We start from the raw sequence: 54,593 nt of genomic DNA, 5'->3' as shown, positions 1-54,593 counted from the left end.
AAAGAAAGCATATTTATCATACAGAAATGTAAGAGAAAATTCCACACTTAATGAAGTGGATTATTCTGTAAACCTTAATTCCACTTTTTCTCATCATTGTGGAATTAACTTTTTCACTTCACGAATAGCAATTTAATTCCTATAAAAAAATTGTAGAATTACTATTTTCCAAAAAAAATGGTATAATTAAAGTAATTTATACAAGCCAGGATGGGGTCTCCATAATTTTGAATGTGAGGCGATAGTATGGAGCATAAAATAAATCAATTCTTAGTTGATTCTACATTGATTTTTGAATCTTTATCGAGTAATAGTGATGACTATATCTATATTTGGGACTATCAGAATGGAAATTACATCACATCCGATAATTTAGCACAAGACTTTACGATAGCTTCGCAAGGAGCTAATTTTGTTAATGTTTGGCAAGCGTTTGTGCATGAACAAGATTTAAAACGTATTAGGAAATCTATCCAATTGGCAGTGGAACAACATAAGAAAAAAATTGTTCTTGAGTATCAAGTAACCAATGCAAAAGGTGAAAACTTATGGTTGAGTGATAAAGCTACCATTCGTTACAATGATACTACGGGAATACCCGATATTATCATCGGAGTTATGCATAATCTTCTGTATGATGGAACGGTAGATTTTATTACTGGATTGTTAATGCATGCAAAATGTAAAGAGATCTTCGATGTGTTAAAAAGAAATCGTTTAGTTAAAGATGTTTGTGCAATGTTAATTGGCATTGATGAATTCGCAAGTATCAATACGTTACATGACCATAATTTTGGTGACTTAGTATTACGAAAGACAGCACAAGATTTCTTGAATCTTCTTTATGATGGATGCACCATGTATCGATACGATGGAGATCAATTTTTAATAGTGTCTGATAAATGTAGCAAAAAAGAATTAATGGAGTTATATGAACGATTAAAAGCATATACTGTGAAATCTCATCGCATAGAAGGGGTATCTTATCGTTTTAGTATTTCTGCTGGTATTGCCAGTTATCCTCAAGATGCAACGGACTGGGTAAGTTTAGAAAAAGCAGTATCCATTGCGTTGAAAAATGCAAAAGAATCTGGGAAAAACCAATGCGCTGAATTTTCAAGTGAAGTGTTTGAGGAAGCATTATATGAACAAAGTTTAACTCGATATTTAGCAGATAGTGTGGAACATGATTTTATGAACTTTCATGTTGTATATCAACCTATTTGCCATACTCGTAGCTTAAGAATTAAGGGTGCAGAAATCCTTTTACGATATAAAACTCCAAATGGAGAAGCTGTATTTCCAGATAGTTTTATACCACTTTTGGAACAATCAAGACTGATTATTCCTGTGGGGTTGTGGGTTTTGGAACAAGCAATTCGTACTGCTAAGAAATGGTTGGAGTATATCGATGACTTCGTGATGAATGTAAATGTATCTTACATTCAATTTCGTGAAACCACCTTTTGCGATCATCTTGAACGATTGTTAAAAGAGTACGACTTAGATGCGTCTCATATCACTTTAGAATTAACTGAGAGTTATTTTATAAGTGATGCAGAGCGAATTTCAGCTTCCATGAGACGACTTCGTAAACTGCGTGTAAAAATAGCGATGGATGATTTTGGGACAGGGTATTCCTCCTTAGCTAGACTTTCTGAATTCAATGTTGATGTAGTAAAAATAGATCGCTCATTTGTACAATCTTTACATAAGAGTAAATATAATCATGACTTCGTAGACTCTGTTGTTCGTCTTTGCCATAATGTTGGGATGAAAGTTTGTGTAGAGGGTGTAGAAACAAAGAATGAACAAGAAATTATCTATGTCTTAAATGCAGATTTTGTGCAAGGATATTATGTGTCAAGACCGATTTTAGAGGATGATTTCTTCGAATCCTTTATTAGCAATCCTCATGTCAATGACTCTCTTGTTGTTCTTCCAAATACGCAACTTCAACGTGATCAACTTGTCAGTGACAATGATGTTTTGACAGCTATGCTAGATGCGACTCCTTTGGGTCTTAATTTCTGGAATCGTGATCTAGAAATTATAGCTTGTAACGCCGAAATCATGAATTTATTTAATGCTGAGGATTTAAAGGATGTACAAAGTAATTTTGATTCCTTCTCGCCAGAATATCAACCAGATGGAAAACTTAGCAAAGTTAAAGTAAAAGAAGTTATAGAAGCCGCCTTTGATGGTGAAGAAGTGCATACCTATTGGGAACATTGCAATTGTAATAAAGAATTTGTACCAACAGAAGTTACAGCAGTACGTATTCCTTATATGGATGATTATATTGTCGCAAGCTATACTCGTGATATGAGGTCACAACGTATTATGGAAGAGAAAATTGAACAATTTAATGCTCGTTTAAAAGCCATTCTAGACTCCAATCCATTATGTTTAAATCTATGGAATAAGAATTTTCAGAATATTATGTGTAATAGTGCTGCAGTTGAACTATTTGGTCTAAAAGATCAAAGGCAATATTTAGAGCGATTTTTTGAGCTTTCTCCAACATATCAACCCAATGGAGTTCTAAGTAGTGATTTAGCTATTGTATATATCACAAAAGCATTTGAAACTGGCTATTGTAAGTTTGAATGGATGCATTGTACAACAGATGGAGAAGAAATTCCATCAGAAATCACCTTAGTAAAAATCGAGGGATTGGATGAATTTGGTAATGAATTAGTTGCTGGTTATACCCGTGATTTACGTGAACAAATTAGAATGGAAGAAAAAATAGAGAAATTCAATACTCGATTAGAGGCAATCCTAGATTCCAGTCCGTTATGTTTGAATCTTTGGAATCGTAAATTTAAAAACATTATGTGTAACAAGGCGGCAGTTTCTTTATTTGATTTAAGTGAACCACAAGAATATTTAGATCGTTTCATTGAACTTTCCCCTAAGTATCAACCCGACGGTACACTTAGTAGTGAGAAATCCTATATGCACATTATTAAGGCCTTTGAAGAAGGGGTGGATCAATTTGAATGGATGCATTGTGATTTAAAGGGAAACAAAATTCCTGCGGAAATCACATTGGTAAGAATAGAAGGTTTGGATGAAGATGGAGGCGATTTAGTTGCGGGTTATACCCGTGATTTACGCACACAACTGGAAACTCAAAAATTACAGAATACTATTAGTATACGAATGAGAGCCGTATTAGACTCTTCTCCAATTGCATGTGTTCTTTGGTCTAGTGATTTTAAAATTATTGACTGTAATCAAGTGATGTTACATATGCTGGGTGTGCAGAGTACGGAAGAGCTTAGCAATGACTTTGACATATTTATGCCAAAAACACAACCAGATGGTTCTAACAGTATAAAAAAGAAGAATGCTATTTTCAATGAAATTATGCAGAAGCAAAGTATATCCTTTGAGTGGGTGTATATTGATAAAGAAAAACAGGAAGTACCATGTGAGGTTAGTATTATACGCATCACATTAGAGGAGGAAGATATTTTAGTGTCTTATAGTCGTGATTTAAGAGAGCTGCATCGCACTTTGGAGTTGAATGAGCGTTTGTCACAAATGGCTTATTATGACTTATTAACGGGTGTTACTTCACGAGCTAGATTTATGGAGCGTTTATCTTCTACTTTTCAAAAAGCAAAGGTGGATAATGAATTTGCAATTATCTTCTTTGATATTGATTACTTCAAATCGGTCAATGATACATATGGTCATGTGACAGGGGATTTAGTATTAAAACGTATTGTGAAAATGATTGAAAAAATAATTCCAAGTGATGCAGTGATTGGTCGTTATGGTGGAGATGAATTTATCATTTTGATGGAACATTTATGTAGAGATGATTTGATTAAGTTCATGAGTCGTGTCGTAAATAATATATCTCTAATTAATTTTAGACACGAGGATAAAGAGTTTACGACATCTATTAGTATGGGAGCGACTTATAATTTAGAACATGATGAAACTTATCAAACAATTTTAAATCGAGCAGATAAAGCTCTATATAAAGCAAAAGATAAGGGAAGAAATGGATATGAAATTATCTAACTAAATGAAAATAAAAGTCTACACAAGTTTTTCATGTGTAGACTTTTATTAATCATTGGATTCGTTTTTTACTGTGATATTTTTCAACATCTGTAAACCAAATATAACGACTCCACCAACTAAGAACCATAGGATAGAAAAACTATCAAAGCTTAGAGGAGCTTTTGGTACTTCTAATGTTTGTGGTCCCATTATGATAGCGTAAAAGCTACCTAACATCATACCTACAATTAAGAATACCATGATAGGACGATGCTTGTCCAAAGCCCATTTAATTAAACGTACGACGGTTACGACACCCGCTAATATACCAAGGCCAAAGACAACCAAGATTGGTAAATAAGCAAAATCAAAACCCATAAGAGATTTTACTGCAGAGATAATAGGTACATATAATCCAAAGATTAACAGTAATGTAGAACCACTGATGCCAGGTAATACCATAGCACTAATCGCAATCATTGCAGCGATAAACACATAGAAAATCAGTCCTAAATCAAGTTTTGTTAAATTCACGCCTGCTTCTTTTCCAGCTACAGGATTGAAATATGTAATCAATACCACAATACCAATACCAACAATAAAAGATAAAATAGTCTTCCAATTAAATTTCAAACTCTTCTTTTCTTCTCTTACTACGATTGGAATAGCGAATAATATAAATCCCATAAATAAAGAGCTAATTTCATAAATTCTTGTCTCAAAAATATTTGCTAGAACACTCACAGCAGCTAAAAAACCAATCACCCATCCAACGCCAAGTTTCATCAAGAACGTCAAGGCATTTATTTTTTCTTGTTTATTACCTGCCATCAATGCATCTAAAGAACCTATGAACTTATCATAAAAGCCTAAGACAAATGCAACTGTTCCTCCAGAAACCCCAGGAACACTATCTGCCAAAGCCATACAAAATCCACGAATAAAGTTAAGAATAATCATAATATACCTACCTTCCATAACAGTTTAATTATACAAGAAAACTAATAAAATCCAATATTTATTTTATAAACATTTTCTTAATTCACAAAACTATTACCTATTCAACATTTGTTCAAAAAAAGTAGACCATCTAATAAGAGGGTCCACTAGTTCTTTATATTCTTTTGTTTTATGGTAATAAATTACCAGCTGCTATGTAAATCGCATACCATTCTTCTCTTGTAAGCGTAAGGGTCTCACAAGATTTACATATTTCTTGGATACGTTTTACATTTGTAGAGCCTAAAATCACTTGCATTTTAGCTGGGTGGCGTAAGAGCCAAGCAACTGCAATCGCACTGTTACTCACTCCGTATTTTTTCGCAAGAGCATCCACACATTCATTTACTTCTGGAAATTTCTCGTTATCTAAGAATACACCTTCAAACATACCAAATTGAAATGGTGACCAGCATTGTATAGTAATATCATGAAGACGACAATAATCCAAAGTTCCATTATCTCGATCCATTGCTCGTTTATCAAAAGTATTCACGTTGATACCAGCATCAATCATTGGAGTATGCATAATACTCATCTGCATCTGATTAATTTCAATTGGGAATTTAACGGATTTCTTTAACAATTCAATTTGTAATGGGCTATGATTAGATACACCAAAATGCTTTACTTTTCCACTTTTATAAAGTTCATCGAAAGCTTCTGCCACTTCTTCTGGTTCTACCAAGGCGTCGGGACGATGAAGTAAAAGATAATCCAAGTACCCACATTGTAAACGTTTTAGGACACCATCCACACAAGATAATATGTAATCTTTTGAGAAATCATAATGATTTGTTTCGCTACGATGAATTCCACACTTGGATTGAATAATCATTTTTTCTCTTAAACCAGGATTTCTTTTTAATACCTCACCAAACATTTCCTCACATACGCCTCCACCATAGATATCTGCGTGATCAAAGAAATTAATACCTGCTTCTAAATCTTTTAAAATCAGTTCTTCCAACTGTTGGGATGTGAGTGCATTTAATCGCATACACCCTTGAATGATGGAAGGGGCTGTAACATTTGCTATTTCTACATTCTTCATAATACGTCTCCTTTTCTTATGTCTTTATTATACTTCATTTCTATATAGTAATCTAATAGAATAATTTTATTTTTATAAAATTTTTTTAATCTTTTCAAAGAATATACAATTGCGTAATTTGATATAAAAATTAGTACATTTATTCATTGTTTTGGAAATAAAATATGACTTATTTCAAGGCGTTTATAAAATTTATGTCACAAATATGTATCATTTATAATATTGATAAATCGATAAGATATATGACAAAACAGTCACAAATAACAATAAAAAAAAGAAAAAATCACATATATAAGTGATTTACATACTTCTTATGTTGTGTCATAATAGAAGAGGTTAAAATAGTGAAAGGTGATAAAGTATGGTAAAAAGGCATTTGTTAGATGAAATTGCATTTCGCTCGGAGAAATCTATCTCTGATTTTCGATTTGACGAAAATATAGTGCTTTTTAGAAAGTTTATTCAGGAAATAGACCCTAATGATTATGCGTTAGAAGAATGGAGCGAAGTAATACATTATATTTATGACGCTTCCATCAAGTTCCAAACTATGGATGAAGTATTGAAATATCTTAGGATTGATAAAAGATAAGAAGCAGTTAATGCCTTATCTTTTTTTATGCTTGCATTGAAGATTGAATAAGGACCATTTGTAAGCATGATTAAAGTATCACGATTCTCCTTTCTTATCATAGAATAAAGAGAGGTGAGCCTATGGCAATTAAAGTGTATATCGATCAAGGTCATAATCCTGGCAATATCAATGCTGGGGCAAGTGGAAATGGTGTCGTAGAATCAGAAGTGAATTATCAGGTGGGGATTTACTTGGCGGAGTATTTAAATGCAGATCCTGCATTTGTTGCACGAGTGTCTCGATTGTTTCCTGATACAGTATTAGGCAGTGATGCGTCTTCAAGTTTAAGAGAACGCGTATATCAAGCAAACTCATGGCCAGCAGATTATTTCATTAGTATTCATACAAATTCCAATGTGAATCCTGCAATTCAAGGAAGTGAAGTATATGTATATCGTGAATTCAGCCGAAGTTATGAATTTGCACAAGATGTTTTAGCGTCTATTGTAGAAATTGTTGGGACAAAAGATAATCAAGTACGTATCAATCCAAGTCTTTATGTTTTAAGAAATACAGATATGCCCGCAATCTTAGTAGAACTTGCCTATCTTAGTAATCCAAGTGATGCCATGCTTTTGTTAACGAAACAAAAAGAATTTGCATACGCTATTTATCAGGGGTTGAGAGACTATTTAGGACTCAATAATTAGAAATCGTATGGTGCGATTTCTTTTTCTTAGGTATAAGTGTGAAAATTGTGGGTATGATGCACATAGTCATTGGAAATTCTACTTAGTTTTTGTGTAAAGTTGACTGTAAAGGGTTTCAGTTTCTTTTTTAAAAAAAATAAAAAAAGAAACTAGTAAAAGCATAGGAATTTATACAAAATTACGTTATAATGAGAAGAGTAGGCTAAAGGTGAGAATATGGAAATAAAAGAATTTTTAGAAAAACATGAATTAAATACTTACGAACATATGTCAGATGTTTTAAGTGAAGGTAATTGTCCTTTCCTTGTGAAGGGATGCAGTGGGTCAGGTAAGACAACCCGCTTTTTAACACGTATCGCATACCTTCTTGAAACAAGAGCGGCAAATGAAAACAATATGCTTAATCTTGTATACGATGTGAATACAGCGCGAAGAATGAGTAAACAATTTACAGAAATGTTTGGTGATAAATTTCAACCAGTTTTTTCTGATATGTTTAGTTTTTGTTATCGCATTGTAAAATTTTATGATGAAAATAATGGGCATGCGCAACGCACGGTATACCGTGATATGGAAAAAGCAGCCAAGCGTATTTTAGAGGATAACTTTCAAGTGCGTTTGAATAAACAGGAAATTACACGTCTTTTACAAAAAGTGAACGAATGTAAGAATAAAATGCTAAGTGAAAAAGATATCGCAGCGATTGTATATGAGGGGATTGATTTTGCGGATTTTTATAATGCGTATGAAAAATTCAAAAAGAATAAAAAGATTTACGACCAAGGAGATGTCATTCACGAAGCATTACATATTTTAATGTATGATACAGAAATTGTTGAATTGTATCGTGAACGATTCCAATATTTCAATATTGATGATGCACAAGAATTATCTTATGCGTCTCATATGATTATACGTATGCTACATGCACAAAGATCTTCTTTATGTGCATTTATGGATGAAACACAAAGCATTGATATTGATAATAGTGCGGAACCACAGAATTTTGACATGTGGAAGGATTATTATGGAGAGGTTGCGGTTGTAGAATTGAATCAAAACCATCGTATGAATAAAACCATCACAAAACTTGCAGGTGAGTTTCGTTATAAAGAAAACAACAAACTTAGCAGTAGTAAGGATAGTGAATGTGATATCAAGTATAAAGGGTTTAGTGAATGGAAGAAGATGTATGATTATGCTCTTCGAACAGTAAAAGAATCTCCTGAAGAAACAGCATTCTTGTACCGGGAAGGCGCATATGCAATTCCTTTAATTGAAATCTTTAAATCGCAAGATATTCCAGTGTATTATCACTGCAATATCAAGAAATTCTTAACGAACAGAGTCGTAAAAGATTTAACAAATTTCATATCCTTATTTCATGATCCTAGAAATATGCGCGCATATTTTGAAATCCATGAAAAGATGGGATTGGATATGTCCAATCGAATTTTACTAGAAATCGATGAACGTTTAAAGAACGATGATAGTGTGGATGTATACCAAGCAATTATGGAAAGTGGCTATAAAGCTGCGGGTAGAAAAAAATTAGCTTCCAATATGGAAGACATCCGTTTTATCTCTACGCAACCAACGTTGGATATGATCCAATATGTATTAGATAAAATGAATTATACAACCTTTATGAAAGAGAACCTTATCGATATGGATGATGCAAATTTATTGTCATTTAAAGTTTTGGCTGATCGTTATCCTGATGCAGGAGAATTCTTGCAAATGTTAAAAGGATTGGTAGATATTCCAAATGATGAAGAAGCAAACATTACCATTTCTGATATCTTCTTTAGTAAAGGACAACAATATTCTAGAGTTTGCATTATAGATTGTTTTGCAAGTGTATATCCAAAACCATGTACGAATGATATACAGGTACAAGCAGAACGTAACTTGTTCTATGTGGCAATGAGTAGAGCGATGAACCAATTAGAGTTCTTTACATCAAAACATTGTTTCCAGACACGTCTTGAGATGTCACCTTTCATTTATGAATTACATGGGAAAAACCAAGACACAGCAGCTAAACCAAAGGCTAGCAATGTAGTTCGCAAGTTGAAAGAGAGTGAATTAAAACGAGGCGTTAAGATTCAACATACAACACTGGGTGTTGGAAAGATTATGAAAGTAAAAGATGGCATGATGCAAGTACACTTTGAAACAGAAGATAAAATGCTAAATGTTAAAATGTGTATTACTAACAAATTGATTGAATTGGTATAAAGTCGCAAACTACTGCGACTTTTTATTTGACATTATTATCAATGAGTTGTACTATTGTATTAGATAGATAGTACAAAAAGGAGGCGATTTCTTGAATTACACAAATACAACTCCCATTTATGTTCAAATTATGGATGACATAAAAGAGGAAATTATATTAGGAGAGTATACACCCAATATGCAAATACCACCAGTTCGAGAACTTGCCATTACTTATGAAGTGAATCCAAACACAATGCAAAGAGCACTAGCGGAATTAGAAAGAGAAGGGTATCTTTATACCATGCGTACTGCAGGACGCTTTGTAATCGATGATCCTGTGCGTATACAAGAGATGAAACAAGAATTGCTGCATCACAAAACAGATGCGTTTATAAAAGATATCAGCGTGTTTGCGATGTCTGATGAAGAACTCATCAACAAGATAAAAGAAAGGATGAAAGCCTATGCTAAACATAAAAAACGTTAGTAAATCATTTAAAGGGAAAGCAGCGTTAAAGCAACTATCAATTTGCATCGAAAAGGGGAAAATATATGGCTTAATTGGAAATAATGGGGCAGGGAAAACAACTCTTTTAAACTGTATTGCGATGCAGTGCACCATAGATGAAGGAAGCATTTTATTCCATGATCATGACGCAACTATACAAGATTTAAAACACATTGCTTATTTTATGGATCACTCTTTATTTGATGGTCATGAAAGTGTAAAAGAAGTGATCAATGAGTATGCATATTTCTTTAAAGATTTTAATAAAGAACGCATGCAAAAACTGATGGAGGAATTGCATATCGAAGAAACTTCAAAATTGAAAGATATGAGTTTGGGTACACGAAAGAAATGTGAATTGGCCTTTGTACTCGCAAGAGATGCACATCTTTATTTGTTAGATGAACCCTTTGCTAATCTTGATCCACTTGTACGTAGTGAGTTGATCAAGTTAATTGTTCGCTATAGCAGAGAAGATGCTAGTTATATCATCAGTACACATCAAATACAAGAAATAGAAACTTATATCGATGAAAGCATCCTTATAAAAGATGGTTCCCTTATTTTACAAACCAGTAATGATGTACTTCGAGAAGAATATCAATGTAGCATTTCTGAATTATTGATAAAAAAATTAGCGGAAGAATAACGAGGAGGGATACTATGTGGACACTATTGAAATATGATTTACAAAAATGTAAGAAACCTCTTTATATTATTTCCATTATCTATATTGTAGAATGTGGAATGATACTTCTATTTAGAATGGACGATAATTTAAATTCTAGTTTATTTTTCTTTGGTTCAGCGCTTTTGATTATTGTGATGGGTGTTATGTTTTTAGGATTTATTGTAATTGTTTCTAGTGCGTTTCCATCACGTTTTATGAAAGATTCCATCGTAATGCTAGCACCTATTTCAAAAAAAACAAAGGTGTTAGAGCCACTTGTCGTAGCTGTGTTGATTGCAGTTGCTGCAGTGATTATGAATTTTGTAGCTTATATATTTGGTGGGGAAGCTATTTTAAATTCTTTTGAATCGCTATACCCCAATATGTCCGCGGATGAACCTGTTCTCATGTTTGTTAACTTATTCTTATCATACTTTTCATTAGCATTCTTCTTCATCAGTGTAATCATGTTTGTTTGGAGTGTAATGAGAAAAAGAGAATTAAAAAATCCATCACATTATACGTATGCCTATTATATTGCTTTGGGTGTTGCAATTTTCTTCCCAGATGTAATGGAATATATAGGATATCCTGTGAGTGATTCTCCAATCCTCATCATTCTTATTTCTGGTATCTTATACGCAATTAGCTATTATCTGTTTGTATATACCGTTAAGAGTTGAAAGGAGAGTTGTTTATGTGGGGATTATTACAATATGATCTAAAAAAGAATAAAAAGAATCTTCTTATCACAATATCAATTTTTCTAACATTGATCCTTTGTCTTGTTATGCCAAAACTATATATTGAACATAATATAAAAAGTGCTGGAGCATTCGCTATGATGAGCTGTTTATTTTGCAGTATCTTTGGGTATATGATTATATTTAGGAAAATGTTTAGTGGACATTTTCTAAAAGATTCTATTTTGAACTATACAACCATATCGAAAAGAGTGATTATACTTGAACCTATTGTATTTATGATACTTTCTTCTATCCTCGTGTTTGTTGTAGTGTATGGCATCTTTTGGGGTTTGTTTTGGAATGTACAAGATCGAATTATGAGTGAATATGGAACGAATGCAACATCTTTTTCACAGTTCACAAGGATTGTAGCATCCGGTGGTTCTATATTGATCTTACTTTATTCAAGCTTGAGCTTATTCATATGGAATATTATGAACGTTAAAGAAGTGAAAAATGAAAGTAGAATGCAATCCCTTGATTTTCTAACCACACTTCTAAGTTGGTTGTTCATTATCTTGGTAAAGTATTTTAATCTTGATTTGGGGTTTGCATTCACAAGCTTAGTTCTTATGATTACTATATTAAATGCTATTTCTTACAGGGCGTATATGAGAAAATTTTTATTGTAAAATCATAATATTCTATTGGTACAAAACACAAGTTTTTCTGTTTTGTGGACAAGACTGATAATTTGCAAATGAACAGTGATTAAGATATAATATAACCATATTCAAGGAAAGAATAAAGGTGGTTTGAAACTATGTCAAGCTTTCCATGTACACACGCTGAGCATTTAATGAAGAAAATTTTAAAGGCGCGTTATAATGACTATGAATTGGAAAAATCATTGTCATTAGAACTTTTGACATGGGCAAATGACCATAATGATACATATAGTATAGCTTTTTCTTACGCCTATTTGGGTGATTATTACTTAACACAGGAAGCAAATGGCGAATGTGTAAATTACTTAATAAAAGCACGTAATCTTGCGCATGAACACGAGTATAATGATTTGTTGATACGTATTTATAGCTTGTTGGGATTGTATTATGAATCAATTGCTGATGAACAAAGTTCTTTGGAATATAATGTGGAGGGTTTGATTGTAAGCCACGAATTGAAGGATGAAGCAAATGAAGCTTTAATACTAAATAATATTGCGTATAGTTTACAACGTCGTGGAGGTTATAAGGAAGCTTTACAATTATATGAGAAAGCATATGAGTTGGTGCAAAAGAATGAGGAGGAAGGTCCACTTTTAGGTATTCTGCTTAATAATTTGGCAACTGCTTCAACTTTTTTGATGCAGTTGGAACAAGCAAGAAAGTATATAATGGAATGCGAAAAAGTCTGTTTTGGAACGATGTATTATGAAATGTTTCGCAGTCAAAATTGGTGTCAATACTTTGTAGCATTAAGAGATATTGAAAAAAGTATCTATTGGGCAGATTATATTATAAAGCAAGAAGTTTCTTTGCAAGATGGTAATTTTTCTTTTGATATTCATATTATTTTATTTGATTGTATGATGGAAATCAAGGAGAAAAAGTATGCGGCTGTTTTTTTATCTTTGATGAAAAAATATCATAACCCTGTTTCTTTTGATCATCAAAAACAATTAGAAATACGAAAACTTTCATTTTGTATAGAATTTGAACATGATCAAGTTCTTTTAAATGAAGCATATAAAAATTATTCGAAAAAGATATGTAAATTGAATGATATGAATAATCGAATCATAACAAAGGGCTTAAATGAAGCCATTGATTTCTTGAATGTAACCATGCAAAAAGAAGTATTAAAAGATGAATATATGCATTTGGACAAGCAGGTGAATCTTGATGAATTAACAAAGGTGTATTCGAGAAAATATCTAGACTATTTAATTCATGTATATGATGGTAAAGAAACGAGTTCGTTGGGGGTCATTATGATTGATGTGGATTGTTTAAAAGAGTTTAACGATTCTTATGGACACCTTGAAGGAGATAAAACGCTGATGCGAGTTGGTTCAATTTTGAAACGAAATGCATCAAAGGGGATTTTTCCATGTCGTTTTGGAGGCGATGAATTTATATGTCTTTGCGCAGATTGTACTGATGATGAGATTCTTCATTATGTTCATGCAATTCGCGATGATTTAGAAGAGGAACATATTCTTCACCAATACTCTAAATGTTCTGATCATGTTACCTTTTCTATAGGGTTTTGTAATGAAGAGAAAAAAGTCGGATTACATACATTATTACAAGTTGCTGATCAAGCGTTGTATAGTTCCAAATTTAAGGGAAGAAACACGTATAGTAAGGAAGAGTATAAAGAATTGTAAAATTTGGTGAATAGGAGGTGATGTTTATGGATAATATATCAAGTGGTTTACATACATATGAATTGATGGATGATATCTTGAGTGTGCGATTTAATGATTTGGCAAAACTAGAAGATCTCTGTAAACAATTGCTACATACTTCTGAAGCAAGTAAGGATGCATATGGATTGACATTTGCAAATTTATACCTTTTTGATGCATTATCATCTAGTGGACGTTTTGATGAAGCTCGTTTTTATTTGATTCGTACACAAAAGTTATGTAAAGAATACGATTTTCAGGATTTGGAGCTGATTTTTCATAACTTGGCTGGTTTATATTATCAAGATTTATTTGATGAACATGCCGCCGCAAATCATTATATGCAAGGATTAAAGTTAGTACAAAGAATACATGATCCGATTACGGAAAGTAAGCTCTATAATAATTTGGGATTGAGTTTTCGCAGAAGATATGACAATGTTCATGCGATTCAATATTTTAAAATGGCATATGAAAAGATAGAACCATTTATCGATGAAGATGTAAAAGGAACTGCTGTAAGTATGTTATGTAACATTGCAGAAGTTTCACAGGCATTGCAAAGAAAAGAAGAATCTGCAGCCGCTCTTAGAAAAGCGGAAAAACTTAACGTGCATTCACAATATTGGGAATATCACTTAGCGTATTCTTGGTGTGGTCATTATTCTATGTGTATGGAAAAGGAAACTTGTATTTCCATTGCGAAACAATTGTTGGAGGATGGACTATGTGATTTTGAGCATCCTCGTTTTTTAACTGGAGCATATTTTGAATTGTTTGATTATATGTTACATGTGGATTGCCAAGAGCTGGCTTACATTTTTTTGCAGTTATTAGAAAAAAAGGATGCCTTAACAAATTTAGGGGATCATTATAATTATTTGCTCAAAAAGACTGAATATTTTGAAAAATATGGGACGCAAGAAGAATGTAATAAAGTATATCGTGAATTTTATGCAATAAGTACGCAGGCGAATGAACATGATAATGACTTACGAGTTCAAACAATTTTGGCTAAAATAGACTTAGCAAAAGCGTTATATGAAAGTAACCATATGAAAGCAGAGAATAAGCGTCTTGAACAAGAGAGTCATATGGATGAATTAACACAAGTATATAATCGTCGCTATCTTTCAAAGTTACAAACGAAACTCATAACGAAAAATAAAAGTGTTTTATTAGGATATATTATGATTGATGTTGATTATTTCAAACAATACAATGATTTTTATGGACATTTCAAAGGTGATGAGTGTTTGTGTAGTGTTGCTAATCTTTTAAAGATATGTGCGAACGAGAAAATGCATTTATGTCGTTATGGAGGCGACGAATTCCTTGTAATATGTGAGGATTGTAGTACACAAGATATAGAAAATTATATCAGACAAATGCAAGAAAAATTAATGAACTTGTGTATTCCTCATGAACAATCAAAATGTAGTATCTGTGTGACATTGTCGATTGGCTTTGCCAATGCAAATATAACAAATGAACAACAATTACATGATTTGTTATCGCGTGCAGATCAGGCATTATACCAAGCGAAAGAAGATGGAAGAAATTGCTTCAGGAATATTTAGCAAATCATTATTGCTTGCAGTTTGAAATTTACACTAAAAAAAGTCCTCATCTAAGGACTTTTTATACTTTATTTGGTGACGCGTACGGGATTCGAACCCGTGAATGCTTGCGTGAAAGGCAAGTGAGTTAACCGTTTCTCCAACGCGCCACGATTACAATGCCGTATAATCATACCATAGCTGTATGATAAACGCAAGTATTATTTTAAATTCGTGTGTATTGTGAATTGTGTATTGTGTGGTGGTTTTATAGTTGTGAAGTTCATGAACCTACATGATTAGAAAATTAGATACACTGCATGCACTTAAGTAGCTAAAGTATGAATATTAAGAGGAAACAATTTCTTTTATGAAATGAACAGAAATAAGAGAAAATATTTCATATATGAGCTATAATAAGGAGTAGAAAAAAAGGATGATGAATATGAAAAGAATATTGTTAATTACAACCGGAGGTACGATTGCCTCAAGTGAAAGTGATGAGGGATTGATTCCTTCCTTAAGAAGCAATGATATCCTGTCGCATTTAGGAGCTACAGGAAATGATATACAAGTGGTTTGTGAAGACTTGTTGAATTTGGATAGTAGTAATATGCAACCAGAGGAATGGCAAATCATAGCTCGTAGAATTGATGAAGTACATAAGGAATATGATGGCATCGTATTAACACATGGTACGGATACTATGGCTTATACAGCAAGTGCCATTAGTTTTATGTTACATAATATTGATATTCCAGTGATCGTGACTGGTTCACAACTTCCGTTGCTTCATCCATTGAGTGATGGAGTAGATAATATTCGCATGGCTTTTGCTTCTGCGCAAGAGAATGTTCAAGGAGTATATGTTTGTTTTAATCGTAAGCTTATGTTAGGGACTAGAGCAGTAAAAGTACGTACGATGAACTTTGATGCCTTTGAAAGCGTGAATATAGAGCCTGCGGGTATTGTAGATGCAAGGGGATTGCATTTGTATGAAGAGTTACTGATTCGTAATCAAGGAACATATCAGCTCATGGATGCGATTTGTCAAGATGTGTTTTTGATGAAATTATCTCCTGGAATGAACCCAGAAATATTCGATGTATTAGCTAGTAGAAATTATAAAGGAATCGTAATAGAAGCCTTCGGTGCTGGGGGAATCAATTTTATACGAAGAGATTTGATACGTAAGTTAGAAGAGATGGCAGAACATGGAATTAGTGTTGTGGTTTGTAGTCAGTGCTTATATGAGAATAGCGATTTTTCAATCTATCAAACTGGACAAAAAGTTTTGAAACAAGGAGTTATTCAAGGATTTGATATGACAAGTGAAGCATGTTTAACAAAATTGATGTGGGCATTGGGACAAACCCAAGATCCTAAAGAAGTAAAACAGATATTCGAAACAAGCTTTGTAAATGAAATTACCATACCACATAAGGAGGCGTAAGGATGATCCTGTTTTTGGTGTTGAGTAGTTGTTCTTTTTTGTTTATCGGGATTGGTATCTATGCAATGTACAGAAAAGAACCTATGTGGTTTTATAGTGGAAGTCAGGATGAAATCCAAGAGGAAATATTTCATGATGTAAAAGAGTATAACCGTAAAAATGGATATATGTGGATATTATATGGTATCGTGTTGATGATTCCTCCTTTATGTAAAAGTCTATTTTCTATATCTTCCGTTGTATTTTTGTTATCGTATATGGGAATAATGGTATTCGGACTCATTGCGATGATGCTATATTGGAATTATCTTCATGATCAATATATAATGAAAAAATGAAGCAATTAACTGCTTCATTTTTTATATACCCTCTATTGGTTCATGGACAACATTATGATAAGGGTGCTTACTAACGGATTCCATAACCAGTGCAACTTCATTTAGAAGGGCCGTTAATAGACTTTTCTCAAACGGAGGGAGTAGTTCATTTGCCTCCATAGCAATTCCAATTACCGCAAAAACATGATCTTTCATACGTACAGAAAAATATAATCCTTTTGCAGCAGGTAGTGTACTTGTAGATACTCCTGCTTTTTTATTGTTTTTGAACACCCATTGCGCAACAGCTTGTTCATTAGGTGAAGAATATAAAAGTTCTTCTTCCTCAGTTAAGTTATCATTATAAACAATAGGGGCTTGCAATTTGTCATCCTTCACGCTATATACAATAATTGTTTTGTTTAATAAACGATGCAATTGTAGACAAGTTTCTTTTGCGACATCCGACATTGTATTTGCTAATTGTAGCTTTTGAGAAGCTTCTAAAAGAACTTCTGTACGATGTGCTTGTAAGGCAAGGGCTCTTGTTTGTTGTCTTCCTTTACGTGTTAAAGTATTTGTAATCAGTGCTACCATTAGCATAATAGCGAAGGTTACTGGATAAGATTTCGCATAGGCTTGAAAGCTAAATCTTGGAAAGGTGAAAAAGAAGTTAAAAATAAACACGATTAGAAACGATGCACTGATTCCATAAAAGCGACTTCTTGTCAGGAATGAAATTAGTAAGACCGCAAGTATATAAATCATGATAATATTTGCTTCTGTATATCCCATATGATGAAACCAAAGGCCAATGAGTGTGGTCACAATTAGAAAGGCTATTGTTATCATGGAATCCATTAAATTGAAGATAGGAGCCTTGCGATGATAATTTCCTCGTTCGTTATGTCCTTCTTTTGTATTCTTATCAGGAATGATATAAATATCGATGTCTGGAGCAAGGGAAGTTAATCGATCCACAAGCGTTGCTTTAGAGAAAAGGGAATGCTTATTGAAGGAGCGTCCTATGACAATCTTGGAGATACTTCCTATTTTGGCATACTCACTGATTTGTTCGGCGACATCTTCTCCAAAAACAGAGACAACATTCGCACCTAATTGATGAGCCAGTCGGATATTATCATCCAATAGTTTGATCTGATCATCTCCTAGTTTTTCACTATCTGGAGTTTCTACATAAATCGCCGTGAATTCCCCAAAGAAGGCTGCCGCCATTCTAGCGGCTGTACGTATCACTTTTGCATTGCTTGGAGAAGGTGATAGACAAATCATAATATGTTCTTTGGTAAATGCTTTGGTAGTGCTACTTGCAATCATATTGACACGGTCTGCACAACGACGTAAAGCAATCTCACGTAATGCGACTAAGTTATCCTTCATAAAGAAGTTTTCAAGAGCACGAGAGACTTGTGATTTCTTATATATTTTACCTTCTTCTAAACGTTTGATTAAATCATCAGGTTCAATATCAACGAGTTCCACTTGATCAGCTTGATCAAATACTTTATCAGGAATGCGTTCATTGACACGTATTCTTGTAATACTTGCGACTACATCTTGCAAGCTTTCTAAGTGTTGCACGTTTACGGTTGTATATACATCAATACCTGCGTGTAAGAGTTCTTGTATATCGCTGTAACGTTTTGGATGACGTGATGTCGCGGCATTGGTATGGGCGAGTTCATCTACCAAAATCAATTCTGGTTTTCTTTTTAATGCGGCATCTAAATCAAACTCATGTAATACAATATCCTTATAAGGAATAGCAGCCACTGGTATTTCTTCTAAGCCATCCATCATAGCGATGGTTTCTGCTCTTGCATGTTTTTCCACATAACCGATGATTACATCAACACCTTCTTTTTTCTTCTCATGTGCCGCAGCTAACATAGCATATGTTTTTCCAACTCCCGCACAATATCCAAAGAATATTTTTAGTTTTCCTTTTTTCTCTGTATTCATTTCTATATCATCCTATCTGTACGTATCCATTGTACTATAGTTTATACATTTCTTTTGATATCTTTATACTATCTTAACACAGAATCAATTGTTACTAACAGCACGTTCGCAAAGCGTTTGCTATAATGTCTACACTTTAAGATAAGGAGTGAGGTTATGCTAATGGATCTACTGATGGTCGTCCTGTTAGTTGCAGGATTTGGCAGTGTAAAATTGTTTACCGATTGGTGTGCAAAGCAGATAAAACATTAAAGGGAGGAATTCATTATGTGGATGCTTGGAATTATTGTGGTCGCGTTAGCGGCATACCTAGTGTATGCGCTGATATCACCTGAGAAGTTTTAATTTGGAAAGGGGTAACTCACTATGTTACAGATAGGAATTCTATTGTTATTATTTGTTGTTATGGTAATACCAATGGGGAAATATATGTTCCATGTGGCAGATGGACGACGTACTTTCGTTGATCCAATCTTCGATCGTGTGGAAAGAGTATTGTATAAAGTATTTCGTGTAGACACATCCAATATGGGATGGAAACGTTATGCACTAACATTATTGTTAGTGAATGCAGTTATGGTATTGGTAGGATATTTGATTCTACGTATTCAATCTATGGGATTATGGAATCCAAATGGTATTGGAAACATGGAACAATCGTTATCCTATAACACGATTATTTCGTTTATGACAAATACCAATCTTCAGCATTACTCTGGAGAATCTGGATTATCTTATATGTCACAAATGTTGGTTATCATTGTTATGATGTTCACATCAGCTGCCACTGGATTCTCTGCTTGTATGGCAATGGTTCGTGGATTTTGTGGAAAAGAGATTGGAAACTTTTACGTAGATATGACACGTTGTATCCTTCGTATATTGATTCCATTCGCATTTATTATTGCGTTGATTTTAGTATCACAGGGAGTTCCTATGACACTAGAAGGAAATATTACAGTTACAACAATTGAAGGAAAACTTCAAGATATTGCTAGAGGGCCTATTGCGGCATTAGAATCCATTAAGCACTTAGGTACGAATGGTGGAGGTTTCTTAGGAGCGAACTCTTCTACTCCGTTAGAAAATCCAACCATCATATCCAATGCGGTTGAAATGTATTCTATGATGTTGTTACCAGGTGGATGTGTGGTTGCATTTGGACATATGTTGGCAAGAAAATATGAAGAAAAAGCAACACATATCAAACAGATCTTATTCGGACCACAAGGTCGTACGATATTTATCGCCATGAGCATTTTGTTCTTGCTTTCCTTAAGTGTATGCTATTGGGCAGAATTACAAGGAAATCCTGTATTTGAACAATTAGGATTAGCGAATGTTGCTGGAAATATGGAAGGAAAAGAACTTCGTTTTGGAATTGCAAATTCTTCCTTATTTACAACTGTTACAACTGCCTTTACAACAGGTACTGTAAACAATATGCACGATACCTTAACACCACTTGGAGGAATGATTCCTTTATTACAAATGATGTTAAATGTAGTCTTTGGTGGCGCAGGCGTTGGATTGATGAATATGTTAATCTATGCAATCCTTGCGGTCTTCATCTGTGGTTTGATGATTGGACGTACACCAGAGTATCTTGGTAAGAAAATAGAAGGAAAAGAGATGAAACTTGCTGCACTAAGTATCATCATTCATCCTTTATTAATATTAGGTTTCTCCGCAATCGCTGTGGTTTGTAAAGATGGTCTAGATGGTATTACAAACGCAGGGTTCCATGGTTTAACACAAGTCTTATATGAGTTCTCATCAAGTGCCGCTAACAATGGTTCTGGATTTGAAGGATTAGCAGATAATAGTGTATTCTGGAATGTAACTTGTGGATTAGCAATGTTCTTTGGGCGCTATCTAGCTATTGTTATTCAGTTGGCGATCGCAGGAAGCTTATTGAAAAAACGTTATGTAAATGAATCTATTGGTACATTAAAGACAGATACCTTTACCTTTAGCTTCTCATTGGTAATGGTAGTACTAATTATTGCCGCATTGACCTTCTTGCCAGCACTTGCATTAGGTCCAATTGCAGAACATCTCACTTTGTGGATGTAGAGGGGAGATACGTAAGATGAGTAAGAAAGATAAACAGACAAAATTTATTACGAAAGATATCTTAAAATCTTCGCTGATAGGATCTGTTAAGAAATTGAATCCAAAATATATGATGAAAAATCCAGTAATGTTTGTAGTAGAAGTTGGATTCTTCATAGCATTGTTATTAGTGCTTTTTCCAAATTTATTTGGTGACAGCGGAGAAAACCTTCGTATATATAACGCAATTGTTTCTGTTATATTATTTATCACTGTGTTATTCGCAAACTTTGCAGAATCTGTTGCAGAGGGAAGAGGAAAAGCACAGGCTGAATCTTTAAAGAAAACAAAAAAAGATACGATGGCAAGAGTACTTGATGAAGAAGGAAATGAAACAATGATTTCCTCTATGCAATTAAAAAAGGGAGATATCGTATTGGTGAAGATGGGGGAGCTGATTCCCAATGATGGTGAAATCATTGAGGGAATTGCATCCATTGATGAATCTGCTATCACGGGAGAATCTGCACCAGTATTAAAAGAAAGTGGTGGAGACTTTGCAAGTGTAACAGGTGGAACACTTGTGGTATCCGATTGGATTAAAGTCGAAATTACAAGTGAACCTGGACAATCCTTCTTAGATAAAATGATTGCTTTGGTGGAAGGGGCATCACGCTCTAAAACGCCAAATGAAATTGCATTAAATATCTTATTGATTTCGTTAACATTAATCTTCTTATTGGTTATTGTAACGTTATACCCAATGGCTCGTTACACGGGAGTATCCATTGCGATCTCTACCTTGATTGCCTTAATGGTATGTTTGATTCCAACTACAATTGGTGGGTTGTTAAGCGCAATTGGTATTGCAGGTATGGATCGTGTTACACGTTTTAATGTCATCGCTATGTCTGGAAAAGCAGTAGAAGCTTGTGGTGATGTGGATACTATGATTCTAGATAAAACAGGAACAATTACATTTGGAAATCGTTTAGCATCAAAATTTATTCCAGTAGAAGGTATAAAAGAAAGCGATGTTACTTACTATGCAGCATTGAGTTCTTTACATGATGATACACCAGAAGGTAAATCCATTATCGAATTAGCCCGACAAGGTGGAATTACATTAAATAAAGAAGATTTCATGAATGCCGATTTTATAGAATTTAGCGCACAAACGAGAATGAGCGGAATGGACATGAAGGATGGAAAAGAAATTATCCGTAAAGGTGCCAGTGATGCGATTATTCGTTACGTTGAAAAACAAGGTGGCGTGATTCCAAAAGATTTAGAAGAAAAAGTAAATGAAGTTAGTAAACTTGGTGGTACACCACTTGTTGTATGTGCAAATAATGTAATATATGGTGTCATTTATTTAAAAGATACTGTAAAACCAGGATTAGTAGATCGATTTGCACGTTTACGTGAGATTGGTATCAAAACTATTATGTGTACAGGAGATAACCCTTTAACCGCCGCAACGATTGCTGCAGAAGCGGGTGTGGATGGATACATTGCAGAATGTAAACCAGAAGATAAAATTGATGTTATCAAAAAGGAACAAGCCAAAGGTAAGATTGTTGCGATGACAGGAGATGGGACAAACGATGCTCCAGCTCTTGCACAAGCCGATGTAGGTTTGGCTATGAATTCTGGAACAACTTCTGCGAAAGAAGCTGCGAACATGGTAGATTTAGATAGCGATCCTACAAAGATTCTAGAAGTTGTAGAAATTGGTAAGCAACTCTTGATTACACGTGGATCTTTAACTACTTTCTCTATCGCGAATGATATCGCAAAATACTTTGCAATCATTCCAGCCATGTTTACCATTGCCATTCCACAGATGAATGTGTTAAATGTAATGCATTTATCTACTCCATATAGTGCAATTATATCTGCATTGATCTTCAATGCGATCATCATTCCTTGCCTCATTCCACTTGCTATGCGTGGTGTAAAATATAAACCAATGAGTGCAAGTAAGATGTTAGGTAGAAATATGTTAATTTATGGTTTAGGTGGAATTGTAACTCCATTTATAGCAATCAAAATTATTGATATGATCATCACGCCATGTATGGCGATGTTGGGATTCTAGGAGGCATTTATGAAACGTTATATAAAAAGTATAAGAACAGCGCTTCTGTTCTCCATAGGTATGTTGGTGATTTGTGGAGTTTTGTATCCACTTGCATTAACAGGTGTATCTCAAGTATTCTTTAAGGACAAAGCCAATGGATCCCTTATAGAAATTAATGGAAAAGTAGTTGGTTCAAAAATTGTTGGTCAAAAATTTGAAGATGAGAAGTTCTTCAAAGGAAGACCAAGTGCCGTAAACTACAATACGTATACAGAGGGAGAAAAAGAAAATGGGGATTATGGTGGAGTAGCAAGTGGTTCAAATAACTATGCTCCTAGCAATCCTGATTTAAAGGCACGTATGGAAGCAGATATCCAAAGTTTCTTGGATGCCAATCCAAGTGTAGAACGTTCTTCAATCCCTGAAGATTTAGTAACTGCATCAGGTTCTGGATTAGATCCACATATCTCTGTGGAAGCCGCAAAAGTGCAAGTAGCTGCAATTGCGAAAGCAAGTGGTTTATCACAAGAGGACTTGAACAAAATCATTGAAAATAACACAACAGATAAAGTTGCTGGAGTTTTTGGAGAAGTTACGGTTAATGTATTACAGTGTAATTTAGATATCGCCAAAAAATTGAACTTGATTTAATGATGATCAGAGTGAACAAAGTGCGTTCACTCTGGTTTTAGGAATTTTAAAATTCATCTCGTATATGTAAAGTGTAAGAACAAAAAAGGAAATGATATATATGGCTACAAAAGATGTAACAAAAGTAAGCTATAAAAATGATGTGTTCTTTCAAACACATCTAGATACTGTTATACTTAGAGTAAAGAAGTAATTATAGAAGAGGTGATAACATGAGAAAAAATTAATACGCAAGGAAAAAGTCCTTGCATAAGTCATGAATAAAAACTTAGGAGGGCTAAATATGAGCTATTTTTATTATGAAGACAAAAAAGTATATTATAAAGAGAGTGGGAAAGGAACACCGCTACTTCTCTTACATGGAAATACAGCATCTTCTGTGATGTTTTATGAAATTGAGAAATTGTTTCGTAAAAAGTATAACGTGATATGCATTGATTTTCTGGGACATGGGAAGTCCGAGCGGTTGGATATATTTCCTGCAGACTTATGGTTTTATGAAGCACAACAAGTGATTGCGTTCTTGAAAGAGAAACAATATGGTAAGGTGGATATCATTGGTACTAGTGGAGGTGCATTGGTTGCCATTAATGTTGCGTTAGAGGCTGGGGAATATGTCAATAAGGTTATTGCGGATAGTTTTGAAGGAGAACGATGTATCGATGCATTCACAAAGAATATTACACAAGATCGATATCTTTCGAAACAAGATAAAGATGCTGTGCAGTTTTATCAATATATGCATGGTGAGGACTGGGAAGGTATCGTGGATAAAGATACTGCGGCTATCGCAGAACATGCGCTAAATATTCAGAATTTCTTTCACAAACCGTTATCAAATTTACAAACAGATATTTTGCTTGTTGGAAGTCGTGAAGATGAATTCGTTTGTTCTTTAGGAAGTGATTATTTTGATCGCGTGTATCGAGAGATGTTAGATAAGATACAACATGGAAATATGCACCTATTTGAACATGGAAGACATCCAGCAATGTTATCAAATGCTCAACAGTTTTACGAAATGAGTATTGCATTTTTAAAGGGAACTGATGAGACAAGCAATCTTTAGAACCTTTAAATAAAGCGATTCTATGCACATAAAAGGAAGAATTCTTTCGTTTTTAAGTTAGAAAATTCAAATAAATACGAACTAAATGACTTAGTTTTTAAAAACATGTGTACTAGAGTGATTTATGAGTTGACAAAGGTAGATTATAATGCTAGGATTACACTAGGTGATAATATGAGTGAAAGAAGAAATACACCCGTAATACAGCTTCCACATTGGGATCAACTACCAGATATGGAATTGTATATGGACCAAGTTGTAACATTACTAAATGACTATTTAAAACCTTTTCAAAAGGGTCAGGATAAAATGGTAACGAGTACCATGATAAACAATTACGTAAAGAATGGAATCGTACATCCACCAATAAAGAAACGTTATACCAAACAACACATGGCATACTTAGTGGTTGTTTGTGTATTAAAGATGGTTTATCGAATGGATGAAATCAGTAGTTTGATCTCCGTTCAAATTGATAAGTATCCTGTAGATCAAGCATACAATTATTTTTGTGCAGAGTTGGAAAGCTGTTTAAAATGCATCTTCCAACATAAAAAAATTCATCACGTACCAAGTGATGACGAGGGAAGTCTGGTTGTGGATTTGATTCGCAATACAGTACAATCCATTGCATATACTGTATATGTACGTCACGCATTAGATAAAAGCACACAAAACGATTAAATCCCAGTGGTTACTGGGATTTTGTTTTATGTAATTCATTAAATTTTTCTTTCATTGTAGGATTGTTTCTTACTAATTTTTTAACACTTAAGTCTTCAGCTTTATTGTTTGCTAAGCGAAGGTTGTTTTCAGAAGAGAGTAGAGCATCTTTTGTTTTTTGTAGATGCATAATTGTTTTGTCCAATTCATCGATTGCAGATTTGAATTTACGACTTGCTAAATCATAGTTTCTTCCAAATTCAGATTTAAAGGTATCTAAAGATTCTTCGAAATTAGTAATATCGATATTTTGTTCACGGATAAGAGCTACTTCTTGTTTATATTGTAAAGAGTTCATAGCAGCATTACGCAATAAGGTAATCATAGGAATAAAGAACTGAGGACGGATTACATACATTTTCTCATATTCATACGATACATCAACTATCCCAGTGTTATAAAACTCATTGTCGATTTCTAATAAGGACACAAGAATTGCATATTCGCATCGTTTTTCTTTACGATCTTTATCCAATTCTTTGAAGAAGTGTTCATTTTTCTTTTTGGTCGCAGTAGTGTCAATTTCATTTTTCATTTCAAACATAATGGAAATGATTTCAACACCTTGTTCATCATACTCACGATAGATATAATCTCCCTTGCTTCCACTAGATGCATCGTTATCTTTCGCAAATTCCGCGCGTGGGAAGGCAGTTGTACGCAATTTATTAAACTCATATTCACAGTGCTGTTCTAAGCTTTCTCCAATCATTTTCGTAGATTGTTTTGCTTTGAAATCTTTATAAAAGGCGATAGTTTCTTCTTTTTGCTTGAGTTCCAGTTCATAGCGTTCTTTTAAAGAGTTCTTATCCAATTGGTTTTCTCTTTCCAATATCGCAAGCTTTGATTGTAGTTCATACAATTCCTTATCTTTATCAAATACAGCTTTTGAAATCTCTAATTTCTTGGAGTTTTCTAGATCCTGTTTTTTTGCAAGTAAATCAGCAATTTCTTTATCTTTTTCAAATAGTGTTTGATGAAGTTCATGTTTTGCTTTTTCTTCTAATAAAGATAATTCACTTTGATGTTGTAGTTTCATCTGTTCTACTTTTTCAAGCACCTCTTGTTGAAATTCTTGTGTACGTACTTGTTGTAAAATTTCTGCATAACTTACTTCATCAATGGTGAATGTTGTACCGCAATTTGGACACTTAATCTCATGCATAAAAAGACCTCCTGGTTGAATGAAAATATATAGCGTAATTATATCATAGATGTTTGCACATGTCCGATATAAGATATATTAACTTTTATCATCATCTAGATCAACAAAAGGGTCACCAAATATTACCCATAATATTTTAAAATGGCGAAGACAAAATGCTTTCATTCTTTTCAATAAGCTTTTCTTGTTTGTAGGATTTGACATATCATGAACTCCTTTCAGCTGATAAATGTTTTACGATATTGTTGCGGAGATGTATGTAACAATCGTTTGAAGACTTGAGAAAAGTACGACTGGGAAGAAAATCCGACAATATTGGCAATATCCCGACTACTTAAGTTTGTTGTTTCTAGTAACATTTTGGCTTCAGCAATTCTGCATTCTACCAAGTAGTTGATAGGAGAAATACCCTTGTATTTTTTAAAGGCATGCACCATATAGTACTTATTAATATAAGTTAATTCACTGAGTTTATCTAAGGTAATATCTTCTTTAAAATGTTCTTTGATGTATTTTTCAATGAAAATACATTCTCTTTTATCTTTCTTACTAGTTGTGGCGACTTCTAATGTAATATTTGTTCTTCGTATCATATTAATAATTAAGGCTTCTAGTAGGTTATGTTGCAATACAACCGAAAATTCATCCTTGCTTTCTACTTCGTTGGATAAAGTCTTTAGGTAAAATAGAATTTCGTGTTTGTAGTTATAGTAATTATGAATACTGAAATCAAATTGACGTTCATCGTCTTGTTCTGTGAAGAAAGCTAGTCCTTCCACACCAACAACAATATATTCCAATGGAGCATCATCTTTACTTGTCTCTGTATGAAGTACGTGTGGATTGACAATAATCAAATCATCTTCTTTGATATCGTGAAAGACTTCATTTACGAAGAATTGTCCTTTTCCTCTGATAACATAGAAGAACTCAGTGAAATTGTGTGTGTGGGGGATGGAATGCCAACCCGCATCATAACGGGATTGTGTTACATATAATAATTTCTTATTCACCTTAATTACATTCGATTGCATATTTTCACCTCTTTGTAAATGGTTTCATATATTTATTTTTATTATATTGCATATTTAAAAAAAAAGCAATATTTCTAAAACATTTGACAAGATGTGGCTTGAATTGATGGTATTTGTCTCCTATAATGTAAATGTATAAAAGATTTCTTACGAGGAGGAAACTTATGAAAAAATTAGTTGCACTGGGGCTTTGCTCAATGATGGCTGTTTCTGTTCTAGCTGGATGTAGTTCTGGATCAGGCAAATCAGAAGGTGATGACAAAGTTCTAAAGATTTCAGGATTGAATGGTGGTTATGGAACAAAAGGTTGGGAAGAAGTTGTAAAAGCTTTTGAAAAAGCAAATGATGGTGTGAAAGTAGAACTTACACTTGAGAAAAACATCGCAGATACTTTACGCCCAGTCATTACATCAGGAAAAGATGTGCCAGATTTGATTTATCTATCTATTGGTGCTGAGGGAAAACTTACAGATACAATGGTAGCTGAAAAACAAATATCTGACATTTCTGATGTGTTAAAAATGGATGTTCCTGGTGAAAAAACTACAGTTGGTGATAAATTGCTTGGAGGATTCTCTAATGCATTAACATCTAGCCCTTATGGTGATGGGAAAATGTATTTGGCACCAATCAACTACGGACCATGTGGATTGTTCTATAATGCTGGTCTATTCAAATCAAAAGGTTGGGAAGTACCTAAGACTTGGGATGAAATGTGGGCTCTTGGTGACAAGGCAAAAGCAGAAGGCATTGCATTGTTCACATATCCAACAACAGGATACTTTGATGCATTTTTCTCAGCATTGTTAAATGAAACAGCTGGACCGGATGCATATACAAAATTAATGAATTATGATACAGCGACTTGGGAAAGTGCAGATACAAAGAAGGCATTTGAAATCGTTGGCAAATTAGCTAGTTACACTGAAAAAAATACAGTAGCAAATGCAAACAAAGAAGGATTTGCAAAAAATCAACAATTAGTTCTTGATAACAAAGCATTGTTTATTCCTAATGGAACATGGTTACCAGGGGAAATGGCAGAAGCTCCTAGAGCAGAAGGCTTTGAATGGGGATTCACTGCATTACCAGCAGCTAAAGATGGTGGAGATCGTTATTCTACAGCATTCGTTGAACAAGTATATATTCCAACGAAAGCAGCAAACGCTGACTTAGCTAAGAAATTTATCGCTTATATGTATTCTGATGAAGCTGGAAAAATATTCTACGAATATGGTGCACAAAAAGTAGATGAAAACAAAAAACCAATTAAAGGTGAATACAACAAAGGACCAATCATGCCAATCAAAGGTGCTACAGAAAACCTTATGGGTGCAGATGACGAAAACAAACTTTACTATTCGGTTTATGAAGGTGGAGCTAAATCAAATCCAGTTGGATTCGTTTCAAAAGATGCAATCGAAGGTGTAGACCTTACAAGTGCTGAAGGTATCTTATATGGTACAGTAAACGAAGTTGTAAATGGTACTAAGAGTGTAGATGACTGGTATAAAGCAGTTATTGATGCAGTTCAAAAATACAACAAATAACATGTAAAACAAAATGTTAAATTAGCATATAGCGGTGGAAACACCGCTATGCTATTTTAGAGAGGTGAGATCTATGAACAAAAAGAAAGAACGAAAACGATTTATCATCATTTGCTTGGCTCCTGCATTTATATTGTTTAGTATATTTATGATACTACCAACATTGAATGTGTTTTGGATGTCAACGTTAAAATGGGGAGGATTGTCTGCTGATAAAACATTCGTTGGTTTGAATAATTTTATAATATTAGCGAAGGATATGAATTTTATACGAGCTTTGCAAAATACTATATTCTTGATTGCTATAGTAACGATAGTTACGATGACGATTGCAGTGCTATTTGCTAGCATCCTTGTTAGAGAAAAGGTAAAAGGTCAAAACTTTTTCCGTATTATCTTCTATATTCCTAACATACTTTCTGTAGTTGTAATTGCTTCTATATTTACCGCAATATATGACCCATCAGAAAATGGTATGATCAATAATATTATTGGTTTATTTAAGCCGGAAACATGGGAGACTATAAAATTCTTAGGGGATCCAAATGTTGTTTTGTATGCTATTTCAGGAGCTATGGTGTGGCAGGCGATTGGATATTATATGGTTATGTATATGGCTAGTATGAGTTCAATTCCAGAACATTTATATGAAGCAGCAGCACTTGAAGGGGCAGGAAAATTCAAACAATTCTTTTCCATCACGCTACCTCTTGTTTGGGATAACATAAGGACTACACTTACCTTCTTTGTGATCAGTTGTATCAATTTAAGTTTCTTGTTTGTGAAGGTGTTTGGAAGTGGACCTGGTGGTTCTGCTGAAACGGTATTGAGTTATATGTACAAACAAGCCTACGATAATGCAACTTATGGGTATGGTATGGCCATTGGTGTGATTGTATTCTTATTCTCATTTATACTAAGTGCTCTTATCAATAAGGCAACTGAGCGCGAAGTATTGGAATTCTAGGAGGTAATAAAGTGGAAAAAGTAAAAAAAGATCGTTCTGATCTCTTGTATAAAATATTCATATATGTCGCTTTAGCTACCTTGGCAATTTCTATTATAATTCCCGTAGCTTGGGTGTTTATGGCATCTATAAAACAAAACTCAGAGTTTTATGGAAATCCATGGGCATTACCAGCAGGAGTTTATTTTGAAAACTTCTTGAATGCTTTTCAAAAGGCAAACATGGGAGAGTATTTTATGAATTCTGTCATTGCTACTGGACTGGGGTTATGCCTTTTATTGGTAGTTGCTCTTCCTGCTTCTTATGTTTTGGCGAGATTTAATTTCAAATTGAAGAAAATAATGAACACTCTTATGATGGCAGGGCTATTTATTAACGTGAACTACATCGTAGTCCCGATATTCTTGATGATGTTAGGCTGGGATGATGCAGTATATAACTTATTTGGTATAAGCTTCTTTATGAATAATATCATTGTATTAGCAGTGGTATATGCAGCTACTGCAATACCATTTACGGTATACTTGTTAACAGGTTATTTTAAAACATTACCGACTGCGTATGAAGAAGCAGCGCTGATTGATGGATGTGGATATTTCAAAACGATGATTAAAGTCATGATCCCTATGGCAAAACCTAGCATTGTTACCGTCATTCTGTTTAATTTCTTAGCCTTTTGGAATGAGTATATCATTGCACTTACATTGATGCCAGGAACATCAAAAACATTACCAGTTGGTCTCATGAATTTGATGCAGGCCTCTAGAGGAAAAGCAGAATATGGAATGATGTATGCTGGATTAGTGATTGTCATGTTACCAACTCTGATTTTGTATATTATGGTTCAAAAGAAACTAACACAAGGGATGACTCTTGGTGGGTTGAAGGACTAAGGAGGTTACAGGAATGAATACGATAACGAAAAATGTATTGATGGTAATTATCTTTATTATCTCAATTGTGTTAATTTTCATAGGACAAAAAAATGTTGGATATACAGGTCTTATGGTGGAATTATTAGGCTTGGCTGGAATTTTGGGTATTCTATATACCTATAACAGAAGATACAAATAGGAGGAAATCATGGCTACTTTAAAATTAAAAAATATAAATAAAATTTATGACAATAATGTCCAAGCTGTATTTGATTTTAATCTGGATATAGAAGATAAAGAATTTATTGTGTTTGTAGGACCATCCGGTTGTGGGAAGAGTACAACTCTACGTATGATTGCAGGTCTTGAAGATATTAGCAGTGGGGAATTGTACATCGATGAGAAAATGGTAAATGAGGTTGCTCCTAAAGACCGAGACATTGCCATGGTCTTTCAATCCTATGCACTTTATCCTCATATGAGTGTATATGATAATATGGCCTTTGGTTTAAAAATAAAAAAGACAGCGAAAGATGAAATTGATCGACGTGTACAAGAAGCCGCAAAATCTTTAGAGATTGATCAATACTTAGATCGTAAACCAAAAGCATTATCTGGTGGACAACGTCAACGTGTTGCATTAGGTAGAGCCATTGTAAGAAATGCAAAAGTATTCTTAATGGACGAACCACTTAGTAATCTTGATGCGAAACTTCGTGTACAGATGCGTAGTGAAATCATTAAACTACATGAAAGAATCGGAGCGACTACGATTTACGTAACCCATGATCAAACAGAAGCGATGACTATGGCAACTCGTATTGTTGTTATGCGTGGAGGATATATCCAACAAATTGGTACACCGAAGGAAATTTATCAAAATCCAACAAATAAATTTGTTGCGGGTTTTATTGGTGCACCAGCAACAAATTTCATAGATGGAACGTATCATAATCATAGCTTTCATGTAGGAGAAAATACCATCGAATTACCGGAAATGTTCCTTGATAAATTAAAGGACTATGAAGGGAAAACAATTACGATGGGAATTCGTCCTGAAGACCTTCATGCGGAAGCCATTGTAGGACAAACATATCCATCTGCACAATTTGAGTTTAATATTGAAGTGAATGAATTGTTAGGTCACGAATTTATAATGCATGGAAATCTTCATGGACAACCTATACAAGCTAAGATATCTGCTCGTACGGATGTAAAAGCACATGATACAATTACGCTATATATGGATCTTGGAAAAGTACATTTCTTTGATGCGGAAACAGAAAACTGTATTATTTAAAATGAAATTTTAGTTAGACAATGTTCACACAAAGTGATAAATAAGGAGGTTAATACATGGCAACTGAGTATGGAAGAGTAACGATTCCTACAGATGTAGATGTCATTGAGGAAACAATCGCAATCATGAAACGATGGAAAGCAGATGCAATTCGTGATTGTGATGGTACGGATATGCCAGATGAAATCAAAAAAATGGATGTAAAACAATACGCGACGTATTATACGACGCGTAAAGACAATGCTTGGGCAAGTGCAAACCCTGATGAAATTCAACAAATGTATTTGATGAGTGAGTTTGTAACCGCAAAAGATACAACCTTGAGAATAGAAATCATGCGTGATTTCTATAAGGATCAATTAAAGCCAAACACCTTGGAGGATATACATCGTTGGTGGGAAGTAATCGATCGTACTACGGGTGAAGTAGTGAAGGATTGGGATTATGATGAGGATACAAAAGAAGTTGTATTGCATCATAGTATTCCTTTCCATGCCTATACAGTAAGTTTTCTAGCTTTTGTAATTTGGGATCCTGTACATATGTATAATTCCATTACGAATGGTTGGGAAGGGGAAGAGCATCAAATGACATTTGATGTTCGTCAACCAAATACAAAAGAGTTCGTAAAGGATAAATTGCGTGCCTTTGTGAAAGAGAGAGACGATGTGAATGTTATTCGTTTCACAACATTCTTTCATCAATTCACATTAACCTTTAATGAACAAGCAAAAGAAAAGTTCGTGGATTGGTTTGGATATAGTGCATCTGTTTCTCCTTATATTCTAAAACAATTTGAAGAAGAAGTAGGTTATGCATTTCGACCAGAATTTATTATCAATAAAGGATTTCACAACAATACATTCTGTGTACCTAGTAAAGAATTCAAAGATTTTATGGACTTCCAACAAAGAGAAGTATGTGTGTTAGCCAAGGAATTGGTGGATATTTGCCATGAAGCTGGCAAGGAAGCTATGATGTTTTTAGGAGATCATTTTATTGGGACAGAGCCATTTGGTAAGTATTTCAAATCCATAGGATTGGATGCGGTAGTAGGTAGTGTAGGTAGTGGAACTACTTTGCGTTTGATAAGTGATATTGATGGCGTAGACTATACAGAAGGAAGATTTTTACCATACTTCTTTCCCGACACCTTCCATGAAGGTGGAGATCCTTTGAAAGAAGCGAAAGTCAACTGGGTGACTGCACGTCGCGCCATTCTTCGCAAACCAGTAGATCGCATTGGATATGGAGGATATTTAAAGCTAACATTAGATTATCCTGAATTTATTGATTATATAGAAAATATTTGTAATGAATTTCGAGAACTATATGATCATGTAAATAACCAAACTCCACATACGCACTTGAAAGTTGCAGTCTTAAATAGTTGGGGTGAAATCCGTCGTTGGGGAACACATCTTGTTCACCATGCGATTTGGTATAAGCAAATATATTCCTACACCGGTGTATTAGAAGCACTATCCGGGTTTCCATTTGATGTTGCATTCATAAGTTTTGAAGATGTTCGAAATAATCCAAGCATATTAGATACAATCGATGTCGTAATCAATGTTGGAGATGCTTACACATCCTTTAGTGGGGGAGAAGAAATCGATGAAAGCATTATTACAACCCTTCGTAAATACGTTTACAATGGTGGTGGATTCATTGGTGTTGGAGAACCTCTAGCAATTCGTAAAAACGGGAAATTCTTTGCCTTATACGATGTATTAGGAGTAGATGAAGAATTAGGATTTACATTAAATACAGATAAGTACAATTGGCAAGAACATGAACACTTTATCGCAGAACAATTAGAACATGAAAATTTCGGTGAAGATTTACGCAATGTGTATGCGCTGGATGCTACCGTTGTGAAAGAGAAGAATTTACATGTGAATTTGGCTGTAAATGAATATGGAGAAGGACATGGTGTATATATGAACGGATTACCATTCTCCTTTGAAAATGCAAGGTTATTGTATCGTAGTATTTATTATGCTGCAGGTAAAGCAAAGGATATGAAAAAATGGTATTGTGAAAATTATAATGTAGAGATAAATTACTATCCTTCTACCAATAGTTTCTGTGTGGTAAACAATACGTATAAATCACAAAAAACAATCGTATATCGTGGAGATGGATCAAGCTTTGACCTTTCCTTAGATGCTTGTGAAATCAAATGGTTTGATTATAAAGGTAATATAAACTAGTGAGTGGTTTTAAGAAATTCCCCAATAAACTAGTGAGTTGCTAGAATAATAGATAGGTGATATATTCATGGCTAGAAACAGCAGAGTATATCACCTTTTATTGTGCCGAGAAATGTAACATTAATTGTGAGCCTGTAAAAAATTTTGTGTAAACTATCCTCCAATGGTAGAATGAAGAAAACTACTAGAGGAGGATTTTTATATGAGTAAGAAAGATATTGTAAAATATATAATAGAAGAATATGGAGTAACATCACCAACCGATATTACAAATGCATTGAAGGATCTTTTAGGAGAAACGTTACAAGAAATAATGGATACAGAATTCAATGAGCATATGGGTTATGAAAAGCATGATCAAGCAACAGCCAAGGACAATTATCGTAATGGAAGCAGTTCAAAAAAAGTAAAGACATCACAAGGTGAAATTGAGATTGATGTACCAAGAGATAGAAATGCTACATTTGAACCAGTTGTGATAGAGAAACATCAACGTGACATATCTGATGTAGATAATAAGATTATCAATCTATACGCTAGAGGAATGTCGACAAGAGATATAAGCGATTCTATACACGATATTTATGGGATAGAAGTCAGTGCGACGATGATAAGTAAAATAACGGATAAAATCATTCCAATAGCACAAGAGTGGTAGAAACGACCTTTACATACTGTATATCCAATCGTATTCATTGATTGCGTTCATTTCAATGTAAAAAGAGAGAGTATGGTAATCAAAAAAGCAGCTTACGTTGTTTTGGGAGTAACAGAAGATGGGTATAAAGAAATATTAGGTATCTACGTTGGTGAAAATGAAAGTGCTAAATTTTGGCTTTCTGTATTAACGGATTTAAAAAATAGAGGAGTGAAAGATATTTTAATCTTGTGTAGCGATGGATTGAGTGGAATCAAACAAGCGATAGAATCATCATTCCCTAATGCAGTCCAGCAGAGATGTATTGTACACTTAATACGAAACTCCTGTAAATATTTAAGCTATAAAGATAGAAAAGAGTTTTGTAGAGATTTAAAGAAAGTGTATGGCGCAACAAATAATCAAAGTGCATTAGAGAGTTTAGAGGACTGTAAGAAGAAATGGAGTGATAAATACCCATATGCCTTTAAGCCATGGGAAGACAATTGGAATGAAGTATGTAGCATGTTTAATTATGTTCCTGAGCTAAGGAAGATTATGTATACGACGAACGCCATTGAAAGCTTAAACAGTGCTTTCCGTAAGTTCACTAAGATACGCACGGTATTTCCGAGTGATGAGAGTTTATTAAAATCACTTTATTTAGCGCAGACAAAAATAACAGAAAAGTGGAATACTCCTTATGCAAATTGGGGGATAATTTACTCAAGTTTACAAATTATATTTGAAGGTAGAATATAAGCGTTCATTGACAAGCTTTTACATTATGATAAGATAATAAAAAAGTGACAGTACCTTTACTCGATACTATCACTTCACATTCAACTATTGGATTGATTGAGTTTACACAAAAATATTTACACGCTCAGTTTTTACTTTTGGTTCTCTAGAAAATCTTTAGGAAGCATTTCGCTATCGCATTTAATACAAGCATTCACATAAACTTTTTTCAATCCAAAACGTTTCTTTGATAAGACTTCTTCCGCAAGCCAATCAGGCATCGGATCTTCAAATCCACATTTAGTACACTTGAAGAGAATTGTATTTGATTTTTGGGAATTTCCATTTTTCATTAATTTTCTCCTGTATCCCTGGAGGGAAATAACAATCTACAAATTTCATTTCGCAACCACAACTACATAATAGAGGGTCAATACCAGTTGTGTCTATACGATATTGTCTATAAGCAGAAGTTTTTTTCAGAATCCAAGCAGCAGAGGAATGGACCATTTTACGAATGAGATTTGCGAGTTTCTTTTTCTTTGTGGCATAGCCACCAATGTAACGAATCATACGATAATTTTCATCTGGAATATGAAGCATAAGTTTTTTCATAAAAGAAACACAAGTGTCATAGACATCAACGCGCTCACCAGATGTATGGTCTTCATAATACCAAAGCACATGATCCATATCATAATTATAATCTAAGATGCGACTTTGAGCCATTACAGGACGACCAACATAGCGAATAACATAGTCGACACAGTCTTTTACATCCTTAAACTTCGAAGGAGGGCAATGAACATAAAAGCCATCAGGGTATAATTTATAAAGAGAACGTTTTAACTGTTTGAATTCAATTGTATCGATGTGTGAAGAAAGATTATCAAGAAGCTGTTTCATAAAAGAACGACGTAAAGAAGCGTAGTTGATATAAGAAAGTTTTTTGAATGAACCACATTTACGAAGTCCACCTTCAGCGAGAAGAACATGAATATGAGGATTCCAATTAAGAGGTCTACCAAAAGTATGAAGAACAAGAACGGCACAAGGAATCAAAGAATCGGATTTATTACCAGCATTACGAATTACAAAAGAAAGAGTATCGTTGACGGATTGAAAAAGGATATCGAGTAAAGAACGGTCTTCACGAAAATAATCACGTAAATCTTCGGGAATGGTAAAGACGCAATGACGATGAGAACAATCAAAAACTTTTTGAAGAATATTGTGAGAACGAATTTTGGCATATTTCATACCACAAGAATTACAGAAACGAGATTTACAAGTATGCCAAAGAAAGGTGAAGTTATCACAAGAAGGACAATCATAAAGAGAATGACCAAGCTCGTGTTGATGACAAAGGATAACAGAGTTGATAGCCTTCATAACAGAAGAGCGAATTAAGTCAGGGAAAAGATGGAAGTGGTAAGTAAGCTTATGTAGGTTTTCAAAAAAGATATGAGCAATGGAAATATGACTCTCACCAGGACGATAAGAATCACAATGATTATGTTTAGAAGCAAGTTCTTTTTTAGCGAAAACAGAAGAGTCTTTAATCAAAAAAATCACCTATAGATAGTATACTATATCTACAGGCGAAATTTAATCTTTCGGAATGTTCTTCAGGACATCTTTTTTATGGATAGAACATTTGATAAAAAAAACACCAAGTGAACTGGTGCTTATAATCTTATATAGCTTTAAGAGGTGCTTTTGTATGACCGATGAATAAATCTAGTTGGTGTCGGAAGGTGGATGTGAACCAAATGGTAATACGTCCTGTAAAGTAAGCCGCAAGAATCGTACCGATACCAATGGAAGATAAATTATGAAGAGTGAGTAATGAGAAGATCGCTACGCCAAGAGTCATAATCACTTCCACTTTGATACGGATTGCGCCAAACTCTTTACGTTTCATCGCTGCAATTACTCCAACGAAGCCTTCCATAGGCAATACTGTAAAATTAGAAGCAATCGTTAAGCTAGAACCAATTGCCATAATGAAACAAGCTAATAACACAGTTAATAACTGTAGGAATAGAGTATCAGGTTTAATGACTTCTAATAAGGGGGATACCATTTGAATGAATATAGAATATAGGAAGATCAATGCTAACTGTACTGCTTGAGTTTTCGATAGCTTTCTTATAAGTGCTGCCTCTAATATAAGTAAAATACCATTGGTTATAAAATTGAAAATAGCATAACTGCCAAAGGGAAACAAATAACTTAAAGTTAATGCAAGTGTACAACTTGGTGAGACACCTAAGTTTGCGTTGATGAATAAGTTTGAACCAATCGCTAATATAAATAATCCCATGACATATAAAATCAACTGATGTGAAAAGTTTGTATTCACTTTCATAATTATCACCCTCTCGTTATATCCCATTATAGAAATAGGAGTCTTTACAGTCAATTCCACATCTGATATAATATATTCCAGAATGGAATGAGTGATAATGGACATAAAACAGCTGGAGTACTTTGTGACAGTTTGCGAGAAGCAGAATTTTACAGAAGCTAGTTATCATTGTAATATTACGCAGAGCGGACTCTCAAAACAAATTAGGAAATTGGAAGAGGAACTTGGATACGTGTTGATTGAACGCAATACGAGGACTTTTCAGTTGAGCCGAGAGGGAAAGGTCCTATTGGAATATGCGAACGATATGTTGAAGTTACATAATGAATGTATACTACAACTACAACAAAGTAGTGAAATTAGAATTGGCAGTATGACTGTGCTCGCCCCTTATCATTTTGCGAAAATCATGGGAGATTTTCGATCTCTGTATCCCAATGTGAATTTATATATGGAAGAAGATAAAGCAGACGTAATAGTGGAACGTATAGCTTCTTATGACTTTGTGATTCTTCGTTCTTTTATGGTACACAATCCACAAAAGTATAATTTCATACCTTTATTTGATGACAGTTTATGCGCTGTTGTTTCCACAAAACACCCATTGGCAAAACGAAAGCAATTACGTTTATTAGATTTAAAAGAGGAATCTTTTGTGTTTCCAACCAAAGGTTCAGGAGGACATGAAGCATTTCATCTAGCTTGTGAACAGGCAGGTTTTACTCCAGATATCCATTATGAGTTCCCACAAGCAAATACCATCTTAAGCTTTGTGAAAGAAAACATGGGAGTTACTATTACATTTCAAAAAGTTGCGGATGAATTTATGAAAGATGGATTATGTAAAATCAATCTAGTAGATGAAATTCATTTTCCGATCGCCTTGATATACGCAAAAAACAAACAACTAAATCGCATACAAAAAGCATTGGTTGAGTTTATAAAAGAAAGAAACCTTGAAGAATAGGATTACCCTTCAAGGTTTTGTTTTTTGTCCTCAATAAATTGTTGGTATTTTAGAGATAAGATTTCAAATAAGAAGAACAAGATACTAGTGGATTCAATCATTTTGCTTTTGTTGTGATAGAGCATTTGTTGAGAAGGTTGGAAGAATATATTTACATTGCTTAAGGAAGCTAGGGAATTTTGTTGAAGCTTTGTAATCGATATAAACGCAATTCCTTTTAGCTTTAAAAATTTAGCGAATTGAATAATTTCCTTTGATTCACCACTAGTGGATACAACAATCACGATATCGTCCAATGACAGGTTTTGACTTAAAGCTTCATAATTTGGCGTTGAATCTAAAACACAAAGATAGATTCCTTCGGTACAGAATATCCTAGCGAGTTCTTTACATGCACTATATTGTACTTGTCCTGAACCAAAAAGATACACGCGTCTTGCCTTATACATCAATTCAAACATATCCGTAAAATCTTCATCTCTTAATTTCTGAACAGCCGCAATATGACGGTTGCATAATACATCCAAATTCTGAGATTGACTTTCTACTACTGGCTTTTTGTCTAAACTCATTTTAATGTGAACTTTTAATTCTGCAAATCCGCGAAATCCTAAACGTTGAGAAAAGCGAACGATACTGGCTTTAGAAAAATTCGTTGCTTTCGATAATTCATCAATACTACAAACAGAGCATTTTTCTTTATGTGTATTGATGTATTCTAAAATGATTAAATCATTATTACTTAAAGCGGAATAGTTCTTATTTATGATTTCATAGAATTCCATAGGCACACTCCTCATTTCTATCAATAAGACTGTTTTATGAAGTTGGTACGTTATGTATCAAATTACTTACCAAATTTTGTGTAAATTGTACCACCTTTTGTGACAAATCACAAGGTATGGAAATTCATTCTGAATGCTGGGCATCACACATATTAAAAAATATTTGTGCTATAGTTTGGATACGTTAATGAGGAGGAAATTGTATGAAAAGATATAACGTTGTAATTGTTGGTGGAGGAGGTTATCGTAATGCGGACTTATTAGCTATGCTTGCGGATAACAAAGATATGTTCCCATTGAAAAGAATCTGTCTGTATGATATTAAACAAGATCATCAAGATACTGTAGGTGCTTATGGGGAGATCATGATGAAGGAATATTATCCTGAACTAGAGGAATTTGTTTATACTACGGATGATAAAGTCGCTTTTCAAAATGTAGACTTCGCTTTGGTACAGATTCGCGCTGGTATGATCGAAATGCGTGAAAAGGATGAAAAAATTCCATTGTCTCATGGATGTGTAGGTCAAGAGACATGTGGTGCTGGTGGTATGGCTTATGGACTTCGTAGTGTACCTGAAATTGTTGATTTGATAAAAAGAATACGTAAATCATCACCAGAGGCATGGATTTTAAATTATTCCAATCCTGCTGCAATTGTAGCGGAAGCCACAAAACGTATCTTCCCAAATGATTTTCGAATTATGAACATTTGTGATATGCCAATCTCAATCATGGATCAATACGGAAAACTATTAGGATGTGAACGTCATGATTTTGAACCACGTTACTTTGGGTTGAATCATTTTGGTTGGTTTACACATGTATACGATGCGAAAACAGGAGTGGATCGTATGGATGAAATCAAAGAAAAACTACTTCATGGTCATGTTTTTGAAAAAGGTGGAAAAGATGAACATCTATGGGATAAATCTTGGGTAGAAACATATAACTTTATGAGCAATATGGTGCGTGACTTCCCAGAATATTTACCGAATACATATTTGAAATATTACTTATATCCAAAACATGTAGTAGAAACAAGTGATCCTAATTATACACGTGCAAATGAAGTAATGGATGGAAAATCAAAGAGAACGTATGCCATGATGAAAGAAGTTATCAAACTAGGTAAATTAAAGGGCACACCTTATGAAATTAAGCCAGGACGTGGTGTACATGCACGATATATTGTAGAATTGGCTTCTTGTATTGCGAATAATAAAAACGATATCTTCTTAATCATCGTAAAAAACAATGGAACAATTTCAAACTTAGATAGTGAAATGATGGTAGAGGTGGCATGTCGTGTAGGCGCTCATGGTGCACAACCATTAGCAATGGAACCAATTAAAACATTCTATAAGGGTATGATTGAAGGACAGTATGCCTATGAAAAGCTTACTGTGGATGGTTTCTTCGAACAAGATAAGCAATTATTGTTAGAGGCACTTGTATTAAATCGTACGGTTATTGATACCGATACAGCAAAAGCAATTTTGTCTGATTTAATTGATGCAAATAAAGACTATTGGGGTGCAGTCTTTAAAGACCAATAAAAGAATTGAGGAAAAATTATGAAATTTTCATTCGGAAGAAAAAAAGATAAAGAAGAGATTCAAAGTCCATATCAAGGATATTTACTTCCACTTGAGGAAGTGGATGATGAAATGTTTGCCAATAAAGTTATGGGGGATGGATTTGCGGTAGAACCAACTGATGGAAAGGTTTATGCACCTGTAAATGGAACTATTTGTGTATGTTTTCCTACAGGACATGCGATTGGTATTTCCATGGAGAATGGGGTAGAAATCCTATTGCATCAAGGTATCGATACAGTAGAATTGGATGGAGAAGGATTTCAGCTACACATTCAAGAGGGAGATATTGTCAAACAAGGACAACTCCTTTGTACAATGGATTTAGATTTGATTAAAAAAAGAGGAAAACAGACAACAAGTATGTTTGTGGTAACCTCCGGAAATACCATAGAGGTAACAAAGCTTCACCAAAATGTTTCTTATCACGAAAGTGGTATTATCACTATTCATGAAAACTAGAGCAGAGATGCTCTTTTTTTATAGTTTTAAACTATGGATTTAGCACTTTTTCTATACTGTATTTATAGATTTTGGATGATATAATGGGAAAAACAGGAGGACATACTATGAAATTAGATGATTTGGTAATCACCTATTATGATAATTTGAATGATACAGATATCGAAATATGGAATTATATTGTAAATCACAAACTTGAATGTACCAAGATGTCGATCGAAGAATTAGCAAAATTATGCATGGTATCTAGAATGACCATCTTAAGATTCACAAAGAAGATTTCCTTGGATGGATATAGTGATTTAAAATTTCTTTTAAAAGAAGAGTTCCGCAATCAAAAACAATGGAGTAAGGAAGAAATTGATAACACATGTGAACAACATGTACATACGATTCATCTATTAAAGACGATGGATTTACGTTCCATTTGCCAAATGCTGTTTCAAGCAAATCGCTGTTTTGTATATGGAACAGGATTTTTAGTAAAGAGTAGTATGCAGATTTTAAAAGAGGAAATGTTTAAAACGAATGTTGTGTTTAATTTGTTACAGGGGAATGGAGAGATGCGTACATATCTTGAAAATATCGAAAAGAATGATGTTATGGTGCTCTTTTCCATTAGTGGTGAAAATGAACAAGTCATAGAATATAGTAAACAACTGAAAGAAAAAGGAGTAAAGCTAATTGTCTTCTGTCCTTTTAAGGATTCTACTTTAGGAAAGTATGCGGATGCATTTTTGAACTTTTCACCTTTTATGACAAAAGAAAATGCGAAATCTTTACATATGTATCCAATTAGTATGTTAATTTTTTCAATAGAACTTTTGTATTATGAGTATTGTTTATACCTTCAAGAACAATTCGTAGACAATGTATAAAATCTTCTTATGAAGGTTTTTTATTATATACAAAATGCAGTATTTATCAGTGTTATCAAAGGCTGGAAAAAGTTTCTCATAATGTGATGAATAACATTACATGTAAATAAAATCTATGTATTGGTAAACGATTGTAAGCGCTAAAGGGAATGCTTATAATGAAGAAGTCATCAAGAAACGGCCGTTGATGCGTATAAAAAATAAGAGGAGATGAATATAGTATGATGCAAAAAATCCAAAGATTTGGTGGTGCCATGTTTACGCCGGTACTACTCTTCGCTTTCTCGGGGATTATGGTGGGATTAGGTACAATTTTCCAAAATGAATTAATTATGGGTAGTATTGCTTCTCCAGATACCATGTGGTATCAATGCTGGTATGTATTAAGAGAAGCAGCTTGGACAGTATTTCGACAAGTACCAATGCTGTTTGTTGTAGGACTTCCTATTGGATTAGCTAAGAAGCAACAAGGACGTGCTTGTTTAGAGGCATTGGTTCTTTACATAACATTTAACTATGCGATGGCAGCAATGCTTACTAACTGGGGTTCTGTATTTGGTATCGATTATGCACTTGAAGCAGGCAATGGTACAGGATTAGCTATGGTCGCAAGTATCAAAACATTAGATACAGGAATGATTGGTGCACTTGTGATTTCTGGTGTAACTGTTTGGATTCATAATCGTTACTTTGATACACCACTTCCGGATTGGTTAGGATCTTTCAAAGGAAGCTCCTTCGTATGTGTATTAGGTTACTTTGCAATGATTATATTAGCTGGATTATTCTTAGTTGTATGGCCAAGAGTACAGGAAGCAATGATGAGTTTACAGACATTCTTCCAAAGCAGTGGAGCTGTGGGTATATGGGTATATAGTTTCTTAGAACGTATCTTAATTCCTACTGGTTTACATCATTTCATTTATACTCCATTTGTTTATGATTCAGCAGTCGTAGCTGGTGGTATCAAAGTTGCTTGGGCAGAAAGTTTAACAGAACTTGCGAAATCAAGTGATTCCTTAATCTCTTTATTCCCAGGTGGTGGGTTCTCCTTATATGGTTGGCCTAAAATGTTCGCATCCATTGGTATTGGTGCAGCGTTCTATGCAACAGCAAAACCTGCGAAAAAGAAAGCAGTTATTAGTTTAATGGTTCCTGTTTGTTTAACCGCAATCTTATGTGGTATCACTGAACCAATTGAATTTACATTCTTATTCGTAGCTCCGGTACTATTCTTTGTACATGCATTATTATCTGCATCACTATGTACTGTTCTATATTTAATTGGTTTATCAGGGGACTTTACAAGCGGGTTAATTCAAAACTCTGCGTTGAACTTTATACCATTATGGTCAAGTCATGGATCTCAGTATTTACTAGCATTTGCAATTGCGATCGTATTCGTTGTAATTTGGTTCTTTGTCTTCAGTTTCATGATTGTGAAAATGAACTTACCAACACCAGGAAGAGAAGAAGATGATAGCGAAGTAAAATTGGTAAGTAAAGCAGAATATAAAGCTTCAAAAGCATTAGATGATACGTCTAATGATCCAAAAGATAGCATTGAAGTTGCTGGTGGAAATACACAAAAAGCAACAGGTTATCTTGTGGCATTAGGTGGAAAAGAAAATATCCTAGATGTTACAAACTGTGCAACGAGACTTCGTGTAAATGTGAAAGATGCAAGTCTAATACAACCTTTAGAAACTTTTAAAAAGTTTGGAGCACATGGACTTGTAGTAAAAGGCAATGCAATTCAAGTAATTGTTGGATTGGGTGTTCCATCTGTACGAGAAGAATTTGAAAAACTATTAAATGATTAGGAGGAATTATATATGAAAGAATCATCCATTTGTATAGCTGGAGGCGGTAGTACCTATACTCCAGGGATTGTATTGATGTTGATGGAAAGTCGTGATCGCTTTCCAATTCGTCAAATTAAATTATATGATGATAATGCAAATCGTCAAAGTAAATTAGCGGAAGCTTTGGATGTTTTAATGAAAGAGCGTTATCCAGATGTAGCATTCTCTTGGACAACAGATCCTAAAGAAGCATTTACAGATATCGATTTCTGTATGGCACATATTCGTGTAGGTTTATACGAAATGCGTGAAAAAGATGAAAAGATACCATTGAAACATGGGTGTGTAGGGCAAGAAACATGTGGACCTGGTGGATTAGCATATGGGCTTCGTTCTATTGGACCAGTCATTCAATTGATTGATTATATGGAAACATATAGTCCAAATGCATGGATGTTAAATTATTCTAATCCAGCTGCGATTGTAGCGGAAGCAACCAATCGTCTTCGTCCAAACTCTAAAATTTTAAACATTTGTGATATGCCAGTGGGAATTGAAAGAGCATATGCATCAATCCTTGGTTTAGATAGTAGAAAAGATATGGATGTACGCTATTATGGATTAAATCACTTTGGTTGGTGGACAAGTATTAAAGATAAAAAAGGCAATGATTTAATGCCTACATTAAAAGCGCATGCAAAGACACAAGGCTACTCTTCTAATTCAGGTGATTTCCAACATAAAGATCCATCTTGGCAAGATACTTATACAAAAGTAAAAGATTTCTATGCTTTAGATGAAGATTCTTTACCAAGTACTTATTTAAAGTATTACTTATGCCAAGATTATGTAGTACAACATTCGAATCCAGAATACACAAGAGCAAATGAAGTTATGGATGGAAGAGAAAAAAGAGTATTTAAAGCTGCGAAAGATATCGTTGAAAAACAAACAGCAGAAAACTGTGGATTTGAGATTGATACACACGCATCCTTTATTGTAGATTTAGCTTGCGCTATCAAGTATAATACCAAAGAAAGAATGCTATTGATTGTTCCTAATAATGGAGCTATTGAAAACTTTGATCCTACCGCAATGGTAGAAGTACCTTGTCTTGTGGGAAGCGATGGACCAGAACCATTATCAATTGGTGTAATTCCAAGATTTCAAAAAGGATTGATGGAACAACAAGTTGCTGTTGAAAAATTATGTGTAGATGCATGGGAAGAACAATCTTACCAGAAAATGTGGCAAGCATTAACATTATCAAAAACAGTACCAAGCTGTGATGTAGCCAAAGCATTGCTGGATGATTTGATTGAAGCAAATAAAGCCTACTGGCCAGAACTTAAATAACAATGTAACGAAAGGAGAAGCATGAAGAAACCATAAGGATCATCATGCAAATAAGAATATGTTCACAAACAAACTAAAAATGATTTTCAATTTTGACGGGTTAAAACTTACACAGTATGCGTTCTTAGTAATTGCGACAATTATCTTAGTAGTCGTATTTGGAATATATCCATCTAATTTTGAATCTGTATTTAAAAACCCTGTTTTGACAGTTCAGATTTTATTGGTGTTATCTTATCCATTCTGCTATCTCCTTTTGAAATCTATTCGCAAGAATTTAATAGATGCTAAAAATGAGCAAATCCTTCCTTTATGGATTATCCTGATTTGCCAAGTATCATCTTTAAATATTGTATGTAGTTTCCTACTTATTTATGGAATCTATCAAACTTATGGAAGCCAGTTTTTATCTTTTAAGAATATTCGTCTAACAAAAACAAACAAAAGCTTTGTTATTAGTTTGATTCCAATCGTATTATTGTATGCAATTATACTATTTGTTAGAATCCGTTTAGGTATGCTTGGTTAAGGTTAGTAAAAAAAGGAATGAAGAAAGGACGCAATTCTTATGATATAAGAGCGTTCTTTTTTTGTATGTTTATTCAAATTATATCTAATAAGTATTTGACATATATCTAACTATACTGTATATTGAATATGGAGGTAGACGTATATGAAACAACTATTAGATAAATATATAACATTAAAAACACAAAAACAATATTTGAAAATCATCCTTGCCAATAGTATCAATCGCTTTGGGGACTCCATTGATGCGATTGCGTTTACTTGGTTAGTATATGAAGTAACACAGAGTGCTACATGGAGTACGGTTATTTTTGGTATGAACATGTTGCCAACAATCCTACTACAACCTTTTACGGGTGCCCTTGTGGAAAATATGCGCAAGAGAAATATTATGATTATTTGTGATATAGCACGAGGAGTATCCGTTTCTATCATTGCGATTAGCTATCTTGCAGGAAATCTAACACCCTGGATGATTCTTGCGGTGACCTTATTAGACTCTACTTTTGAAACATTTCGTATTCCTGCTGGAATTTCAATTGTCCCTAAGTTGTTGGATGAAGAACATTATGAAGTAGGAACGGCATTGAATTCTACATTTTCAAGAGCGATGGAATTGATAGGGACAGGGTGTGCAGGCTTCATAATTGGTATCTTTGGTATCTCAACAGCCATATTCATCGATGCGATTACTTTTATAGGAAGTGCAATTGTAATTGGATTTATTCGCTATAACGAAACCATTACAAAAGAAAAGTTATCGTTGAAATCCTATACCACAACCTTAAAAGAAGGTGTACATTATATGAAATGTAGACAAGCTGTTCTAGTATTATGTTTGATTGGTGCGCTCTTGAATGCAGTTGTGATTCCGATCAACTCCTTACTACCTGTATTTATTGATTCCATTATGAAAAGTGGAAGTGAAATGTTATCTATGTTGTCTGTAGGAATGACTGTTGGATCTATCATCGGTAGTTTCTTGTACCCAGTTCTAACAAATCACATTACAAAACGTAGACTACTACTAGCAACTATTGTGTTTGTTGGATTCTTCTATATCCTAATCGTATATATTCCAAACGTAATTCCTCAAAAGTTTATAAGCGATGCGTTGATTGTAGGTATGTTTACTATTTTAGGATTGTTGAGTGCGGCAGTTTCTACGTTCGTGGCAGTCTTTCTGATGCAACGTGTGGATCCCAATTATATGGCAAGAGTCGGGGCAGTGTTTAATGCATTTGTGACCTTAACCATACCTATAGGTTCCTTACTAATTAGTGTGTTGTTACAGATGACTTCTTTTGTGACCATATTCCTTGGATTTGGTATTCTATCCATCTTCCTATATCTAATATTACGAAAGCGAGAAATTTTCTTTATGCTTGATGAAAACCCAAGCAAAGAAGAATAGGTGTGTTATAATATCCTTAACGTAGGAAAGAGTAATGGTGGTAATATGAAGGCAATATATAAAAAAAACGTAGACTTCATTCGAGAAGCGAATTTATTCTTGCGCAGATACTGCGAGGATGATAATTTTACAGAAATGAAAGAACACCTAAAAAAGAAAACAAGTTACACCAAAGAAATAGAACACATCATCAATGAAATGGGTGTTGTATATAATGAAATTTTGGATGAAATGGAGAATTCTTTAAAAGAAGAGATACATGAACACGAATTTTATTTCAAATCCTATGTAGAGGATGAAGATAGTTTAGATGCGACAATTGCGGATTGCATGAGCTTTGAAGCTTGGAGTATGGATGAAGAAAATGTGTCTTTATATCATAATCGCATCAAAGAGAGTTTTCATAAAAATCCTTCTTGTTTTATTGATTGCGTTATAGTAAGCAATGAATTGGATGCACAATATAGCGATGAAGAAGTTCTTCGTTTATTAGATGAATCTGACTTAAAAGATGAAATCAAATGGAAAGTGTACCAAATATATCTTAACTTTGATCAACATTTGGATATTGTAATGGGGATTCTAGAAAAAGTGATACCTATTATGAAACGTGTATATAAAAACCATGAGAATGCATTCGAGGTATTTCATTCCTATTGGAGTGAAGTTTGTGAAAGCGGAAGATTTATGGAAGCTTTACAAATTCATGTAAAATTTGAATTAGAAGAGGATGTAGCTTTATGGGTGAAACCATCCTGGATGGGATGTAATGGACTTCGTTTAATGGCTCTCAATGAAAAAGATAAACTCCATATTTTGATTGGGTTAATGTTTACAGATCATAGCTTTATTGGAAACGAAGAAGTTTCTATGGAAGATGCATGTGCACGAATCAAACTGTTAAGTGATCCAAGCAAGTATGAAATCTTGAAGCTCATTAAAAATGAGGGTTTATATGGTTCCCAACTTGCGGAGAAATTGAAACTGACAACGGCAACCATTTCACATCATGTAAGTGCTCTTAGCAATGCCTCCTTAATTGCATATGAAAAAGATTCCAATCGTGTATACTATCGTAGTAATAAGGAACAAATTGGATATCTATTAGATCAAATGCGTAGTGATTTATACGATGATTAGCTGCTTATAAATGGCAGCTTTTTTTATGTCAAATACGTAGTGAATATGTTACAATAGGAAACTGTAGGTGATAAAATGAAAAACATGACAGAGGGAAATACAACAAAACTCATATTGGCATTTGCCATTCCAGTACTATTAGGGAATATATTTCAACAGTTTTATAATATGGCAGATACTATGATGGTAGGGCAAATATTAGGAGTTAAAGCTCTTGCGGCTATGGGAGCGGGTGCTTCTTTATCGGGACTAGTGATTGGATTGGTAAGTGGAGTATCTATGGGTGTATCCATTATGATTGCACAATATTATGGGGCAAAAGATGAAAAGGGAATGAAGATGGCAGTGGCTGGATGCATACGTTTATGTACCATCATTGTATGTATTATCGTATTTGTTGCCCTACTTGTGAAACGTCCAGTTTTGCAGCTGCTACAGACACCTGCTTCCATTATCGATATGACAGATACTTATTTAACGATTATCATCGTTGGTTTATTTGTGACTATGGCATATAATGCAATGGCAAGTATGTTGCGTTCTATAGGAGACAGTAAAACTCCTTTGTACTTTTTAATTGTAGCGTCTTTAACAAATGTGCTTTTGGATTATATCTTTATTGCATATTTCCATTGGGGTATTGCAGGTGCAGGGTATGCAACAGTAATTTCACAAGTATTATCTGTTGTCCTTTGTTTCTTTTATATGAAAAAGAAATATCCAATGTTTATTCTACATAGAGGAGAATATTACGTAGAAAAAGATATTTTAAATAAACAGTTATCCATGGGGATTTCCATGGGTCTTATGAATTCTATTGTATCCGTTGGTTCTGTTGTTTTACAAAGTGCGGTGAATGGATTAGGTGAGATTACAATAGCGGCACATACGGCAGCACGAAAAGTCGCAGAAATGTTTATGCAACCACTTATAAGTATTGCGATTGCGGATACGACCTTTGTATCTCAAAACCTAGGAGCTAAAAAGTATCATAGAATTCGAGAAGGATTAAAACATAGTGTTTGGATCAGTTTTATTTGGGTTTTATTTGTAATACTGATTTCCTTTTTTGGAGTTGATAAAATTATAGGGCTATTGGTTTCTTCTACAGAAACAAAGGTGGTTTCATTGGCAACGTATTATTGTCGTGTTTCTGCAGGGTTCTATTTTGTGTTAGCAATCTTATTTATCTATCGTAATTCCTTACAGGGAATGGGAAATGGTAGAATTCCGATCATATCAAGTATTATAGAAATGGTTGTTAAAGTAGTGGCGACCTTTGCGTTGATTCCTTATACTGGATATACGGGAGTATGTTTGGCAGAACCTATCGCATGGTCACTCATGGCACCTGTTCTCTTCATTTTCTTTTATAAAGATATAAAAGAACGTGAACGATGGGAAGTAGCGAGTAAATAAAATATGGTATACTATTTAGTGTACAAGGAGTTGGTAAAATGAAAGATTATTTAGTAAAAGCATTGACCTGTGAAGAACGGGTAAGAGTATATATATGTAGTACTACAGCACTTGTGGAAGAAGCAAGACAACGATTTGATTTGTATCCTACTTCTGCCGCAGCACTAGGAAGAGTGTTGAGTGTTGGCTCTATGATGGGAAGCATGTTGAAAAGTGATAAAGAACAATTAACAATTAAAATCAATGGTGGTGGACCTATTGGTACGGTTTTAGTGGATGCTTATAGTGATGGACATGTACGTGGATTTGTGAGTGATCCCCACATTCTACTACAATATAACGACACTGGAAAACTAGCAGTTGGAATGGCTGTAGGTAATCAAGGAACCTTAGAAGTCATCAAAGACTTACATATGAAAGAAAACTGGGGTGGAACAGTTGCGATTCAATCAGGTGAAATTGGAGATGATTTTGCCTATTACTTTACCGCAAGTGAACAAACACCTTCTGCTGTTTCGGTAGGTGTATTGGTAAATACAGACGGTAGTATTATCGCCGCAGGTGGTTTGATTATTCAAATGATGCCAGATGCTGATGAAGAAGATATTGCGAAAGTCGAACAAGTCGTACAACATATGAAACATATCTCTACGTATATTCAAGAATACGAATCATTAGAAGATATCTTAAAAGATCTTTTCCAAGAAGATTTGAAGATTTTGAGTACACAAGATGTTTGTTTCAAGTGTGATTGTGATAAAGCAAAAATGAAACGCGTGATTACAACCTTATCAAAAGAAGAACGCACGGCTATGATAGAAGAAGATCATGGTTGTGAAATTACATGTAATTTCTGTAATGAACGTTACCAATTTAGTGAAGAAGAATTACGTGACTTAGAAAGGTTTCTTGAAAAGTATGCCAAAGAATAGTTGGAAGATAGGGCCTATAGAAATACCTAACCAGGTTGTTATTGCGCCGATGGCAGGAATATCCAATCCTGCTTTTCGTGTAATATGTAAAGAATTTGGGGCAGGATTAATTTACACAGAAATGGTAAGTGATAAGGCACTCTATTATGATAATGAGAAAACAATAGGTATGACCAATGTAGAAGAGAGTGAACATCCTCTCACGATGCAGATTTTTGGACATGATATCGAAACGATGGTATTTGCGGCAAAACTATTAGATCAGAAAACAGACTGTGATATTATTGATATCAATATGGGGTGTCCAGTCACAAAAATTATAAAGTCAAATGCAGGGAGTGCATTGATGAAAGATATTGAGCATGCCATTGCGATGACAAAGGCCGTTGTAGAGAGCGTTTCTAAGCCAGTTACTGTAAAGATGAGGATTGGTTGGGATATGGATCAAATCAATTGTGTAGAGCTTGCGAAAGGCTTAGAGGCTGTAGGCGTTGCGGGTATCGCAGTTCATGGAAGAACTCGAAAACAAATGTATGAAGGACATGCGGATTGGTCCTATATCAAACTCGTAAAAGATGCGGTTAAAATTCCAGTTATGGGAAATGGCGATATACGTAGTGGAGAAGATGCAAAACGAATGCTTGAAGAAACTGGGTGTGATGCTGTCATGGTTGGTAGAGGAGTGCTTGGTGATCCTTGGTTGATTAAGGATATTGCGACTTATTTAGAAACTGGAAAGCATATGGAGCCAGTTACTTTACAAGAAAAATTCACAATGGCACGATTACACGCAAAACGTTTATGTGACCTAAAAGGAGAAATCGTAGGGATTCGAGAAATGCGAGGACATGCGGCATGGTATGTAAAAGGATTGCCAAAAAGCCATCGATTAAAAGATGAACTAACAAAAATGGATACATATGAACAATTAGAACAAATTTTAGATCGATATGAAGCAGAGTATCATACATATGTAGAGAGCAGAAAAGATACCATCTAAATTATTAATTTGAAATATTTTAGTTTAAGAAAATATGTAAATAAAAATCAGTGAGGGTTTTAAACCTTCACTGATTTATTTTTTTAGAAATTTCTTCCTAGTGCATCAGCAGCCATGATTGCTGCATATACATCTTCAGGATTAACTTCAAAAGGCATATTGTGTAAAGTATCATCTGGAGAACAAGCAAGTTTCGCAACTTCCATAATCTCTTCACTTCGAATTTCTTTAATTCCTAAATCGGTAAGGGTTGTTGGTAATCCAACATCTTTACAGAAGAACAATACTTCTTCGATTTCTTCAGTCGGAGCATTTTCCAATACAAGTTGTACTAACGTTCCAAAGGCAACTTTTTCTCCGTGATACAATGCATGTGTTGCCTCAATCGCAGTCAAGCCATTATGAATAGCATGAGCTCCCGCAAGACCACCACTTTCAAATCCAATACCAGATAAGTATGTATTCGCCTCAATGATATTCTCTACGGCTTTGGTGCATACTTTTTCATTTACCGCTAACATTGCAGTGACTCCATTTTCTAATAATGTTTCATAACATAGTTCAGCGAGTGCCATCGCTGCTAATGTAGTATTTCCACCAACACAATTCTTGGCGTTAGATTGTTTACAAGCTCTTGCCTCAAAGTAAGTTGCAAGTGCATCTCCCATACCAGAAACCAGCAATCTAGCAGGTGCTTTACTAACAATATCCGTATCTACTAAAACAATATTAGGACTAGATGGTAAGAATAAATATTTCTCAAACACACCCTCATCCGTATAGATAACAGAGAGTGCACTACATGGAGCATCCGTGGATGCAATGGTAGGTACAATCACAACAGGCTTATGTAAGAAATGCGCAATTGCTTTTGCGGTATCATGAATCTTACCTCCACCAATTCCTACGATGGTATCGCAACTCGTATCTTTGCATAAAGCCATTAAGCGTTCAATTTCATGCATACTACATTCTCCATGAAACACTTCATAAGTAACTGTAGAGTCACTGTGATTTGCACTTTCGCTGATTGCTTCCTCAACACGCTTTCTGCCAGTTGCACTTGTTAGAACAAACAAATGTTTTCCAATATTCTCTGTATGTTGACATAAATGATATAACTCTTTTCTTCCCTGCACATAACGTGTAGGACTTCCAATAATAGTAGCCATAAATGACCTCCTTTTTCTGTTGTCTCCATTATAACATTTTAGAAACTTTATCCAAGGTGAATCTTTTCATAACTTAAGTTTTATTGTCAACCGTTTTTGAAAATGTCTCAAAAATAGTTAAACATTAGTACAGTCATTACGATGCTTCATCGTTAGTAAATAATTTTGAAACGAAGCATGTTTCCATGGATGACTCATCGGTGGAATATATTGCTTCTTTTCTTTTTTTACTTCTTTAACTACTTCAAAATTTAATGAATATTTCTGATGTTCAGGTATTTCTTCTAATATGAATAATTGATCTAACACATTTGCGTACAAGTTTCCATTATAGGATTCAATCACTAAAGCAGTGCTACCTTTTTTAAAATAAACGGGAGTGTTGTTTTCGAGTAGAGTTCTATAACACTTGTTTTTATATTTAATAGAATGCCCACTATCTATTTTTCTTTCACTTTCTTTTTATCTATCACCCGTAAGATAATTTATATTTTTGTTCACAATATCTTGAGATGAGCTTTTGTT

The 54,593-nt window shown here is 34.3% G+C and carries 48 protein-coding genes, 1 tRNA gene and 1 pseudogene; 37 read left to right on the top strand and 13 right to left on the bottom strand.

All coding sequences use genetic code 11. The features are described 5' to 3' along the window. The first annotated feature begins 246 nt into the window (after positions 1-246). Complete coding sequence (locus tag ACWG0P_RS12745) at positions 247-4,041, top strand: EAL domain-containing protein (RefSeq protein ID WP_455802035.1); 3,795 nt, start codon at positions 247-249, stop codon at positions 4,039-4,041. Between the two features lie 48 nt (positions 4,042-4,089). On the opposite strand, the gene ACWG0P_RS12740 is transcribed toward ACWG0P_RS12745, so the two are convergent. Both ACWG0P_RS12740 and ACWG0P_RS12735 read right to left on the bottom strand, forming a co-directional pair. Further along, the gene (locus ACWG0P_RS12740) at positions 4,090-4,983 is read right to left on the bottom strand and encodes a DUF368 domain-containing protein (RefSeq protein WP_455802034.1); all 894 of its coding nucleotides are present in this window, start codon (positions 4,981-4,983) and stop codon (positions 4,090-4,092) included. Positions 4,984-5,152: 169 nt separating this feature from the next. Continuing rightward, positions 5,153-6,076: an aldo/keto reductase gene (locus tag ACWG0P_RS12735; RefSeq protein WP_455802033.1), complete on the bottom strand. Its 924-nt coding sequence runs from the start codon at positions 6,074-6,076 to the stop codon at positions 5,153-5,155. A 361-nt stretch (positions 6,077-6,437) separates the two neighbouring features. Here ACWG0P_RS12735 and ACWG0P_RS12730 point away from each other — a divergent pair, with 361 nt between their 5' ends. From ACWG0P_RS12730 to ACWG0P_RS12690, 9 genes are all read left to right on the top strand, one after another. Then, positions 6,438-6,668, top strand: a complete 231-nt coding sequence (locus ACWG0P_RS12730) for a hypothetical protein (protein WP_455802032.1) — start codon at positions 6,438-6,440, stop codon at positions 6,666-6,668. Positions 6,669-6,790: 122 nt separating this feature from the next. After that, a complete protein-coding gene (locus ACWG0P_RS12725) occupies positions 6,791-7,360 on the top strand; it encodes an N-acetylmuramoyl-L-alanine amidase family protein (protein ID WP_455802031.1) in 570 nt (189 codons plus the stop codon). A 216-nt stretch (positions 7,361-7,576) separates the two neighbouring features. Next, positions 7,577-9,601 (top strand): UvrD-helicase domain-containing protein, encoded by a 2,025-nt coding sequence (locus tag ACWG0P_RS12720; RefSeq protein WP_455802030.1) that lies wholly within the window; start codon positions 7,577-7,579, stop codon positions 9,599-9,601. 91 nt (positions 9,602-9,692) lie between these two features. Then, the gene (locus tag ACWG0P_RS12715; protein WP_455802029.1) at positions 9,693-10,070 is read left to right on the top strand and encodes a GntR family transcriptional regulator; all 378 of its coding nucleotides are present in this window, start codon (positions 9,693-9,695) and stop codon (positions 10,068-10,070) included. Next, positions 10,048-10,740, top strand: a complete 693-nt coding sequence (locus tag ACWG0P_RS12710; RefSeq protein WP_455802028.1) for an ATP-binding cassette domain-containing protein — start codon at positions 10,048-10,050, stop codon at positions 10,738-10,740. Before ACWG0P_RS12715 ends, ACWG0P_RS12710 begins: the two co-directional genes overlap by 23 nt. Positions 10,741-10,754: 14 nt before the next feature. Then, on the top strand, positions 10,755-11,444 hold the full coding sequence (locus ACWG0P_RS12705; protein WP_455802027.1) for a hypothetical protein: 690 nt from the start codon (positions 10,755-10,757) through the stop codon (positions 11,442-11,444). A gap of 14 nt (positions 11,445-11,458) precedes the next feature. Continuing rightward, positions 11,459-12,139 carry a hypothetical protein gene (locus tag ACWG0P_RS12700; RefSeq protein WP_455802026.1) on the top strand — a complete coding sequence of 227 codons (681 nt, stop codon included), beginning with the start codon at positions 11,459-11,461 and terminating at the stop codon, positions 12,137-12,139. A gap of 131 nt (positions 12,140-12,270) precedes the next feature. Continuing rightward, a complete protein-coding gene (locus tag ACWG0P_RS12695) occupies positions 12,271-13,842 on the top strand; it encodes a tetratricopeptide repeat-containing diguanylate cyclase (protein ID WP_455802025.1) in 1,572 nt (523 codons plus the stop codon). Between the two features lie 26 nt (positions 13,843-13,868). Beyond that, entirely contained in the window at positions 13,869-15,443 is a 1,575-nt protein-coding gene (locus ACWG0P_RS12690; protein ID WP_455802024.1) for a diguanylate cyclase domain-containing protein, read from the top strand. A gap of 73 nt (positions 15,444-15,516) precedes the next feature. Here ACWG0P_RS12690 and ACWG0P_RS12685 read toward each other — a convergent pair. After that, positions 15,517-15,592: transfer RNA gene (locus ACWG0P_RS12685), tRNA-Glu, on the bottom strand. Positions 15,593-15,867: 275 nt separating this feature from the next. On the opposite strand from ACWG0P_RS12685, the gene ACWG0P_RS12680 reads away from it, so the two are divergent. Together ACWG0P_RS12680 and ACWG0P_RS12675 are read left to right on the top strand one after the other, a co-directional pair. Further along, complete coding sequence (locus ACWG0P_RS12680; RefSeq protein WP_455802023.1) at positions 15,868-16,875, top strand: asparaginase; 1,008 nt, start codon at positions 15,868-15,870, stop codon at positions 16,873-16,875. A 2-nt stretch (positions 16,876-16,877) separates the two neighbouring features. Further along, the gene (locus tag ACWG0P_RS12675) at positions 16,878-17,213 is read left to right on the top strand and encodes a hypothetical protein (RefSeq protein WP_455802022.1); all 336 of its coding nucleotides are present in this window, start codon (positions 16,878-16,880) and stop codon (positions 17,211-17,213) included. Between the two features lie 21 nt (positions 17,214-17,234). On the opposite strand, the gene ACWG0P_RS12670 is transcribed toward ACWG0P_RS12675, so the two are convergent. Then, positions 17,235-19,175, bottom strand: a complete 1,941-nt coding sequence (locus ACWG0P_RS12670) for a DUF4118 domain-containing protein (RefSeq protein WP_455802021.1) — start codon at positions 19,173-19,175, stop codon at positions 17,235-17,237. 267 nt (positions 19,176-19,442) lie between these two features. Between ACWG0P_RS12670 and kdpF the strand changes: the two genes are divergently transcribed. The 6 genes from kdpF to ACWG0P_RS12640 all read left to right on the top strand — a co-directional run bounded on the left by kdpF (position 19,443) and on the right by ACWG0P_RS12640 (position 25,717). After that, positions 19,443-19,520 (top strand): K(+)-transporting ATPase subunit F, encoded by a 78-nt coding sequence (kdpF, locus tag ACWG0P_RS12665; protein ID WP_455802036.1) that lies wholly within the window; start codon positions 19,443-19,445, stop codon positions 19,518-19,520. 21 nt (positions 19,521-19,541) lie between these two features. Continuing rightward, positions 19,542-21,251: a potassium-transporting ATPase subunit KdpA gene (kdpA, locus tag ACWG0P_RS12660; protein WP_455793177.1), complete on the top strand. Its 1,710-nt coding sequence runs from the start codon at positions 19,542-19,544 to the stop codon at positions 21,249-21,251. A gap of 16 nt (positions 21,252-21,267) precedes the next feature. Beyond that, positions 21,268-23,331, top strand: coding sequence for a potassium-transporting ATPase subunit KdpB (kdpB, locus tag ACWG0P_RS12655; protein WP_455802020.1), 2,064 nt, complete (start codon positions 21,268-21,270; stop codon positions 23,329-23,331). Between the two features lie 9 nt (positions 23,332-23,340). After that, positions 23,341-23,964 (top strand): K(+)-transporting ATPase subunit C, encoded by a 624-nt coding sequence (locus ACWG0P_RS12650; RefSeq protein WP_455802019.1) that lies wholly within the window; start codon positions 23,341-23,343, stop codon positions 23,962-23,964. A 283-nt stretch (positions 23,965-24,247) separates the two neighbouring features. After that, on the top strand, positions 24,248-25,033 hold the full coding sequence (locus tag ACWG0P_RS12645; RefSeq protein WP_455802018.1) for an alpha/beta fold hydrolase: 786 nt from the start codon (positions 24,248-24,250) through the stop codon (positions 25,031-25,033). Between the two features lie 174 nt (positions 25,034-25,207). Beyond that, positions 25,208-25,717: a DUF1836 domain-containing protein gene (locus tag ACWG0P_RS12640; protein ID WP_455793181.1), complete on the top strand. Its 510-nt coding sequence runs from the start codon at positions 25,208-25,210 to the stop codon at positions 25,715-25,717. 10 nt (positions 25,718-25,727) lie between these two features. Here the strand turns inward: ACWG0P_RS12640 and ACWG0P_RS12635 are convergent, their stop codons facing one another. The 3 genes from ACWG0P_RS12635 to ACWG0P_RS12625 all read right to left on the bottom strand — a co-directional run bounded on the left by ACWG0P_RS12635 (position 25,728) and on the right by ACWG0P_RS12625 (position 27,955). After that, on the bottom strand, positions 25,728-26,921 hold the full coding sequence (locus ACWG0P_RS12635; RefSeq protein WP_455802017.1) for a DUF2130 domain-containing protein: 1,194 nt from the start codon (positions 26,919-26,921) through the stop codon (positions 25,728-25,730). A 78-nt stretch (positions 26,922-26,999) separates the two neighbouring features. Continuing rightward, complete coding sequence (locus ACWG0P_RS12630; RefSeq protein WP_455802016.1) at positions 27,000-27,125, bottom strand: hypothetical protein; 126 nt, start codon at positions 27,123-27,125, stop codon at positions 27,000-27,002. Between the two features lie 14 nt (positions 27,126-27,139). Further along, the gene (locus ACWG0P_RS12625; protein ID WP_455802015.1) at positions 27,140-27,955 is read right to left on the bottom strand and encodes an AraC family transcriptional regulator; all 816 of its coding nucleotides are present in this window, start codon (positions 27,953-27,955) and stop codon (positions 27,140-27,142) included. A 164-nt stretch (positions 27,956-28,119) separates the two neighbouring features. On the opposite strand from ACWG0P_RS12625, the gene ACWG0P_RS12620 reads away from it, so the two are divergent. From ACWG0P_RS12620 to ACWG0P_RS12590, 7 genes and pseudogenes are all read left to right on the top strand, one after another. Then, positions 28,120-29,505 (top strand): carbohydrate ABC transporter substrate-binding protein, encoded by a 1,386-nt coding sequence (locus ACWG0P_RS12620; protein WP_455802014.1) that lies wholly within the window; start codon positions 28,120-28,122, stop codon positions 29,503-29,505. Between the two features lie 73 nt (positions 29,506-29,578). Next, entirely contained in the window at positions 29,579-30,472 is an 894-nt protein-coding gene (locus ACWG0P_RS12615; protein ID WP_455802013.1) for a carbohydrate ABC transporter permease, read from the top strand. Positions 30,473-30,483: 11 nt separating this feature from the next. Then, positions 30,484-31,365, top strand: a complete 882-nt coding sequence (locus ACWG0P_RS12610) for a carbohydrate ABC transporter permease (RefSeq protein WP_455802012.1) — start codon at positions 30,484-30,486, stop codon at positions 31,363-31,365. 13 nt (positions 31,366-31,378) lie between these two features. After that, positions 31,379-31,546, top strand: a complete 168-nt coding sequence (locus ACWG0P_RS12605; protein ID WP_455802011.1) for a DUF6903 family protein — start codon at positions 31,379-31,381, stop codon at positions 31,544-31,546. Positions 31,547-31,555: 9 nt separating this feature from the next. Next, positions 31,556-32,647, top strand: coding sequence for an ABC transporter ATP-binding protein (locus tag ACWG0P_RS12600; protein WP_455802010.1), 1,092 nt, complete (start codon positions 31,556-31,558; stop codon positions 32,645-32,647). Positions 32,648-32,703: 56 nt separating this feature from the next. Further along, positions 32,704-34,863 (top strand): 1,3-beta-galactosyl-N-acetylhexosamine phosphorylase, encoded by a 2,160-nt coding sequence (gene gnpA / locus ACWG0P_RS12595; protein WP_455802009.1) that lies wholly within the window; start codon positions 32,704-32,706, stop codon positions 34,861-34,863. Between the two features lie 202 nt (positions 34,864-35,065). Then, positions 35,066-36,262, top strand: a pseudogene (locus ACWG0P_RS12590) (IS256 family transposase). A gap of 131 nt (positions 36,263-36,393) precedes the next feature. Here ACWG0P_RS12590 and ACWG0P_RS12585 read toward each other — a convergent pair. The 3 genes from ACWG0P_RS12585 to ACWG0P_RS12575 form a co-directional block, all read right to left on the bottom strand. Next, positions 36,394-36,594 carry a hypothetical protein gene (locus ACWG0P_RS12585; protein ID WP_455802008.1) on the bottom strand — a complete coding sequence of 67 codons (201 nt, stop codon included), beginning with the start codon at positions 36,592-36,594 and terminating at the stop codon, positions 36,394-36,396. After that, positions 36,542-37,807, bottom strand: a complete 1,266-nt coding sequence (locus ACWG0P_RS12580) for an IS91 family transposase (protein ID WP_455802007.1) — start codon at positions 37,805-37,807, stop codon at positions 36,542-36,544. The genes ACWG0P_RS12585 and ACWG0P_RS12580 overlap by 53 nt, the downstream gene beginning before the upstream one ends. A gap of 130 nt (positions 37,808-37,937) precedes the next feature. Continuing rightward, the gene (locus ACWG0P_RS12575) at positions 37,938-38,612 is read right to left on the bottom strand and encodes a YczE/YyaS/YitT family protein (RefSeq protein WP_455802006.1); all 675 of its coding nucleotides are present in this window, start codon (positions 38,610-38,612) and stop codon (positions 37,938-37,940) included. Between the two features lie 97 nt (positions 38,613-38,709). On the opposite strand from ACWG0P_RS12575, the gene ACWG0P_RS12570 reads away from it, so the two are divergent. Next, positions 38,710-39,579, top strand: coding sequence for a LysR family transcriptional regulator (locus tag ACWG0P_RS12570; RefSeq protein ID WP_455802005.1), 870 nt, complete (start codon positions 38,710-38,712; stop codon positions 39,577-39,579). A 2-nt stretch (positions 39,580-39,581) separates the two neighbouring features. Here the strand turns inward: ACWG0P_RS12570 and ACWG0P_RS12565 are convergent, their stop codons facing one another. After that, positions 39,582-40,364, bottom strand: coding sequence for a MurR/RpiR family transcriptional regulator (locus tag ACWG0P_RS12565; RefSeq protein WP_455802004.1), 783 nt, complete (start codon positions 40,362-40,364; stop codon positions 39,582-39,584). A 203-nt stretch (positions 40,365-40,567) separates the two neighbouring features. Between ACWG0P_RS12565 and ACWG0P_RS12560 the strand changes: the two genes are divergently transcribed. The 11 genes from ACWG0P_RS12560 to dusB all read left to right on the top strand — a co-directional run bounded on the left by ACWG0P_RS12560 (position 40,568) and on the right by dusB (position 52,896). Then, on the top strand, positions 40,568-41,923 hold the full coding sequence (locus ACWG0P_RS12560; protein ID WP_455802003.1) for a family 4 glycosyl hydrolase: 1,356 nt from the start codon (positions 40,568-40,570) through the stop codon (positions 41,921-41,923). An 18-nt stretch (positions 41,924-41,941) separates the two neighbouring features. Next, a complete protein-coding gene (locus tag ACWG0P_RS12555; protein ID WP_455802002.1) occupies positions 41,942-42,424 on the top strand; it encodes a PTS sugar transporter subunit IIA in 483 nt (160 codons plus the stop codon). 107 nt (positions 42,425-42,531) lie between these two features. After that, on the top strand, positions 42,532-43,302 hold the full coding sequence (locus ACWG0P_RS12550; RefSeq protein ID WP_455802001.1) for a MurR/RpiR family transcriptional regulator: 771 nt from the start codon (positions 42,532-42,534) through the stop codon (positions 43,300-43,302). Positions 43,303-43,523: 221 nt separating this feature from the next. Then, positions 43,524-45,125, top strand: coding sequence for an alpha-glucoside-specific PTS transporter subunit IIBC (locus ACWG0P_RS12545; protein ID WP_455802000.1), 1,602 nt, complete (start codon positions 43,524-43,526; stop codon positions 45,123-45,125). A gap of 12 nt (positions 45,126-45,137) precedes the next feature. Beyond that, positions 45,138-46,463 carry a 6-phospho-alpha-glucosidase gene (locus ACWG0P_RS12540; RefSeq protein WP_455801999.1) on the top strand — a complete coding sequence of 442 codons (1,326 nt, stop codon included), beginning with the start codon at positions 45,138-45,140 and terminating at the stop codon, positions 46,461-46,463. 58 nt (positions 46,464-46,521) lie between these two features. Continuing rightward, positions 46,522-46,992: a hypothetical protein gene (locus ACWG0P_RS12535; RefSeq protein WP_455801998.1), complete on the top strand. Its 471-nt coding sequence runs from the start codon at positions 46,522-46,524 to the stop codon at positions 46,990-46,992. A 144-nt stretch (positions 46,993-47,136) separates the two neighbouring features. Beyond that, complete coding sequence (locus ACWG0P_RS12530; RefSeq protein WP_455801997.1) at positions 47,137-48,405, top strand: MFS transporter; 1,269 nt, start codon at positions 47,137-47,139, stop codon at positions 48,403-48,405. Between the two features lie 45 nt (positions 48,406-48,450). Continuing rightward, a complete protein-coding gene (locus tag ACWG0P_RS12525; RefSeq protein ID WP_455801996.1) occupies positions 48,451-49,545 on the top strand; it encodes an ArsR/SmtB family transcription factor in 1,095 nt (364 codons plus the stop codon). A gap of 75 nt (positions 49,546-49,620) precedes the next feature. After that, entirely contained in the window at positions 49,621-50,964 is a 1,344-nt protein-coding gene (locus ACWG0P_RS12520; RefSeq protein ID WP_455789989.1) for an MATE family efflux transporter, read from the top strand. A 38-nt stretch (positions 50,965-51,002) separates the two neighbouring features. Then, entirely contained in the window at positions 51,003-51,896 is an 894-nt protein-coding gene (gene hslO, locus ACWG0P_RS12515; protein ID WP_455801995.1) for an Hsp33 family molecular chaperone HslO, read from the top strand. Continuing rightward, entirely contained in the window at positions 51,883-52,896 is a 1,014-nt protein-coding gene (dusB, locus tag ACWG0P_RS12510) for a tRNA dihydrouridine synthase DusB (protein WP_455801994.1), read from the top strand. The genes hslO and dusB overlap by 14 nt, the downstream gene beginning before the upstream one ends. An 83-nt stretch (positions 52,897-52,979) precedes the next feature. On the opposite strand, the gene ACWG0P_RS12505 is transcribed toward dusB, so the two are convergent. Next, a complete protein-coding gene (locus tag ACWG0P_RS12505; protein WP_455801993.1) occupies positions 52,980-54,068 on the bottom strand; it encodes a glycerol dehydrogenase in 1,089 nt (362 codons plus the stop codon). 117 nt (positions 54,069-54,185) lie between these two features. Further along, a complete protein-coding gene (locus ACWG0P_RS12500) occupies positions 54,186-54,377 on the bottom strand; it encodes a hypothetical protein (RefSeq protein ID WP_455801992.1) in 192 nt (63 codons plus the stop codon). Positions 54,378-54,593: the final 216 nt, after the last annotated feature.

The sequence above is a fragment of the Amedibacillus sp. YH-ame6 genome (assembly GCF_053848845.1).
This window is presented reverse-complemented; position numbering and strand designations above follow the sequence as displayed.

Bases quoted from the DNA above. Each gene is read 5' to 3' on its own strand.
- ACWG0P_RS12640 (WP_455793181.1), top strand. From the start codon at position 25,208: ATGAGTGAAAGAAGAAATACACCCGTAATACAGCTTCCACATTGGGAT.
- kdpB (WP_455802020.1), top strand. From the start codon at position 21,268: ATGAGTAAGAAAGATAAACAGACAAAATTTATTACGAAAGATATCTTA.
- ACWG0P_RS12550 (WP_455802001.1), top strand. From the start codon at position 42,532: ATGAAATTAGATGATTTGGTAATCACCTATTATGATAATTTGAATGAT.
- kdpF (WP_455802036.1), top strand. From the start codon at position 19,443: ATGTGGATGCTTGGAATTATTGTGGTCGCGTTAGCGGCATACCTAGTG.
- ACWG0P_RS12525 (WP_455801996.1), top strand. From the start codon at position 48,451: ATGAAGGCAATATATAAAAAAAACGTAGACTTCATTCGAGAAGCGAAT.
- ACWG0P_RS12650 (WP_455802019.1), top strand. From the start codon at position 23,341: ATGAAACGTTATATAAAAAGTATAAGAACAGCGCTTCTGTTCTCCATA.
- ACWG0P_RS12675 (WP_455802022.1), top strand. From the start codon at position 16,878: ATGATCCTGTTTTTGGTGTTGAGTAGTTGTTCTTTTTTGTTTATCGGG.
- ACWG0P_RS12560 (WP_455802003.1), top strand. From the start codon at position 40,568: ATGAAAAGATATAACGTTGTAATTGTTGGTGGAGGAGGTTATCGTAAT.
- dusB (WP_455801994.1), top strand. From the start codon at position 51,883: ATGCCAAAGAATAGTTGGAAGATAGGGCCTATAGAAATACCTAACCAG.
- ACWG0P_RS12620 (WP_455802014.1), top strand. From the start codon at position 28,120: ATGAAAAAATTAGTTGCACTGGGGCTTTGCTCAATGATGGCTGTTTCT.
- ACWG0P_RS12520 (WP_455789989.1), top strand. From the start codon at position 49,621: ATGAAAAACATGACAGAGGGAAATACAACAAAACTCATATTGGCATTT.
- ACWG0P_RS12700 (WP_455802026.1), top strand. From the start codon at position 11,459: ATGTGGGGATTATTACAATATGATCTAAAAAAGAATAAAAAGAATCTT.
- ACWG0P_RS12615 (WP_455802013.1), top strand. From the start codon at position 29,579: ATGAACAAAAAGAAAGAACGAAAACGATTTATCATCATTTGCTTGGCT.
- ACWG0P_RS12740 (WP_455802034.1), bottom strand. From the start codon at position 4,983: ATGATTATTCTTAACTTTATTCGTGGATTTTGTATGGCTTTGGCAGAT.
- hslO (WP_455801995.1), top strand. From the start codon at position 51,003: ATGAAAGATTATTTAGTAAAAGCATTGACCTGTGAAGAACGGGTAAGA.
- ACWG0P_RS12545 (WP_455802000.1), top strand. From the start codon at position 43,524: ATGATGCAAAAAATCCAAAGATTTGGTGGTGCCATGTTTACGCCGGTA.
- ACWG0P_RS12705 (WP_455802027.1), top strand. From the start codon at position 10,755: ATGTGGACACTATTGAAATATGATTTACAAAAATGTAAGAAACCTCTT.
- ACWG0P_RS12745 (WP_455802035.1), top strand. From the start codon at position 247: ATGGAGCATAAAATAAATCAATTCTTAGTTGATTCTACATTGATTTTT.
- ACWG0P_RS12585 (WP_455802008.1), bottom strand. From the start codon at position 36,594: ATGAAAAATGGAAATTCCCAAAAATCAAATACAATTCTCTTCAAGTGT.
- ACWG0P_RS12530 (WP_455801997.1), top strand. From the start codon at position 47,137: ATGAAACAACTATTAGATAAATATATAACATTAAAAACACAAAAACAA.
- ACWG0P_RS12670 (WP_455802021.1), bottom strand. From the start codon at position 19,175: ATGAATACAGAGAAAAAAGGAAAACTAAAAATATTCTTTGGATATTGT.
- ACWG0P_RS12635 (WP_455802017.1), bottom strand. From the start codon at position 26,921: ATGCATGAGATTAAGTGTCCAAATTGCGGTACAACATTCACCATTGAT.
- ACWG0P_RS12725 (WP_455802031.1), top strand. From the start codon at position 6,791: ATGGCAATTAAAGTGTATATCGATCAAGGTCATAATCCTGGCAATATC.
- ACWG0P_RS12625 (WP_455802015.1), bottom strand. From the start codon at position 27,955: ATGCAATCGAATGTAATTAAGGTGAATAAGAAATTATTATATGTAACA.
- ACWG0P_RS12605 (WP_455802011.1), top strand. From the start codon at position 31,379: ATGAATACGATAACGAAAAATGTATTGATGGTAATTATCTTTATTATC.
- ACWG0P_RS12555 (WP_455802002.1), top strand. From the start codon at position 41,942: ATGAAATTTTCATTCGGAAGAAAAAAAGATAAAGAAGAGATTCAAAGT.
- ACWG0P_RS12630 (WP_455802016.1), bottom strand. From the start codon at position 27,125: ATGTCAAATCCTACAAACAAGAAAAGCTTATTGAAAAGAATGAAAGCA.
- ACWG0P_RS12645 (WP_455802018.1), top strand. From the start codon at position 24,248: ATGAGCTATTTTTATTATGAAGACAAAAAAGTATATTATAAAGAGAGT.
- kdpA (WP_455793177.1), top strand. From the start codon at position 19,542: ATGTTACAGATAGGAATTCTATTGTTATTATTTGTTGTTATGGTAATA.
- ACWG0P_RS12600 (WP_455802010.1), top strand. From the start codon at position 31,556: ATGGCTACTTTAAAATTAAAAAATATAAATAAAATTTATGACAATAAT.
- ACWG0P_RS12690 (WP_455802024.1), top strand. From the start codon at position 13,869: ATGGATAATATATCAAGTGGTTTACATACATATGAATTGATGGATGAT.
- ACWG0P_RS12680 (WP_455802023.1), top strand. From the start codon at position 15,868: ATGAAAAGAATATTGTTAATTACAACCGGAGGTACGATTGCCTCAAGT.
- ACWG0P_RS12565 (WP_455802004.1), bottom strand. From the start codon at position 40,364: ATGGAATTCTATGAAATCATAAATAAGAACTATTCCGCTTTAAGTAAT.
- ACWG0P_RS12540 (WP_455801999.1), top strand. From the start codon at position 45,138: ATGAAAGAATCATCCATTTGTATAGCTGGAGGCGGTAGTACCTATACT.
- ACWG0P_RS12505 (WP_455801993.1), bottom strand. From the start codon at position 54,068: ATGGCTACTATTATTGGAAGTCCTACACGTTATGTGCAGGGAAGAAAA.
- ACWG0P_RS12720 (WP_455802030.1), top strand. From the start codon at position 7,577: ATGGAAATAAAAGAATTTTTAGAAAAACATGAATTAAATACTTACGAA.
- ACWG0P_RS12695 (WP_455802025.1), top strand. From the start codon at position 12,271: ATGTCAAGCTTTCCATGTACACACGCTGAGCATTTAATGAAGAAAATT.
- ACWG0P_RS12575 (WP_455802006.1), bottom strand. From the start codon at position 38,612: ATGAAAGTGAATACAAACTTTTCACATCAGTTGATTTTATATGTCATG.
- ACWG0P_RS12535 (WP_455801998.1), top strand. From the start codon at position 46,522: ATGTTCACAAACAAACTAAAAATGATTTTCAATTTTGACGGGTTAAAA.
- ACWG0P_RS12730 (WP_455802032.1), top strand. From the start codon at position 6,438: ATGGTAAAAAGGCATTTGTTAGATGAAATTGCATTTCGCTCGGAGAAA.
- ACWG0P_RS12570 (WP_455802005.1), top strand. From the start codon at position 38,710: ATGGACATAAAACAGCTGGAGTACTTTGTGACAGTTTGCGAGAAGCAG.
- ACWG0P_RS12710 (WP_455802028.1), top strand. From the start codon at position 10,048: ATGCTAAACATAAAAAACGTTAGTAAATCATTTAAAGGGAAAGCAGCG.
- ACWG0P_RS12735 (WP_455802033.1), bottom strand. From the start codon at position 6,076: ATGAAGAATGTAGAAATAGCAAATGTTACAGCCCCTTCCATCATTCAA.
- gnpA (WP_455802009.1), top strand. From the start codon at position 32,704: ATGGCAACTGAGTATGGAAGAGTAACGATTCCTACAGATGTAGATGTC.